This window comes from Paraburkholderia sp. Tr-20389, assembly GCF_017104565.1.
Taxonomy (GTDB): domain Bacteria; phylum Pseudomonadota; class Gammaproteobacteria; order Burkholderiales; family Burkholderiaceae; genus Paraburkholderia.
Window position 1 is genome coordinate 1 of sequence record NZ_JAAGPD010000038.1, and the last position, 56205, is coordinate 56205.

Annotated in this window: 53 protein-coding genes; 20 read left to right on the forward strand and 33 right to left on the reverse strand. The window is 63.7% G+C overall.

Translation table 11 applies throughout. From position 1 onward, the window contains the following. Positions 1–154: 154 nt before the first annotated feature. Positions 155–1291, reverse strand: a complete 1137-nt coding sequence (locus G3N95_RS28640; RefSeq protein WP_346778421.1) for an anhydro-N-acetylmuramic acid kinase — start codon at positions 1289–1291, stop codon at positions 155–157. Positions 1292–1512: 221 nt separating this feature from the next. On the opposite strand from G3N95_RS28640, the gene tyrS reads away from it, so the two are divergent. From tyrS to G3N95_RS28655, 3 genes are read left to right on the forward strand one after another with little or no spacing between them, the layout of a single operon-like run. Beyond that, positions 1513–2760, forward strand: a complete 1248-nt coding sequence (gene tyrS / locus G3N95_RS28645) for a tyrosine--tRNA ligase (RefSeq protein ID WP_205973469.1) — start codon at positions 1513–1515, stop codon at positions 2758–2760. A gap of 43 nt (positions 2761–2803) precedes the next feature. Then, positions 2804–3262: a D-aminoacyl-tRNA deacylase gene (gene dtd, locus G3N95_RS28650; RefSeq protein ID WP_205973470.1), complete on the forward strand. Its 459-nt coding sequence runs from the start codon at positions 2804–2806 to the stop codon at positions 3260–3262. A 24-nt stretch (positions 3263–3286) separates the two neighbouring features. Next, on the forward strand, positions 3287–3958 hold the full coding sequence (locus G3N95_RS28655) for a histidine phosphatase family protein (protein ID WP_205973471.1): 672 nt from the start codon (positions 3287–3289) through the stop codon (positions 3956–3958). 52 nt (positions 3959–4010) lie between these two features. Here G3N95_RS28655 and ruvB read toward each other — a convergent pair whose 3' ends face one another. Together ruvB and ruvA are read right to left on the reverse strand one after the other, a co-directional pair. Then, a complete protein-coding gene (ruvB, locus tag G3N95_RS28660; protein WP_205973472.1) occupies positions 4011–5075 on the reverse strand; it encodes a Holliday junction branch migration DNA helicase RuvB in 1065 nt (354 codons plus the stop codon). A 109-nt stretch (positions 5076–5184) separates the two neighbouring features. Beyond that, positions 5185–5766: a Holliday junction branch migration protein RuvA gene (ruvA, locus tag G3N95_RS28665; RefSeq protein WP_028371854.1), complete on the reverse strand. Its 582-nt coding sequence runs from the start codon at positions 5764–5766 to the stop codon at positions 5185–5187. A 164-nt stretch (positions 5767–5930) separates the two neighbouring features. Between ruvA and G3N95_RS28670 the strand changes: the two genes are divergently transcribed. Beyond that, positions 5931–6563 (forward strand): LysE family translocator, encoded by a 633-nt coding sequence (locus tag G3N95_RS28670; RefSeq protein WP_205973473.1) that lies wholly within the window; start codon positions 5931–5933, stop codon positions 6561–6563. 13 nt (positions 6564–6576) lie between these two features. On the opposite strand, the gene ruvC is transcribed toward G3N95_RS28670, so the two are convergent. The 6 genes from ruvC to pepP form a co-directional block, all read right to left on the reverse strand. After that, on the reverse strand, positions 6577–7119 hold the full coding sequence (gene ruvC, locus G3N95_RS28675) for a crossover junction endodeoxyribonuclease RuvC (protein WP_205973474.1): 543 nt from the start codon (positions 7117–7119) through the stop codon (positions 6577–6579). Between the two features lie 118 nt (positions 7120–7237). Then, positions 7238–8803: a bifunctional phosphoribosylaminoimidazolecarboxamide formyltransferase/IMP cyclohydrolase gene (gene purH, locus G3N95_RS28680; protein ID WP_205973475.1), complete on the reverse strand. Its 1566-nt coding sequence runs from the start codon at positions 8801–8803 to the stop codon at positions 7238–7240. Between the two features lie 44 nt (positions 8804–8847). Then, a complete protein-coding gene (locus tag G3N95_RS28685) occupies positions 8848–9081 on the reverse strand; it encodes a Fis family transcriptional regulator (protein WP_007587477.1) in 234 nt (77 codons plus the stop codon). Further along, positions 9078–10142, reverse strand: coding sequence for a tRNA dihydrouridine synthase DusB (gene dusB, locus G3N95_RS28690; RefSeq protein WP_205973476.1), 1065 nt, complete (start codon positions 10140–10142; stop codon positions 9078–9080). The genes G3N95_RS28685 and dusB overlap by 4 nt, the downstream gene beginning before the upstream one ends. A 205-nt stretch (positions 10143–10347) precedes the next feature. Beyond that, the gene (locus G3N95_RS28695) at positions 10348–11568 is read right to left on the reverse strand and encodes a UbiH/UbiF/VisC/COQ6 family ubiquinone biosynthesis hydroxylase (protein ID WP_205973477.1); all 1221 of its coding nucleotides are present in this window, start codon (positions 11566–11568) and stop codon (positions 10348–10350) included. A gap of 23 nt (positions 11569–11591) precedes the next feature. Next, positions 11592–12983 (reverse strand): Xaa-Pro aminopeptidase, encoded by a 1392-nt coding sequence (pepP, locus tag G3N95_RS28700; protein WP_205973478.1) that lies wholly within the window; start codon positions 12981–12983, stop codon positions 11592–11594. 364 nt (positions 12984–13347) lie between these two features. Here pepP and G3N95_RS28705 point away from each other — a divergent pair, with 364 nt between their 5' ends. After that, positions 13348–13956, forward strand: a complete 609-nt coding sequence (locus G3N95_RS28705; protein ID WP_205973479.1) for a glutathione S-transferase N-terminal domain-containing protein — start codon at positions 13348–13350, stop codon at positions 13954–13956. Between the two features lie 195 nt (positions 13957–14151). Further along, positions 14152–14907 (forward strand): M48 family metallopeptidase, encoded by a 756-nt coding sequence (locus G3N95_RS28710; protein ID WP_205973480.1) that lies wholly within the window; start codon positions 14152–14154, stop codon positions 14905–14907. A gap of 81 nt (positions 14908–14988) precedes the next feature. On the opposite strand, the gene G3N95_RS28715 is transcribed toward G3N95_RS28710, so the two are convergent. The 3 genes from G3N95_RS28715 to G3N95_RS28725 form a co-directional block, all read right to left on the reverse strand. Beyond that, positions 14989–16602 carry an FMN-binding glutamate synthase family protein gene (locus tag G3N95_RS28715; protein ID WP_205973481.1) on the reverse strand — a complete coding sequence of 538 codons (1614 nt, stop codon included), beginning with the start codon at positions 16600–16602 and terminating at the stop codon, positions 14989–14991. 522 nt (positions 16603–17124) lie between these two features. Next, on the reverse strand, positions 17125–18279 hold the full coding sequence (gene mnmA, locus G3N95_RS28720; protein WP_205973482.1) for a tRNA 2-thiouridine(34) synthase MnmA: 1155 nt from the start codon (positions 18277–18279) through the stop codon (positions 17125–17127). A gap of 43 nt (positions 18280–18322) precedes the next feature. Further along, a complete protein-coding gene (locus G3N95_RS28725) occupies positions 18323–18820 on the reverse strand; it encodes an NUDIX hydrolase (RefSeq protein WP_205973483.1) in 498 nt (165 codons plus the stop codon). Positions 18821–19108: 288 nt separating this feature from the next. Here G3N95_RS28725 and G3N95_RS28730 point away from each other — a divergent pair, with 288 nt between their 5' ends. From G3N95_RS28730 to G3N95_RS28740, 3 genes are read left to right on the forward strand one after another with little or no spacing between them, the layout of a single operon-like run. Continuing rightward, complete coding sequence (locus G3N95_RS28730) at positions 19109–20251, forward strand: Re/Si-specific NAD(P)(+) transhydrogenase subunit alpha (protein WP_205973484.1); 1143 nt, start codon at positions 19109–19111, stop codon at positions 20249–20251. Positions 20252–20268: 17 nt separating this feature from the next. Next, complete coding sequence (locus G3N95_RS28735) at positions 20269–20592, forward strand: NAD(P) transhydrogenase subunit alpha (RefSeq protein ID WP_012401918.1); 324 nt, start codon at positions 20269–20271, stop codon at positions 20590–20592. Then, the gene (locus G3N95_RS28740; protein WP_205973485.1) at positions 20593–22044 is read left to right on the forward strand and encodes an NAD(P)(+) transhydrogenase (Re/Si-specific) subunit beta; all 1452 of its coding nucleotides are present in this window, start codon (positions 20593–20595) and stop codon (positions 22042–22044) included. It abuts the gene before it with no gap. A gap of 95 nt (positions 22045–22139) precedes the next feature. Here the strand turns inward: G3N95_RS28740 and G3N95_RS28745 are convergent, their stop codons facing one another. The 8 genes from G3N95_RS28745 to G3N95_RS28780 all read right to left on the reverse strand — a co-directional run bounded on the left by G3N95_RS28745 (position 22140) and on the right by G3N95_RS28780 (position 30347). Continuing rightward, entirely contained in the window at positions 22140–23762 is a 1623-nt protein-coding gene (locus tag G3N95_RS28745) for an NAD(P)/FAD-dependent oxidoreductase (protein ID WP_205973486.1), read from the reverse strand. Between the two features lie 91 nt (positions 23763–23853). Continuing rightward, positions 23854–24540 carry a YafY family protein gene (locus tag G3N95_RS28750; RefSeq protein WP_205973487.1) on the reverse strand — a complete coding sequence of 229 codons (687 nt, stop codon included), beginning with the start codon at positions 24538–24540 and terminating at the stop codon, positions 23854–23856. Between the two features lie 83 nt (positions 24541–24623). Then, positions 24624–25007 (reverse strand): VOC family protein, encoded by a 384-nt coding sequence (locus tag G3N95_RS28755; protein WP_205973488.1) that lies wholly within the window; start codon positions 25005–25007, stop codon positions 24624–24626. Positions 25008–25165: 158 nt separating this feature from the next. After that, the gene (locus tag G3N95_RS28760) at positions 25166–26446 is read right to left on the reverse strand and encodes a class I SAM-dependent RNA methyltransferase (RefSeq protein ID WP_205973489.1); all 1281 of its coding nucleotides are present in this window, start codon (positions 26444–26446) and stop codon (positions 25166–25168) included. A 141-nt stretch (positions 26447–26587) separates the two neighbouring features. After that, positions 26588–27298 carry a PqiC family protein gene (locus G3N95_RS28765; RefSeq protein ID WP_205973490.1) on the reverse strand — a complete coding sequence of 237 codons (711 nt, stop codon included), beginning with the start codon at positions 27296–27298 and terminating at the stop codon, positions 26588–26590. Continuing rightward, entirely contained in the window at positions 27295–28929 is a 1635-nt protein-coding gene (locus G3N95_RS28770; RefSeq protein WP_205973491.1) for an MlaD family protein, read from the reverse strand. The genes G3N95_RS28765 and G3N95_RS28770 overlap by 4 nt, the downstream gene beginning before the upstream one ends. Beyond that, complete coding sequence (locus G3N95_RS28775; RefSeq protein ID WP_241019011.1) at positions 28922–29602, reverse strand: paraquat-inducible protein A; 681 nt, start codon at positions 29600–29602, stop codon at positions 28922–28924. Before G3N95_RS28775 ends, G3N95_RS28770 begins: the two co-directional genes overlap by 8 nt. A 7-nt stretch (positions 29603–29609) precedes the next feature. Continuing rightward, entirely contained in the window at positions 29610–30347 is a 738-nt protein-coding gene (locus G3N95_RS28780) for a paraquat-inducible protein A (protein WP_205973492.1), read from the reverse strand. Between the two features lie 415 nt (positions 30348–30762). Here G3N95_RS28780 and G3N95_RS28785 point away from each other — a divergent pair, with 415 nt between their 5' ends. The 4 genes from G3N95_RS28785 (at position 30763) to G3N95_RS28800 (ending at position 34046) form a co-directional block, all read left to right on the forward strand. Further along, entirely contained in the window at positions 30763–31335 is a 573-nt protein-coding gene (locus G3N95_RS28785) for a cytochrome b (RefSeq protein ID WP_205973493.1), read from the forward strand. An 8-nt stretch (positions 31336–31343) separates the two neighbouring features. After that, positions 31344–31907, forward strand: a complete 564-nt coding sequence (locus G3N95_RS28790) for a YceI family protein (protein ID WP_205973494.1) — start codon at positions 31344–31346, stop codon at positions 31905–31907. A 52-nt stretch (positions 31908–31959) separates the two neighbouring features. Continuing rightward, a complete protein-coding gene (locus G3N95_RS28795) occupies positions 31960–32529 on the forward strand; it encodes a YceI family protein (RefSeq protein WP_205973559.1) in 570 nt (189 codons plus the stop codon). Between the two features lie 239 nt (positions 32530–32768). Further along, positions 32769–34046 carry an MFS transporter gene (locus G3N95_RS28800; RefSeq protein WP_205973495.1) on the forward strand — a complete coding sequence of 426 codons (1278 nt, stop codon included), beginning with the start codon at positions 32769–32771 and terminating at the stop codon, positions 34044–34046. Positions 34047–34142: 96 nt separating this feature from the next. Here the strand turns inward: G3N95_RS28800 and secF are convergent, their stop codons facing one another. The 5 genes from secF to queA form a co-directional block, all read right to left on the reverse strand. Further along, complete coding sequence (gene secF / locus G3N95_RS28805; RefSeq protein ID WP_205973496.1) at positions 34143–35093, reverse strand: protein translocase subunit SecF; 951 nt, start codon at positions 35091–35093, stop codon at positions 34143–34145. A 17-nt stretch (positions 35094–35110) separates the two neighbouring features. Further along, entirely contained in the window at positions 35111–37156 is a 2046-nt protein-coding gene (gene secD / locus G3N95_RS28810; RefSeq protein WP_205973497.1) for a protein translocase subunit SecD, read from the reverse strand. A 121-nt stretch (positions 37157–37277) separates the two neighbouring features. Then, on the reverse strand, positions 37278–37607 hold the full coding sequence (yajC, locus tag G3N95_RS28815) for a preprotein translocase subunit YajC (protein ID WP_205973498.1): 330 nt from the start codon (positions 37605–37607) through the stop codon (positions 37278–37280). A 191-nt stretch (positions 37608–37798) separates the two neighbouring features. Then, positions 37799–39007 (reverse strand): tRNA guanosine(34) transglycosylase Tgt, encoded by a 1209-nt coding sequence (gene tgt / locus G3N95_RS28820; protein WP_205973499.1) that lies wholly within the window; start codon positions 39005–39007, stop codon positions 37799–37801. Positions 39008–39090: 83 nt separating this feature from the next. Beyond that, positions 39091–40152 carry a tRNA preQ1(34) S-adenosylmethionine ribosyltransferase-isomerase QueA gene (gene queA / locus G3N95_RS28825; protein WP_205973500.1) on the reverse strand — a complete coding sequence of 354 codons (1062 nt, stop codon included), beginning with the start codon at positions 40150–40152 and terminating at the stop codon, positions 39091–39093. 218 nt (positions 40153–40370) lie between these two features. Here queA and recG point away from each other — a divergent pair, with 218 nt between their 5' ends. The 6 genes from recG (at position 40371) to ubiA (ending at position 47492) form a co-directional block, all read left to right on the forward strand. Next, on the forward strand, positions 40371–42593 hold the full coding sequence (recG, locus tag G3N95_RS28830) for an ATP-dependent DNA helicase RecG (RefSeq protein WP_205973501.1): 2223 nt from the start codon (positions 40371–40373) through the stop codon (positions 42591–42593). A gap of 123 nt (positions 42594–42716) precedes the next feature. Beyond that, positions 42717–43676 carry a LysR substrate-binding domain-containing protein gene (locus G3N95_RS28835; protein WP_012401898.1) on the forward strand — a complete coding sequence of 320 codons (960 nt, stop codon included), beginning with the start codon at positions 42717–42719 and terminating at the stop codon, positions 43674–43676. 386 nt (positions 43677–44062) lie between these two features. Next, the gene (locus tag G3N95_RS28840) at positions 44063–45517 is read left to right on the forward strand and encodes a catalase (protein ID WP_205973502.1); all 1455 of its coding nucleotides are present in this window, start codon (positions 44063–44065) and stop codon (positions 45515–45517) included. A 96-nt stretch (positions 45518–45613) separates the two neighbouring features. Continuing rightward, positions 45614–45805 (forward strand): hypothetical protein, encoded by a 192-nt coding sequence (locus G3N95_RS28845; protein ID WP_205973503.1) that lies wholly within the window; start codon positions 45614–45616, stop codon positions 45803–45805. A gap of 175 nt (positions 45806–45980) precedes the next feature. Next, positions 45981–46469 carry a Dps family protein gene (locus tag G3N95_RS28850; RefSeq protein ID WP_054919045.1) on the forward strand — a complete coding sequence of 163 codons (489 nt, stop codon included), beginning with the start codon at positions 45981–45983 and terminating at the stop codon, positions 46467–46469. 159 nt (positions 46470–46628) lie between these two features. Next, positions 46629–47492: a 4-hydroxybenzoate octaprenyltransferase gene (gene ubiA / locus G3N95_RS28855; protein ID WP_205973504.1), complete on the forward strand. Its 864-nt coding sequence runs from the start codon at positions 46629–46631 to the stop codon at positions 47490–47492. A gap of 72 nt (positions 47493–47564) precedes the next feature. Here ubiA and proC read toward each other — a convergent pair whose 3' ends face one another. The 6 genes from proC to G3N95_RS28885 all read right to left on the reverse strand — a co-directional run bounded on the left by proC (position 47565) and on the right by G3N95_RS28885 (position 54679). Beyond that, entirely contained in the window at positions 47565–48380 is an 816-nt protein-coding gene (gene proC, locus G3N95_RS28860; RefSeq protein ID WP_205973505.1) for a pyrroline-5-carboxylate reductase, read from the reverse strand. 14 nt (positions 48381–48394) lie between these two features. Further along, a complete protein-coding gene (locus tag G3N95_RS28865) occupies positions 48395–49093 on the reverse strand; it encodes a YggS family pyridoxal phosphate-dependent enzyme (RefSeq protein WP_205973506.1) in 699 nt (232 codons plus the stop codon). A gap of 115 nt (positions 49094–49208) precedes the next feature. Next, positions 49209–50435: a glycolate oxidase subunit GlcF gene (glcF, locus tag G3N95_RS28870; protein WP_205973507.1), complete on the reverse strand. Its 1227-nt coding sequence runs from the start codon at positions 50433–50435 to the stop codon at positions 49209–49211. A 7-nt stretch (positions 50436–50442) separates the two neighbouring features. Beyond that, positions 50443–51531 carry a glycolate oxidase subunit GlcE gene (gene glcE, locus G3N95_RS28875; RefSeq protein ID WP_205973508.1) on the reverse strand — a complete coding sequence of 363 codons (1089 nt, stop codon included), beginning with the start codon at positions 51529–51531 and terminating at the stop codon, positions 50443–50445. A gap of 162 nt (positions 51532–51693) precedes the next feature. Continuing rightward, entirely contained in the window at positions 51694–53199 is a 1506-nt protein-coding gene (locus G3N95_RS28880) for an FAD-linked oxidase C-terminal domain-containing protein (RefSeq protein ID WP_201649011.1), read from the reverse strand. A gap of 64 nt (positions 53200–53263) precedes the next feature. Next, positions 53264–54679: an FAD-linked oxidase C-terminal domain-containing protein gene (locus G3N95_RS28885; protein ID WP_205973560.1), complete on the reverse strand. Its 1416-nt coding sequence runs from the start codon at positions 54677–54679 to the stop codon at positions 53264–53266. Positions 54680–54887: 208 nt separating this feature from the next. Here G3N95_RS28885 and G3N95_RS28890 point away from each other — a divergent pair, with 208 nt between their 5' ends. Then, positions 54888–55454 (forward strand): cob(I)yrinic acid a,c-diamide adenosyltransferase, encoded by a 567-nt coding sequence (locus G3N95_RS28890; RefSeq protein WP_205973509.1) that lies wholly within the window; start codon positions 54888–54890, stop codon positions 55452–55454. Positions 55455–55487: 33 nt separating this feature from the next. Here G3N95_RS28890 and G3N95_RS28895 read toward each other — a convergent pair whose 3' ends face one another. Both G3N95_RS28895 and G3N95_RS28900 read right to left on the reverse strand, forming a co-directional pair. Beyond that, positions 55488–55823: an XRE family transcriptional regulator gene (locus G3N95_RS28895; protein WP_205973510.1), complete on the reverse strand. Its 336-nt coding sequence runs from the start codon at positions 55821–55823 to the stop codon at positions 55488–55490. Continuing rightward, on the reverse strand, positions 55820–56158 hold the full coding sequence (locus G3N95_RS28900; RefSeq protein ID WP_205973511.1) for a type II toxin-antitoxin system RelE/ParE family toxin: 339 nt from the start codon (positions 56156–56158) through the stop codon (positions 55820–55822). Before G3N95_RS28900 ends, G3N95_RS28895 begins: the two co-directional genes overlap by 4 nt. Positions 56159–56205: the final 47 nt, after the last annotated feature.

Sequence of the window (56205 nt, forward strand, 5' to 3'; positions counted from 1 at the left end):
GAGCGGCTCAAGCAACTTATCAACGAAAAACGGCCCGGGCGCTCTTGCGCTCGGGCCGTCAAGTCCAGACCGTTTCGTTATACCGTTCGAGTCCTCAAAAGAGACCTTAACTGAACGGCATTAGGGCTTCGGCCCCGTTTTCTATTTTCGAGGGTCAACGCGGATAGATCGCGCCGAGCACGCGTGCGTCGGCGGCGCCCGTTACCGACGGCAGATTCCCGGGTTCGCGTGCGACGCAGCGCATGGCAAGCCACGCGAATGCCAGCGGCTCGACCTGATGCGGCGGCACGCCGAGCGCCTCGGTCGTCAGGACGGGAACGCCACTGCAGCCGCTGTCGGCAAGCGCACTCTGCAGTGCGTTCATGATCTCCGGATTGCGCGCGCCGCCGCCGCATACATAGACGGCCTTGCAGTCGGGTGCATGGCGTTCGATCTCGCGTGCGACGGTCACGGCCGTCAGCGCGACCAAGGTCGCCTGGACGTCTGCGGGACTGACGTCGGCGAAACCTTGCAGCTTTGCGTCGAGCCACTCCGGATTGAACAGGTCGCGCCCCGTGCTTTTGGGCGGCTGCGCCTCGAAAAACGGCTCGTCGAGGAACGCGTTCAGGAGCGGGCGATGCACCTGGCCCGTCGCGGCAAACTGACCGTTCTCGTCGAACGGTTTGCGCAGATGCCGGTGCGCCCATTCGTCCAGCAGCGCGTTCGCAGGGCCGCAATCGAAGCCCCGCACGGCGCCGTTCGCCGACAGAACCGTGATGTTGCTGATTCCGCCGAGGTTACAGACCACGCGCGTCTCGTTCTTCGCGCCGAACACCGTCGCATGGAACGCGGGTACGAGCGGCGCGCCCTGGCCGCCCGCCGCGACATCGCGGCTGCGGAAATCGGCGATCACATCGATATGGGTCATTTCCGCGAGCAGCGCGGGGTTGTTGATCTGCCGCGTATAACCCTTTTCAGGCCGATGCCGCACCGTTTGACCGTGCACGCCGATGGCGCGGACGTCGGCGGCGGACAGATTGCCCGCGCGCAACAGCTCGTGGCAGCACACCGTGTAACGAGCGGCCAATGCATTGGCGGCCAGCGCCTCGCGCTCGATTTCGTTGTCGCCGGGCTGCTGAAGGCTGAACAGCGCGTCGCGCAGGCCTTCGGAAAAGCCCACGAACGCCTGAGATCGCACGACGGGCGCCTTGCCCGCTGCAAACTCGACCGCGACACCGTCCACGCCGTCCATGCTCGTTCCCGACATCAGCCCGAAGTACACGCCGTCTGCCTTGTTGCCTGTGTTGTCCACGTTTGCTCCTGTAGCGCTGTCGCACGCCTCGTGCATGCCGTTGACGGGGATTGTCGCTCAACGTCGAGTTGCATCACAACCTGGCCGGTCGGCCAGGGTGCGCGGCCACAGGAAATGCGGACAATACGTGTCGACCCAGTTCCAGACGTTTGCAGAGAGTTGAGGGCGCAATGCGCCGCAACTATGGGACAATCTCTCTTTTTGCGATCTCCCGTTCCAGCATGAGCACCGAGTCCACCGCCAAGCCCAATTCCACCTTCCCGATCACCGACGAAGTCCGCCACGCGCTCGAAGTCACGAAGCGCGGCGTCGACGAACTGCTGATCGAAGAGGAGTTCGCGCAAAAGCTCGCGAAGAGCGCGGCCACGGGCACGCCGCTGCGCATCAAGCTCGGTCTCGATCCGACGGCGCCCGACATCCACATCGGCCACACCGTCGTGCTGAACAAGATGCGCCAGTTGCAGGATCTCGGCCACACGGTGATCTTCCTGATCGGCGATTTCACCTCGCTGATCGGTGATCCGTCCGGCCGCAACGCGACACGCCCGCCGCTCACGCGCGAGCAGATCGAATCGAACGCGAAGACATACTTCGAGCAGGCCGCGCTCGTGCTCGATCGCGCGAAGACGGAAATCCGCTACAACAGCGAATGGTCGATGCCGCTCGGCGCCGACGGCATGATCAAGCTCGCGTCGCGCTACACGGTCGCGCGCATTCTGGAACGCGAAGACTTCACGAAGCGTTTCCAGAGCGGCGTGCCCATCTCGATCCACGAATTCCTGTACCCGCTGATGCAGGGCTACGATTCCGTGGCGCTGAATGCCGACCTCGAACTCGGCGGCACGGACCAGAAGTTCAACCTGCTGGTCGGCCGTGAACTGCAGAAGCAGTACGGCCAGGAACAGCAGTGCATTCTGACGATGCCGCTGCTCGAAGGTCTGGACGGCGTCGAAAAGATGTCGAAGTCGAAGGGCAACTACGTCGGTATCAGCGAAAAGCCGAATGACATGTTCGGCAAGCTGATGAGCATCTCCGACGTGCTGATGTGGCGTTACTTCGAACTGCTGTCGTTCCGTCCGATGACGGAAATCGAGGGCTTCAAGCGCGAAATCGAAGGCGGACGCAATCCGCGCGACTTCAAGGTGTTGCTCGCGCAGGAAATCGTCGCGCGCTTCCATTCGCAGGGTGATGCCGAGCGGGCACTCGAAGACTTCAACCACCGCGCGAAGGGCGGTGTGCCTGACGACATTCCGTCGGTGACGCTCGCAGGTGCGCCGCTCGCTATCGGCCAACTGCTGAAGCAGGCGGGCCTCGTGCCGTCGACGAGCGAAGCGCTGCGCAACATCGAACAGGGCGGCGTGAAGATCGACGGCGCAACCGTGTCGGACAAGGGCCTGAAGGTTGAGGCGGGCGAGTTCGTCGTGCAGGTCGGCAAGCGTCGTTTTGCGCGTGTCACGCTGACGGCATGATGGTCTGTCAGCCTGTGCTAGCGCCACGAGGGGCGCGCGTCGCATGATCGCGCTGATTCAACGCGTGCGGCGCGCCGAAGTGCGCGTCGGCGATCGCGTGACGGGTGCAATCGACGCGGGCCTGCTTGCGCTGGTCTGCGCCGAGCGCGGTGACACCGATGCAGTCGCCGACAAGCTGCTCGCGAAGGTGCTCGGCTACCGCGTATTCAGCGACGCCGCGGGCAAGATGAATCTGCCCGTACAGAACATCGACGGCACGGGGCGCGCGGGCGGTTTGCTGCTCGTGTCGCAGTTCACGCTGGCCGCCGACACGAACAGCGGCCTGCGCCCTAGCTTCACGCCGGCTGCGCCGCCCGACGAGGGCAAGCGGCTGTTCGACTACTTCGTGGCGGCCGCGCGCGCGAAGCATGCCATCGTCGAAACGGGCGAGTTCGGCGCGGACATGCAGGTGTCGCTCGTCAATGACGGCCCGGTGACGTTCTGGCTGCAGACACGCGCGTAACTTCCGTTTTCCTGTTCCGAATTCATGGCGACACAAGTTCTCTTCATCCGACACGGCGAAACCGACTGGAACCGCATCAAGCGGATTCAAGGGCACATCGATATCCCGCTCGCCGCGAGCGGCGTCGAACAGGCCCAGCGGCTCGCCGAGCGGTTTGGGCGCGAGGCGCATGACGGCGCGCGGCTCGACGCGATCTATTCGAGCGATCTGATGCGTGCGCAGCAAACGGCGCAGCCTTTCGCGGATGTGCTCGGGCTGTCGCTGCAACTCAGGGAAGGCCTGCGCGAACGCAATTACGGCGCGTTCCAGGGCCATGACAGCGACGAAATCTCGCTGCGCTTTCCCGACGAATACGCGCAGTGGCAAACGCGCGATCCCGGCTTCTCACCACCTGAGGGAGAGTCGCAGCGCGTGTTCTATCACCGCGTGTTGCATGCGCTCGAGCCGATCGTTGCCGCGCATCCGGACGGACGGATTGCTGTCGTCGCGCATGGTGGCGTACTGGATTGCGTGTATCGCTTCGCCAACGGTCGATCGCTGGATGCGCCGCGCAACTATCAGTTGCTGAACACCAGCGTCAATATCGTTGATTTCGATAACGGCCGCGCGACGGTCGTGTCGTGGGCCGACGTCATGCATCTTGGTGGCCACGCCGAAGACGACAGCTTCAAGAAGACACCCGAAGCCGAGCGTTGAGTTCGATCGACGCGGCGACATCGAACGCCGCGTGTCCTATCTTAAGAGCCACTCAGTTCGGCTCAGAATCCCACAGATTACGAACAGGACTTGCCGAGTCAGGTGCGGCAAGCCCGAAGTGCCGATACGTCAACAGCGTGGCGACCCGTCCACGCGGCGTGCGTTGCAGAAAGCCCTGCTGGATCAGATACGGCTCGAGCACATCTTCGATCGTGTCGCGCTCCTCACCGATTGCCGCCGCCAGATTGTCGACGCCGACAGGACCGCCATCGAACTTGTGCAGGATCGCTTCGAGCAGCTTGCGGTCCATCAGATCGAAACCGACGGGATCGACGTCGAGCATTTTCAGCGCGGCATCGGCGACCTTCGCGGTGATATTGCCGTCCGCCTTCACTTCGGCGTAATCGCGGACGCGGCGTAGCAGCCGGTTCGCGATACGCGGTGTGCCGCGCGAGCGCTTCGCGATTTCCAGTGCGCCTTCCGGATGGATCTGCGCGCCCAGCAGCGAAGCCGACCGGCTCACGATCCGGGCCAGCTCTTCCGCGTTATAAAACTCCAGCCGCGCGACGATGCCGAAACGGTCGCGCAACGGGTTGGTGAGCATGCCCGCGCGCGTCGTGGCGCCGACCAGCGTGAACGGTTGCAGATCGAGCTTCACGCTTCGTGCCGCAGGACCTTCGCCGATCATGATGTCGATCTGATAATCCTCGAGCGCCGGATACAGGATTTCCTCGACGACGGGCGACAGCCGGTGAATCTCGTCGATGAAGAGAACGTCGTTGGCTTCGAGATTGGTCAGAAGCGCTGCGAGATCGCCCGCGCGCTCAAGCACCGGACCGGAGGTTTGCCGCAGATTCACGCCCATTTCGCGCGCGATGATGTGCGCGAGCGTGGTCTTGCCGAGGCCCGGAGGACCGAACAGCAACACGTGATCCAGCGATTCCGAGCGGCGCCTGGCCGCCTCGATGAAAATTTCCAGCTGGCCGCGCACCTTTTCCTGGCCGACGTATTCGTCGAGCTGACGCGGGCGCAACGCGCGCTCGAACGCTTCCTCGTTCGGCGACACAGGCGTGGCGGCGATGATGCGTTCGGCGGCGAGTTTGTCGTGTTCGATCATGCGGGCATTGTACCGCGCGCGGCCCGCCGGAAGATCTGGCCGAACGGCCAGGGTGTCTTGCAGGAAACGGCATGCGAAGCTTCATGCATGCCGTTTGCCGAGCGCCAATTCAGGCCTTCGACAGCGCCTTCAACGCGAGTTTGATGCCCTCGGAAACGCCCGTGCCGGCCGGCACGTTCTTGATGGCTGCCAGCGCTTCTTTTTCGGAGTAACCCAATGCCAGCAATGCATTCAGGATGTCGGAAGCATGATCGGACTGCGACGCGGCGCCCGCCATCGCGCCGAGGTCGGCGCCGAGCTTGCCCTTCAGTTCGAGCAGGAGCCGCTCCGCCGTCTTCTTGCCGATGCCCGGCACCCGCGTGAGGCGTGCGGCGTCCTGCATCGTCACTGTCTGCGACAGTTCCTGCACGCTCATCCCCGACAGCACGGCCAGCGCCATGCGCGCGCCGATACCCGTGATCTTTAACAACTCGCGAAACGTCGAACGCTCTTGCGGCGTGAGAAAGCCATACAGCAGATGTGCGTCTTCGCGCACGATCATCTGCGTGAGCAGCACGACCTTCTCCCCCGTTCCGGGCAGGTTGTAGAACGTGCTCATCGGCACGTCGACTTCATAACCGACACCATTGCAGTCGATCAGCAGGTGAGGCGGATTCTTTTCCAGCAGGACGCCGGCGATGCGACCGATCATGGCGGGTTCTATCGAAAGGGAAAGCGCGAGTGTAGCGCAGGGCAGAGGGCTTTCGTACGTCGCTTCTGACGAAGTGGGAGAGCGGCTGATTGACCCGGCTTCCCACGCTCCCTACACTGAGATCCCTTTTGGACGTTCCATAACCAGCCCAAAAGGAGTCTTCGATGCTCAGTCTCACCACGCTCGCGCTGTTTTCAGGCGCGTGTCTCGCGCTCACTGCCACGCCCGGTCCCGATATGTTGCTGATTGCCTCTCGCAGCGTGAGCCAAGGGAGGACTGCGGGTTTCGCGTCGCTTGCCGGGATTCTGGCTGGAACGTACTGCCATGCACTCGCCGCAGCGTTCGGCCTGTCACAGCTCTTTGTTGCCGCACCGATGGCCTACGACATCGTACGCTTCACCGGGGCGGCCTATCTGCTCTATCTCGCATGGAAGACGTTCCGCTCGCAGGGCACAGTGCTGGCGCCGGATGCGTCGATGCGGCGCTTTCCCATTGGCCGAATTTTCAGGCAGGGCTTGTTCACGAACCTGCTCAATCCGAAGGTTGCGCTGTTCGTGCTCGCCCTGTTTCCGCAGTTCGTGAAACCGGAGGCGGGATCGGTTGCTGTGCAGATCATGCTGCTTGCGACCGTGCTTAACGTGATTGGCTTCGTCGTGAACGGCAGCGTGATTCTGCTTGCCAGCAAATTGAGCCGAAAGCTGACCGGCGGCAAAAACCCGTCGCGCTGGCCACAGTATTTGCTTGGTTCGGTGTTTGCGGGCCTGGCGTGTCGACTGGCATTAGCAGGACAACGCTGACGCCGAACGCGTCCTAACCCACCAACCGTCCGCGACGCACCCGCAAGCCCTTCTTCGCAAGCGCCGGCGCAATGCCGCCCAGCGTGCTCAAGGTGCCGCCGCCATGTGCATGGCAGATCGCCATGCCGAGCGCGTCGGCGGCATCTGTCGACGGAATGCCCGACAGGCACAGCAGCCGCACGACCATCTGCTGCATCTGCTCCTTGGTCGCGCGTCCGTAGCCGACCACGGCCTGCTTCAGTTGCAGCGCGGTGTATTCGGCAACGGGCACGCCGCCCGACACCAGTCCGCAAATTGCCGCGCCGCGTGCCTGGCCGAGCAATAGCGTCGACTGCGGATTGACGTTGACGAACACCTTCTCGATCGCGGACTGGTCGGGCGCATGCTGGCGAATCAGCGTCGAAATGCCCTCGAAGATCGTGCCGAGGCGCGTCGGCAGATCGGCGTCGGCGGTCTTGATGACGCCGCTCGTTACGTAAGTCAGTTGATGGCCGGACTGATCGATCACGCCGAAGCCAGTCACGCGCAAGCCAGGGTCGATGCCGAGAATTCTCATAAGTGCCGTGCGTATTCAGTGCCTGCGATACTACAACGGCACAACGTGAAACGTGAAATGCAAAACGGCCCGGCAGTTGCAAACTGCCGGGCCGTTTCGAAAGAAGCAGAACAGCCGATCAGTGGCGGAAGTGGCGTACGCCCGTCACGACCATTGCGATGTTGTGCTCGTCGGCGGCGGCGATCACTTCGTCGTCGCGCATCGAGCCGCCCGGCTGGATCACGCACGTTGCGCCCGCGTTCACGACCACGTCGAGGCCGTCGCGGAACGGGAAGAACGCATCCGATGCCACCGCCGTGCCCGACAGCGTCAGGCCAGCGTTCTGCGCCTTGATGCTTGCGATGCGCGCCGAGTCCACACGGCTCATCTGGCCGGCGCCCACGCCCATCGTCATGCCGTTCGCGCAGAACACGATCGCGTTCGACTTCACAAACTTCGCCACGCGCCATGCGAACAGCAGGTCGTCCATTTCCTTCGGCGTGGGGTGACGCTTCGTGACGACGCGCAGTTCGTGCGGCTGCACGTTCTTGGCATCGAGCGATTGCACCAGCAGACCGCCGCCCACGCGCTTCAGATCGAACGCATTGTGGCCTTCACCCAGCGCGATTTCGAGCAGACGCACGTTCTGCTTGGCCGCGAACAGCTGCTTTGCCGCTTCGCTGAACGACGGCGCGATCAGCACTTCGACGAACTGCTTCGCGACAGCCTGCGCAGCCGTTTCGTCGACTTCACGGTTGAACGCGATGATGCCGCCGAACGCCGAGGTCGGGTCGGTCTGGAACGCCTTCGAATACGCTTCGTGCGGGTTCGCGCCGACTGCCACGCCGCACGGGTTCGCGTGCTTGATGATCACGCAGGCGGGCGCGTCGAACGTCTTCACGCATTCCCACGCGGCATCCGAGTCGGCGATGTTGTTGTACGACAGTTCCTTGCCCTGCAGCTGACGATAGTTCGCGAGCGCGCCGGCGGGCACCGCGATGTCGCGATAGAACGCGGCGCTCTGGTGCGGGTTCTCGCCGTAGCGCAGGTCCTGCACCTTTTCGAACGCCATGTTCAGCGTGACCGGATACGTGTTGCGGTCGCGGTGCTGCAGTTGTTCCGTGAGGCTGGTCAGGTAGTTCGTGATCGCGCCGTCGTACTGCGCGGTGTGCGCGAACACCTTGGTCGCGAGGCGGAAGTTCGTCTTGTAACCGACCGCGTTGCCATTGGCGCGCATTTCATCGAGCACGGTCGCGTAGTCGGCCGGATCGACCACGACGGTCACGTCGCGATGATTCTTCGCCGCCGAACGCAGCATGGTCGGGCCGCCGATATCGATGTTCTCGATCGCGTCTTCCAGCGTGCATTCTTCCTTCGACACGGTCTGCACGAACGGATACAGGTTCACGACGAGCAGGTCGATGGTCGGAATGTCATGCTTTTCGAGCGCGGCCATGTGTTCGGGCAGATCGCGGCGGGCGAGGATGCCGCCGTGCACCTTCGGGTGCAGCGTCTTCACGCGCCCATCCAGCATTTCCGGAAAGCCCGTGTAGTCGGCCACTTCGGTAACGGGAAGGCCGGCGTCCGCGAGCAGTTTCGCGGTGCCGCCCGTCGACAGGATCTTGACGCCGAGGTCCGACAGCGATTTCGCGAAATCGACGATGCCGGACTTGTCGGAAACGGAGATGAGCGCTTGCTTGATCATGATGGGAACAAATAGCCGATGAAAGGCGTGGCAGGGCGCCGAAACTACAGCAGGCCGTGCTGTTGCAGTTTCTTGCGCAGCGTATTGCGGTTGATGCCGAGATACTCGGCTGCCAGCGACTGGTTGCCGCCGGCCTGCTCGAGCACCACCTCGAGCAGCGGTTTTTCGACGCACGAAATCACCATGTCGTAAACGTCGTGCGGATTGGAGCCGTCGAGATCCTGGAAGTACATCCCCAGGCTATCGCGGACACATTGTTCGATATTGTGCTTGCTCATGCTGCTAGTCGGTCGGTTTGATCCTGCTCACCGTTGTTGTTGACTTCGTTGTCGACGTACACGAGGCGGTCCGAGATCGCCTTCTGCGCGTCGAAGAACTCATTGACGGCGAGCAGTTGTTCGCGCGTCGTGTCCAGCGTATTCATGCGGTGCCGGAACACGTTGGCGCCGGAAAGGCCGCGAGTGTACCAGCCGATGTGCTTGCGCGCAGTGCGAACACCCGTAAATTCGCCGTAGAACGCGTAGTGATCCTCCAGGTGCTCGTTCATCACCTGCTGGATCTCGTCGATACGGGGCGCTTCCATCAGTTCGCCCGTCTGCAGGAAATACTCGATCTCGCGGAAGAGCCAGGGGCGCCCCTGCGCCGCGCGGCCGATCATGATCGCGTCCGCGCCCGTTGCGGCGAGCACCGCGCGCGCCTTCTGCGGCGACGTGATGTCACCGTTCGCGACCACGGGAATGTTCACCGCGGCCTTCACGGCAGCGATCGTTTCGTACTCCGCTTCGCCGTGATACAGGTCGGCGCGCGTGCGGCCGTGCACGGTCAGCATCGAAATGCCGGCGCTTTCGGCGAGCCGCGCAACATTCAGCGCATTCTTGTTCTCGCGATTCCAGCCTGTGCGGATTTTCAGCGTGACGGGCACGGCGTCCGGTCCGACGCCAACCGCGTTCACCACCGCTTCGACGATGCGCTGCACGAGCGGCTCGTTCTGCAGCAGCGCGGAACCTGCCGCGACATTGCAGACCTTTTTGGCCGGGCAGCCCATGTTGATGTCGATGATCTGCGCGCCGTTCTCGACGTTGTAACGCGCGGCTTCCGCCATCATCTGCGGATCGGCGCCGGCGATCTGCACCGCGATCGGTTCGACCTCGCCCGTGTGATTGGCGCGGCGCATCGTCTTTTCGCTTTTCCACAGCTGCGCGTTCGACGCGACCATCTCCGATACCGCGTAGCCCGCGCCCATGCGCTTGCAGAGCTGACGGAACGGCCGGTCGGTCACGCCTGCCATCGGGGCGACGAACAGGTTGTTGCGTAGTGTGTGGGAGCCGAGAGTGGGCATGGCGGACATCGGCGGCGAGCGTCGGGTGCGCTGAAAATGTGGAATTCGCGCACCGCACGTACCGCAAAATACGAGGGAAAACATCTATTTTAGCGTTAACGGGCTAGCCCCAGACGGAACCGCGTCTGAGGTAACTCATTAAATCTTCTATGAAAGTGTCCGCGCTCATAGAACGGCGGCCACTTTATCGTGATGTCGCCAGGCGCTAGCGACGTTGCCCGAACATCATCTGCCGCGCCAGCGCGGTCTTCAACGGTGGCGCGAATTCGAGCGCAGTGAGGGCCAGGCCGCGCAGCGTCGCGAGCGGCGGGAAGTCGATTGTGAACAGGCGGGCGAGCGTATCGGTGGCGCCGATCGTCATGCGCCGGTCGAGCGCGCGGCGTTGCGCGAAGGCGTTCAGCGCCGTGCGGGTCGCGCCATAGTGCGAGAGCGCGTCGGCGAGTGCGTGGGCATCGCGCAGGCCGAGGTTCAGACCCTGGCCCGCGACGGGATGCAACGTCTGTGCCGCATTGCCGATCGCGACGACGTTGCCTTTGACGAGCGTATCGACGGTATTCAGCCCGAGCGGGAACGCGGCACGTCCCTTGATCTGCACGAAGCGGCCCATCCGGTCGCCGAACTCGGCGCCCAGTTCGCGCAGGAAATCTTCGTCCGACAACTGCGCGCGGCGCGCCGCTTCTTGCGGCGCGCAGCACCAGACCAGCGCGTAGTCCGCGCCGCGCACGCCGCCTGTCGGCAGGAGGGCAATCGGACCTTGCGACGTGAAACGCTCCCATGCCACATGCGGTTGGGGCGAGGACAGCGTCACTGTACCGACGAGCGCCGTTTGCCCGTAGTCACGCGTTTCGCCCGAGCCCGCCTGCTGCTCGCCGAACAGGCCGCCTTCGGCGTTCACCAGAACGCGCGTGCGCAGCGTGCGCGTGACGTGCGCGCTTTCGATCGGCAGCAGCACGCCGTCGTCTTCGAGTTGCTGCGGGGCTTGCGCTCGGGTCGACTTGAACCAGTGCACGGGCGTCGCGCGCACGGACTCGGCGAGCGCATGCACGATCGAGCCGTAGCGCAGCACATACCCGAGCGCGGGCAGACCATGCTCCGCGTGATCGATCACGGTGCGCCCGAAATGGCCGCGCTGCGACACGTGGATGCGCTGGATTGCGGTCGCGTCGGACGGCCAGCTTAGCGGCTCGAGGATCATCCGGCTGCCTTGCGACACGGCGATCGCGCGCGGATCGGCAATCGAATCTTCGGGCTCGCGCGCGTCGATCAGCGCGACACTCAGCTTCTGCGTCGCGCTGCGCCGCGTGAGCCAGCCGGCGAGGGCGAGACCGACGGGCCCCGCGCCGACGATCGTCACGTCGTAGTCGTAGGGCTGCGTATTCGACGGGACTAGCGGCGCGTCGGCAACCGGCTGTGGGACTTCGTTCATCTTCTTTTCTGTTCCTTGCGCGCTCAGGCCGCGCCCGTCGTCTGCGCGTCCTGCATCAACGCTTCAATTTCGTCCGCGTCGACGGGCACGTCACGCGTGATCAGTTCGCAGCCCGTAGCCGTGACGATCGCGTCGTCCTCGATGCGGATGCCGATGTTCCAGTACTGTTCGGGCACGTCGTCCGCCGCTCGGATGTAGAGGCCCGGTTCGATCGTCAGCGTCATGCCCGGTTTCAGCGTGCGCCAGGGCAGCGCGCCGTGTTCGTCGGCGGGCACGCCGCGCTCGCGATAGTCGCCTGCATCGTGTACGTCCATGCCGAGCCAATGACCCGTGCGATGCATGTAGAAACGCGCGTACGCGCGTTCTTCGATCGCTTCGTCGACGCTCGCGAACAGGTCGCGATTCAGGATGCCCGTGTCGAGCAGCCCTTGCGCGAGTACGCGCACGGCAGCCTGATGCGGCGCGTCGAAGCTCGCGCCGGCTTTTGTCGCGTCGATCGCGGCTTGCTGCGCGGCCAGCACGATGTCGTAGATTTCGCGCTGCGCAGGCGTGAAGCGGCCGTTAGCGGGGAAGGTGCGCGTGATGTCGGACGCGTAGCCGTCGAGTTCGCACGCCGCATCGATCAGGATCAGGTCGCCGTCCTGCGCGGCTGCGTTGCCGGCCGGGTAGTGCAGCACGCACGCGTTCGCACCCGCAGCCACGATCGAGCCATAAGCGGGCGCCTGCGCGCCATGCTTGCGGAACGTGTAGAGCAGTTCGGCCTCGAGTTCGTATTCGCGCACGCCGGGGCGGCACGCGGCCATCGCGCGACGGTGCGCCTGCGCGGAGATCGCGGCGGCGCGGCGCATGATCGCCAGTTCGTGCTCGTCTTTCACGAGCCGCATCTCGTCGAGCAACGGCACGAGGTCATGCACGGCCGAAGGCGCGAGCACGCCGCTTCTGCCCTGCATGCGCACGGCGTCGAGCCATTGACGCACCTTGCCGTCGAACTGTTCCGAAGCGCCGAGCGCATAGTGCAGCGCCGGCTTGTCGGCGATGATGCGCGGCAGTTGCGTGTCGATGTCGTCGAACGCAAAGGCGGCGTCGAAACCGAAGGCTTCGCGCGCACCGTCGGGACCGAAACGGAAGCCTTCCCACGTTTCGCGCTCCGCGTTCTTCGCGCGGCAGAACAGGACCGCGGCAGGCTCGTTCTGTTTCGCGCTCGCGTCCAGCACGAGCATCGCCTCGGGTTCGGTGAAGCCCGTCAGATAGTAGAAGTAGCTGTCGTGCCGGTACGGATAATCGGCGTCCCGGTTGCGCAGCGCTTCGGGCGCGGTCGGAACGATTGCGACGCCGCCGCCCGCAGCGCGCAGCGCATCGAGCACGCGCGCGCGGCGCTGACGGTAGAGGTCGATAGCCGGAGTCAGATCGGTCATGAGTTCGGTCGGCGGTTCATCGTGCGAGGTGGACGGCGGCGCGGCAGGCAAGGTCGTTCGCCGCGAGGCAATGATGCGATTTAATGCTGCGATTGTATCGCCCAACGGAAAATCGTTTCGGGCTCGCCGCCTGGCCGCCCGTGCCGCGCCAGTCGTCCCGGGCCATGCGCTTGCGGGCGATTCGCCATCGCCATGCCTGGCCATCAGGCCAGGTAGACCATCGCGCCGACGACCGGCATTGTTGCAATCTGTCGACAGCCGTACGCGCTTCGAATGCGAAGCAAGGCCCGCATTGCACGGAAAAGCCTCCAACACCCGCCAACGCACGTATACTTTCGGCCAATTTCAATCGAGGCAGGATGTAATGAAACTCATCGGTTCGCTGTCGAGCCCGTTTGTCCGCAAGGCGCGGATCGTGCTCGCCGAAAAGAAAATCGACTATAAGTTCGAACTGGAAAACGTCTGGGCCGACGATACGGCCATCCACGACTTCAATCCGATCGGCAAGGTGCCGTGTCTGGTGATGGAAGACGGCGCCGCCGTGTTCGATTCGCGCGTGATCTGCGAATATGTCGACACGCTGTCGCCCGTGTGCAAGCTCGTGCCGCAATCGGGCCGCGAGCGCGTCGAGGTGCGTTGCTGGGAAGCGCTCGCGGACGGCATCATGGATGCCGCCGTGCTGATCCGTCTGGAAGGCGTGCTACGCGAGGAAGCGCATCGCAGCGCATCGTGGGTCGCGCGTCAGCAGCACAAGATCGACGATGGCCTGACCGCGATGGCGCAAGGTCTCGCCGCGAAGACCTGGTGCGCGGGCAACCACTACACGCTCGCCGACGTCGCCGTCGGTTGCGCGCTGAGCTACCTGGACTTCCGCATGCCGCAACTGAACTGGCGCGAACTGCATCCGAATCTCGACAAGTACTACCAGAAGCTGTCGCAGCGCCCGTCGTTCATCGACACCGCATTGACCTGAGCGGCGCCCACGATTCATCGCGCATCGAAACGCCGCGCGAGTGTCGCCGTGGCCCGACGGGAGTGTCAAGAAAGCTTACGTTTTCCCCGAGAATTCCTTTCTATGTGCTAAAAAAGCGCCTGCCCGTCAGGCGCTTTTCTTTTGAGCGTCTGTGCGGAACCGACCACCGATACCATCCGTCAAGGGACGTTCGCCATGAAAACGATCCGCGTTGCTCTCGTTGCCGCCGCGTGCGGCGTGCTTGCCGCCTGTTCGGGGATGAGCCTCGACCCCAATTCGCTCGTGCAGTCGGGCACGCAGGCCGTGCAGGCCGCATCGCTCACCGACACCGACGTGCGCACGCTGTCCGACAAGTCCTGCGCGCAGCTCGACTCGGAGAACCAGATCGCGCCCGCCGGCAGCGCGTACACGAAGCGCCTGAACAAGATCGCGGCTCAGCTCGGCGACAACATCAACGGCGTGCCCGTCAACTACAAGGTCTACATCACCAAGGATGTCAACGCGTGGGCGATGGCGAACGGCTGCGTGCGCGTCTACAGCGGTCTGATGGACATGATGACGGACGACGAAGTGCGCGGCGTCGTCGGTCACGAGATGGGTCACGTCGCGCTAGGTCACACGAAGAAGGCGATGCAGGTTGCCTACGCGACGTCGGCGGTGCGCTCGGTGGCGTCGTCGGCGGGCGGCATCACGGGTGCGATTTCGGCGTCGCAGCTTGGCGACTTCTCCGAGAAGCTGATCAACGCGCAGTTCTCGCAGACGCAGGAATCGGCAGCCGACGACTATTCGTTCGATATCCAGAAGAAGAAAGGCCAGGACCCGTCGGGACTCGTCACCGCGTTCCAGAAACTCGCGAAGCTCGACGGCGGCAAGTCGAGCATGCTGAGTTCGCATCCGGCGTCGGCGGCGCGTGCGCAGCATATCCAGCAGCGGATCGCGTCGAACAAATAACGTAGCATCGTCCAAAACAAAACGCGCGCTGGATTTCAGGTCCAGTGCGCGTTTTTCATTGCACTTCGGAATCAACCACGGTTATGCAGCAACCGATTCTTCGAGTATCGGCGCAAACGAATCGCTGCGAGCCACCGGCCACCACTTTTCATAGAGCGTATAGCGGTAGCGGCCGTTGAGCAGGTCGTCGGGTTCCAGGTACTTCAGCAGATCCGACATCAGCCGCACTTCATACGACGACACGCGCCGCACGATGTGATGCGCGCGCAGATCGGCGGGATGGCGCAGGCCTGCCGCCTGGACGATTTCCTGCAGCGCGTGCAGCGTGTTGTGATGGAAGTTGAACACGCGGTCCGACTTGTCGGTGACGATCAGCGCGCGCTGGCGTACAGGGTCTTGCGTCGCGACGCCCGTCGGGCAGCGGCCCGTGTGACACGTCTGCGCCTGAATGCAGCCGACGGCGAACATGAAGCCGCGTGCCGCGTTCACCCAGTCCGCGCCGATGGCGAGCGTCTTCGCGATATCGAACGCGGTGATCATCTTGCCGCTCGCGCCGATGCGGATCCTGTCGCGCAGTCCGATGCCGACCAGCGTGTTGTGCACGAGCAGCAGTCCTTCCTGCAGCGGCACGCCGATGTGATCGGTGAATTCGAGCGGCGCGGCGCCCGTGCCGCCTTCCGCGCCGTCGACGACGATGAAGTCGGGCAGGATGCCCGTTTCCAGCATCGCTTTGGCGATGCCGAAGAATTCCCACGGATGGCCGATGCACAGCTTGAAGCCCGTCGGCTTCCCGCCCGACAGGTTGCGCAGTCGATCGACGAATTCGAGCAGCCCGCGCGGCGTCGAGAACTCCGAGTGCGTCGCGGGCGAGATGCAGTCGCGGCCCATCGGCACGCCGCGCGTTTCGGCGATTTCCGGTGTGATCTTCGCCGCGGGCAGCACGCCGCCGTGGCCCGGCTTCGCGCCTTGCGACAGTTTCACTTCGATCATCTTCACCTGCGGCTCGCTCGCCTGCTTCGCGAACTTGTCGGGGTTGAACGTGCCGTCGTCGTTGCGGCAGCCGAAGTAGCCCGACGCGATTTCCCAGATGATGTCGCCGCCATGCTCGCGGTGATACTTCGACATCGAGCCTTCGCCGGTGTCGTGCGCGAAGTTGCCCTTTTTCGCACCGAGGTTCAGCGCGCGGATCGCGTTCGCGGACAGCGAGCCGAAGCTCATTGCCGAGACGTTGAAGATCGACATCGAATACGGCTTCGCGCGGTTCGCGCCGACGACGATGCGGAAATCGTGGCCGTCGAGTTTCGTCGGCGAGAGCGAGTGGCTGATGAATTCGTGGCCCGTCGCTTTCACGTCGATTTCCGTGCCGTACGGACGGCTGTCGACTTCGTTCTTGGCGCGTTGATAGACGATGCTGCGCTGTGCGCGGGAGAACGGCCTTTCTTCCGTGTCGTCTTCGACGAAATACTGGCGGATCTCAGGCCGGATGAACTCGAACAGGAAGCGCAGATGGCCCCAGAGCGGATAGTTGCGCAGGATCGCGTGGCGCTCCTGCGTCAGATCGTAGGCGCCGAGCGCGACCAGCAGCACGGGCACGATGATCCACAGCCATGCGATGTGACCGGTTGCCGCGAGCGCGGCGCAGGCCGCGAGCAGCAGGATGGCACTCCACATCGCCAGATAACGTCGAGAAAACATGACAACTCCATTGCGGTGATTTCCACGCAGCGGGAGCATCCGGCGCGGCTGGCGTCGGGTCTTCTCGCGAAAACGGCGGGCGTCCGTGGGGATGGATCGCGCTGCGAGTTGGTACGGCGGGTTGTCTTCGCGCGGCCGCGCATCGATTTGTTGTTACGTCGTAAAGCCTGGTCGGCGGGACAACCGTGCCCGGAAGATACAACGAAGCGCAAATCGGTGCAGCGATGTCGACCGGAGTTGGCGCTTCAGCGCCTACTCCGGTCCCACGCAGAGCGGTCGACCGGAGTTGGCGCTTTAGCGCCTGCTCCGGTCCCATGCAGAGCGGTCGACGGGAGTTGGCGCTTCAGCCCCTGCTCGCGTCCCACGCAGAGCGGTCGACGCGAGTTGGCGCTTCAGCCCCTGCTCGTGTCCCACGCAAAGCGGTCGACGCGAGTTGGCGCTTCAGCCCCTACTCGCGTCCCACGCAGAGCGGTCGACGAGCGTGGGCGCTTCAGCGCCTGCTCGCGTCAATCCCCACGCTCTTCAGCGCGCCGTCAGCAGTGCCGCTTTCTGAGGTTGCCGCGCCACCGGCTGTGCAGTCGCCGCGTGCTCGATGATGCCGCCGCCGAGGCAAACATCGCCATCGTAGAGCACGGCCGATTGCCCCGGCGTGACAGCCCATTGGGCGTCGGCGAAATGAAGGGAGAAGAGGGCGTTCGGGTCCGCGCCTGCGCCCGCCGCGTCGAACGTGCACGCGGCATCCGCCTGGCGATAGCGCGTCTTGGCCGCGCACGCGTGGCCCACTTCGGGCGCGTGTCCGGCGACCCAGCTCGTGTTGCCCGCCGTGAGCGTATGGCTCAGCAGCCACGGGTGATCGTGGCCCTGCGCGACATACAGCGTGTTCGACTCGATGTCCTTGCCCGCGACGAACCACGGCTCGCCGCTGCCGTCCTTGCTGCCGCCAAGGCCGATGCCCTTGCGCTGCCCGAACGTATAGAACGCGAGACCGATGTGCTCGCCGACCGTCTTGCCGTCGGTGGTTTTCATCGGGCCGGGTTTGGTCGGCAGATAGCGGTTCAGAAAGTCGCGGAACGGCCGCTCGCCGATGAAGCAGATCCCCGTCGAGTCTTTCTTCTTTGCGTTCGGCAGCCCGATCTGTTCGGCGATCTCGCGCACCTTCGTCTTCGGAATTTCGCCGAGCGGGAAAAGCGTCTTCGACAGCTGCGCCTGATTCAGCCGGTGCAGGAAGTACGACTGATCTTTGGTGTGATCGAGCGCCTTGAGCAGCTCGAAACGGCCGTCGACTTCGCGCACGCGCGCGTAGTGGCCCGTCGCGATGGTTTCCGCGCCGAGCGACATCGCGTGGTCGAGGAACGCCTTGAACTTGATCTCGGCGTTGCACAGCACGTCCGGGTTCGGCGTGCGGCCCGCCGAGTATTCGCGCAGGAATTCGGCGAACACGCGGTCCTTGTATTCGGCGGCGAAGTTCACCGCTTCGACGTCGATACCGATCAGGTCGGCGACGGAGACGACGTCGATCCAGTCCTGACGCGTCGAACAGTATTCGCTGTCGTCGTCGTCTTCCCAGTTCTTCATGAACAGGCCGACGACGTCGTAACCCTGTTCCTTCAGCAGCCATGCCGTAACGGACGAATCGACGCCGCCCGACATGCCTACCACTACTCGTTGTTTGCTCATTTGAATCTGCCTGACTGCTTTCTTTCGTGCGTTGACACGCGTTCTATCGGGAGGGCCCGACCGAATGCGTTTGCACGAAGTCGAGCGGGAAACGCCGGCCTGCGAGGTAGTCGTCGACACATTGCATCACGAGCGGCGTGCGATGCCGGTCGGGACAGGCGCGCAGTTCGTCGGCGCTCATCCATACGGTGCGGACGATGTCGGGATCGAGCGCGCGGCCTTCGGCGGGTTCGCTGTCCGTCTTGCCGCAATACGTGAAGCGCAGATACGTCACGCCGTCCTGCGGGCCGTCGACTGTCTCGGGCCGGCTGAAATGCGTCATGTACACGCCGACCAGCGCCGTGGGCGCGAAGGTCTGCGCTGTTTCTTCGAGCGCTTCGCGGATGACAGCTTGCGTCAGCGTTTCGCCCGCCTCCAGATGCCCGGCGGGCTGGTTCAGACGCAGCCCGGCGGCCGTGTGTTCTTCGACCAGCAGGAAGCGTCCGTCGCGTTCGACGACGGCCGCCACCGTGACATGCGGAGCCCAAGTTTCCGGTTTCATGGGACGGCATTTTACCGTTTATGGGCAGGGCTTGCCGGTGCCGGCGAAGAACGGGGCGGCCCCCTTAGCACATATCGATGAAAAAGGCACGGGAAGACACAAGGATCGTGTTCCTGAATACCGGGATCGTTACCAATTTCGATCCGCCCCTAGACTTCGGTTAAAGTGGACCTCGTGGCTGAAGCCCCAGCCGTGCGTAGCCGTTGCACTTGCCTTTTTGCATTGCCGGCGTTGCCCTTCGTCGGCGATTCCAGATTTTCATAACAGGATGGTCGAGGAGGATTTACGATGCACATCGGAGTGCCAGCCGAGACGCGGCCGTACGAAACACGCGTCGCCGCGACGCCCGAGACGGTCAAGAAGTACGTGTCGCAGGGCCACAGGGTTAGCGTACAGCGCGGCGCAGGGACGGCCGCGAGTTATCTGGACGACGCGTACGCAGCTGCGGGCGCAGAGCTCGTCGATGCGCCGGCCGCATTCGGCGCAGAGCTCGTTCTCAAGGTTCAAAGCCCGACCGATTCAGAACTCCCGCTTCTCAAACGCGGGTCGGTACTGGTCGGCATGCTCGAGCCGTTTAATGCTGAAAACGCATCGAAGCTAGCAACTGCAGGCATCACTGCGTTCGCGCTCGAAGCCGCGCCGCGCACGACGCGCGCGCAAAGCCTCGACGTACTGTCGTCTCAAGCCAACATTGCGGGTTACAAAGCGGTGCTGCTCGCCGCCGATCTTTACCCGCGCTTCATGCCGATGCTGATGACGGCTGCGGGCACGGTGAAAGCCGCGCGCGTGCTGATTCTCGGCGCGGGCGTGGCGGGCTTGCAGGCGATTGCGACTGCAAAGCGCCTCGGCGCCGTGATCGAAGCCTCCGACGTGCGGCCTGCTGTAAAAGAGCAGATCGAATCGCTCGGTGCGAAATTCCTCGATGTGCCTTACGAAACCGATGAGGAGCGCGAAGCAGCGCAAGGCGTCGGCGGCTACGCGCGGCCGATGCCGCCTTCGTGGCTCACGCGCCAGTCGGCGCTCGTCCACGAGCGCGCGAAGCAGGCGGACGTGATCATCTCGACCGCGCTGATTCCGGGCCGTCCCGCGCCGACGCTGCTGTCCGTCGAAACCGTGCAGGCGATGAAGCCGGGCTCCGTGGTGATCGACCTCGCTGCCGGACGCGGGCCGGAGTACGAAGGCCAGCGCGGCGGCAACTGTCCGCTGACGGAAGCGGACAAGGTCGTCTCCAAGCATGGCGTGACGATCGCGGGCTATACGAATCTCGCGTCGATGGTCGCGTCGGATGCTTCGGCGCTGTACGCGCGCAATCTGCTGGACTTCATGAAGCTGATCGTCACGAAGGAAGGCACGCTCAATATCGATCTCGCGGACGACATCGTCGCGGCCACGCTGCTGGCGCGCGACGGCGAAGTCACGCGCAAGGCATAAGACATAGGAGACGGGTGATGGAAGTCATCAACCATACCGTGATCAATCTGATCATATTCGTGCTGGCGATCTACGTCGGCTACCACGTCGTCTGGAATGTGACGCCCGCGTTGCACACGCCGCTGATGGCCGTGACGAACGCGATTTCGGCGATCGTGATCGTCGGCGCGATGCTCGCGGCAGGCCTTACCGTCGGCGGCACCGGCAAGTTCTTCGGCACGGTTGCTGTCGCGCTTGCCGCCGTGAACGTATTCGGCGGCTTCCTCGTGACGAGGCGAATGCTGGAGATGTTCAAGAAGAAGGAACCGAAGAAGATTGCTGGTCCGAAGGAGGGTGCGTAAATGAGCCTGAACGTCGTTACGCTCCTCTATCTGATCGCCTCCGTCTGCTTTATTCAGGCACTCAAGGGGCTGTCCAATCCGAAGACCGCGCGAACGGGTAACTTGTTCGGCATGGTCGGCATGGCGATCGCGATTCTGACGACCGTCGCGCTGATCGCGAAGCAGGCGGCCGCGCTCGGCTCGAATCTGTCGCTGGGTCTGTCGCTCGTGTTCGTTGCGCTGATTGTCGGCGGCGGGATTGGCGCATTCGTTGCCGCGCGCGTCGAGATGACGAAGATGCCGGAACTGGTCGCGGCGATGCACTCGCTGATCGGTATGGCGGCTGTGTGTATCGCTTATGCGGTGGTCTCGGAGCCGGCTGCATTCGGACTGGGTGCTGAAGAGGGCATCCCTGGCTTCCTGCCGTACGGCAACCGGATCGAACTGTTCATCGGCACGTTCGTCGGTGCGATTACCTTCAGTGGTTCGGTGATCGCGTTCGGCAAGCTGTCGGGCAAGTACAAGTTCCGGCTGTTCCAGGGCGCGCCTGTGGTCTACGCGGGTCAGCATCTGATCAACCTGCTGCTCGCGATCGCGATGATCGGCTTCGGCGTGATCTTCTTCCTCACGCAATCGTGGCTGCCGTTCATCATCATGACGCTGATCGCGTTTGCGCTGGGCGTGCTGATCATCATCCCGATCGGCGGGGCGGACATGCCGGTGGTCGTGTCGATGTTGAACTCGTACTCGGGCTGGGCGGCGGCGGGCATCGGCTTCTCGCTGAACAACGCGATGCTGATCATTGCCGGTTCGCTGGTCGGCTCGTCCGGTGCGATCCTGTCGTACATCATGTGCAAGGCGATGAACCGTTCGTTCTTCAACGTGATTCTCGGTGGCTTTGGTGGTGAGGCTACGGCGGCGACGGCAGGCGGCTCGGGTGAACAGAAGCCGGTGAAGTCGGGTTCGGCGGAAGATGCGTCGTTCATGCTCGGCAATGCCGAGACGGTCGTGATCGTGCCGGGTTATGGTCTGGCCGTTGCCCGCGCCCAGCATGCGCTGAAGGAACTCACCGACAAGCTGGTCGAGAAGGGCATCGACGTGAAGTATGCGATTCACCCTGTCGCGGGACGGATGCCGGGTCACATGAACGTGCTGCTGGCGGAAGCCGAAGTGCCGTATGAGATCGTCCATGAGATGGAGGACATCAACGGCGAGTTCGGTCAGGTCGACGTCGTGCTGGTGCTGGGCGCGAACGACGTGGTGAATCCGGCGGCGAAGACCGATCCGAAGTCGCCGATCGCGGGGATGCCGATTATCGAGGCGTACAAGGCCCGCACGGTGATCGTCAACAAGCGCTCGATGGCGGCGGGGTATGCCGGGCTCGACAACGATCTCTTCTACATGGACAAGACCATGATGGTGTTTGGCGATGCCAAGAAGGTGATCGAGGAAATGGTCAAGTCCGTCGATTGAGGTGTTGGGCTTTGCTTTCCGCGACGCTGGTCAGGTTCTTCACCGGCGTCGCGGGCATGGGTTTGTCGGGCGTCGTCAGCCCGATTTCCGTACATTCAGGGCGTTTGCGCCGACGTCAGGTTGAGCGCCAACGCTTGCGCGACTTCGATGCCGTCGATGGCCGCCGAATAGATACCGCCCGCATACCCGGCACCCTCTCCTGCCGGATACAGACCTTCTACGTTCATGCTCTGGTAATCGTCCCGGCGTCGGATCCGGAGCGGTGACGACGTGCGCGTCTCCACGCCTGTGAGCACGGCATCGTGCATCGCGAAGCCGGCGATCTTCTTGTCCAGTTGGGGCAGCGCTTCACGGATGGCTTCGATCACGTAGTCGGGCAGCGCAGTGCTGAGATCGGTCGGGTGCACACCCGGCTTGTATGACGGCACCACGGAGCCAAGCGACGTCGACGGCCGGCCGGCGATAAAGTCACCGACCAGTTGGCCGGGCGCGTGGTAGTTGCCGCCACCGAGTTCGAACGCACGCTCCTCCCATTTTCGCTGGAACGCAATGCCAGCCAGCGGACCGCCCGGATAGTCGTCCGGCGTGATGCCGACGACGATGCCCGCATTCGCGTTGCGCTCGGCCCGCGAATACTGGCTCATGCCATTGGTGACGACGCGGCCGGGTTCAGAGGTCGCCGCGACCACCGTGCCGCCGGGGCACATGCAAAAGCTATAGACCGCCCGTCCATTGTTGGCGTGATGGACCACCTTGTAGTCGGCCGCGCCGAGTTGCTTGTGGCCCGCAAACTTGCCGAAACGGCTGCGATCGATCAGCCCCTGCGGATGTTCAATGCGAAAACCCAGTGAAAACGGCTTGGCTTCCATATATACACCGCGATCGTGCAGCATCTGGAAAGTGTCGCGGGCGCTATGGCCCACTGCCAGCACGACGTGGTCGCACCGAAGCGTTTCACCGGTCGAGAGCTTGAGCGAGCGCACCTTGCCCTGATCGATTTCGATGTCTTCGACTCGCGTTTCGAAGCGCACTTCGCCACCCAGCTCGTGAATGGTGGCGCGCATTTTTTCCACCATGCTGACGAGGCGGAACGTGCCGATGTGCGGCCGGCTCAGATACAGGATGTCTTCCGGTGCGCCCGCCTTGACGAATTCTTCGAGCACCTTGCGGCCATAGTGGTTCGGATCCTTGATCTGGCTGTACAGCTTGCCGTCGGAAAACGTTCCGGCGCCGCCTTCGCCGAACTGCACGTTGGATTCAGGGTTGAGCACGGACTTGCGCCACAGGCCAAAGGTGTCCTTGGTGCGCTCACGCACGGCCTTGCCACGCTCGAGAATGATGGGGCGGAACCCCATCTGCGCGAGGATCAGTCCCGCAAACAGTCCGCACGGTCCCATCCCGATCACCACCGGACGCGGCCGGGTGGTGTGCTCAGGTGCCTTTGCGACGAAGCGGTATGTCATGTCCGGTGTCACCCCGCAATGCGGCGTGCCGGCGAGTCGCGTGCGTGCGGTCGCTTCGTCCTTGACTTCGACGTCGACGATATACGTCAACTTGATATCGGAACGCTTGCGTGCATCGTGCGCACGGCGGAATACGGTGTAACGGACGATCCCCTCTGCCGCCACGCCGAGATCCGCGAGGCGTGCGCGAACCGCGGCGTCGAGATCGCTGTCGGCATGGTCGAGAGGGAGTTTGACTTCGCTTAAACGTAACATGGGTGCCAAAGTACAGTCGCCACGGGAATCGTGGTCAATCCCGTATTTTATAGGTACAGCGGCTTTTCGAAGCGAAAGGCGCCGCACGCCCTCAGCGCGGTTTGACGCCAATACTCCGCATGAAATCCGCAAGCCTTCTCCCCTCGACATCGGGAAAAGCCTCGAGCACCGCTAGCTCATCCATATTCGCAAGCGCAAAGTGGCGAAAATCCTCCCGCAGCTCGCACCACGCGCCGAGCGTAAACCGCGCCCCCCAATAAGCTAGCGCTAGCGGCCAAACCCGCCGCTGCGTCGCGGCGCCATGCTTGTCCTGATACGCAAAGCTCACGATATGCCGCGTATCGATCGCGCGATGCAGCGTATCCACAATCGCCGACACGTTTCCATCGACATGAAACGACGGCGCAAAGAATGCCAGCCGGTCGATGGTCGCGCGCTTGTCAGCGGGCATCGCCGAAGCAATCTTCGCCAGCGCGCCGCGCGCGCCCGCCGCCATGCTCTCGCCGCCCCACGATTCGACCATCCGCGCACCGGCCGCCAGTGCCATCAGTTCTTCGGCGGTAAAGGTCAAAGGCGGCAGGCTCGCGCTGCGGCTCAAGCGGTAGCCGATGCCCGCTTCGCCCTCGATCGGCACGCCCGACAGTTGCAGATCCTGCACATCGCGATACACGGTACGCAACGATACGTGCAGCCAGTCCGCCAGTTGCTGCGCGGTCGTCAGGCGCCGGCCGCGCAGCAGTTCGGCAATCTGGAACAGGCGATCGGCGCGTCGCGTCATCGTGGGAGTCTCGCGGAAGTACACGGGGAATCTCCCGCGATGATAGCGCCGCACGACGTGCCCCTGTCACACCGGCGATGCCTTCAGCCGTTGGTCTTCGAATGCAGGCCGATGCGGTTGCCTTCCGTGTCGGTGAAAAAGCCGATCCAGCCGATGTCGTTCGGCAACTGCACGGCGGGCCCTTCGACCTTGCCGCCCGCGCGCTTCACGCGTTCGAGCGTCGCATCGACGGTGGGTCGAGCGTTCAGATAGATCACCGTACCCGTCGCCGAAGGCTCCAGCGTCGAACTCTTCACGATGCTGCCGCCCGTCGACGGCTCGTCGTAGTTGAAAATCGCCATCGGCACGCCGAAGTCCTCGCGGCGTAGCTGCGTGTCGAGCGCGGCTTCATAGAAACGGACGGCGCGATCGAAATCGATGGACGGAATTTCGAACCAGGCGATTGCGCGGTTGAGTTGTGCGGACATGACGTTCTCCTGTTGGTGGTTGTCGCCGGATGGCGTAGGAGAAGTGTGCGGGCGGGCTACTGACAACGTTCTGTCAGTAGCGTTGGCTCAGCCGCAAACGCGCGGGCAATAAAAAAGCGGGCATCGCGCCCGCTTCTTCATCCGAACAGGAAATCGGCTTACGCCTTCGGCTCATCCGCCGCCGGTCGTTGCCGCACGCTGCCCGCGATCAGATCGAAGCGGAACAGGCGGCATTCGAGCGCGCCGTTATACAGCGGGGTCTTGGCCGACTCGCGCAGGCGCAGTTGCCCCGGCAGCTTGCGATCCGACGTCAGCACGAACGCGTGCCAGCCGGTAAAGCGCTTCTTCAGCGCATCGCCGAAGGACTGGAAGAACTCGGTCATGTCCGGCGTATCCGTTTCCGCACGCCGGAAGCCGCCTTCTTCGCGCCCCGTGTTGCGGATCTCGCCGCGCGGACCGCGCCCGCGCACTTCGATCCGCTCGCCATACGGCGGATTCGCGACGAGGATGCCCGCTTCGCTCACGGGCGGCATCATGTTGCGCGCATCGATCTGCTTCAGCGGCAGCGCCGGGAAGCCGGCACGCTCGAAGTTTGCGCGCGCCTTCTCGAGCATGTTGTCGGAGATGTCGCTGCCGAAGATCAGCAGATCGCCGCGGCCCGCGCGCGCCGCGCGCTTCGCGTCCTGCGCGGCGACCTTCAGCGTCTGCCACGCGGACACGTCGTATTGCTTGAACTTCTCGAAGGCGAAGCGCCGGTCGACGCCCGGTGCAATGCTCAGCGCGACCTGCGCCGCTTCCGCGAGGAACGTGCCGCTGCCGCACATCGGGTCGTACAGCGGCGTGCCCGGCGTCCAGCCCGTCAGCCGCAGAATGCCCGCCGCGAGATTCTCGCGCAGCGGCGCCGCACCCTTGTCCAGACGCCAGCCGCGCTTGAACAGCGGCTCGCCGGATGTGTCGAGATACAGCGTGCAGTCGGTGGCCGTCAGGAATGCGAACACGCGCACGTCGGGCGCGCCCGTGTCGATGCTCGGACGCGCGCCCGTCTTGTCGCGCAGACGGTCGCAGATCGCGTCCTTCACGCGCAGCGTCGCGAATTCGAGGCTGCGCAGCGGCGACTTGATTGCCGTGACGTCGACGCGCAGCGTCTCGTTCGCCGAGAACCACTGCTCCCAGCGCTGTTCGAGCGCGAGCCCGAAGATGTCCTGCTCGTTGCGATACGGACGATGCGCGATCTTCAGCAGCACACGGCTCGCGATCCGCGAATGCAGGTTGGCGGCCATGCCGGCTGCCCAATCGCCCTTGAAGTGCACGCCGCCGGGCACTTGCGCGCCGGCGGTGAACGGCTTGCCTTTCAGATGACGCGCGGCGATCTCGGCGAGTTCGGCGGCGAGCGCGGCTTCAAGGCCGCGCGGGCAGGGGATGAAAAATTCGAAGGACATGGAGATTGCCGCAAAGGCGTTGATTAAGGCGACATTGTACGCGGTCGCCTTGCCGTGCCCTGCGGCAGGTCGTTCACACGCGGGTCGACGTGTCTGCCTGACGCGTGCCGGACGCCTGGCCTAAGCGCGGCCCCGTGCGGATCAGCCCTTCGTCGCCGACGCGGATACGGGCGCTGCCGCCGGCCCCGTCGTCGCTGCCGGGCACGTCACGGTCGCGCCGCGAGTCGGCGCGGCCGCCAGATTGCGCACGGCGGCGCCGATCTCCGTGGAAATCTGCTGCACCGCGCGCCGATGTCCGTCGGCAATCGCGTCGTAACCGCCCGAGACAGTCTCGCCAACCACGCTGCGGCATGTCAGCACGGCCTGCGTGCGCACCGCGCGCACGCTCCACACGGCGTCGATCAGCGTGCGCGAACCGGGCCACGACTCGAAGCGCTGCACGTTCACGCTGACGCGATAGACGGGCACGCGGTCGGGATACGGCGAGCCGTACACGTCGATCGTGCCCAGTTGCTGCGTGAGCGAACTGGACAGTGCGCGGCGGATTTCGTCGCCGGGCAGCGACGCCCAGCGCTCCTGTTCGAGCACCTGGACCTGAGTCGGCCCCGTCTGCACGACGAGCTGGTTTTTCGCCACTTGCGGCGGCACGTCGACGGGCGGCACTTCGATCAGGAACGCCGGGTTGCTCGCGGTGCGCACGGAATCGGGCGATGCATCGCCTGCCGACAGCGTGTAGAAGTGGCTCGGCGGCGACGAGCACGCGGCCAGTGCGGCAAGCAGTACGCCTGATAGCGCAACGGAAAGCGCGCGCACGCTAGCGTGCATCGTTCGGGGGACGCGTGCGAACGTCATGGCTTGTCTCCTGATTTACCGCGCAGCAGCGATTCGGGGTGGCGTTCGAGATAGTCCGACAGCGCGTTCAGCGATTGCAGCGTGCGCGTCAGTTCCTGCAGCGCCTGATGCACGTCGGATTGCAGCGGCGAGTCCTGCTGCAGCGTCGCTTCCGCCGAACCGAAGGTCTGCTTCGCCGCCGCCAGCGTGTCGCGCGCCTGCGGCAACACTTCCTTGTCGAGCTGCGAGAAGAGATGGTCGGCGTTCTTCAACGCGGTGTTGAGGTTGTTGCCGATCTGGTCGAACGGCACCTGATCGAGTTTCTTCGCGATATCGGCGATCTGCAGTTGCAGTTCGTCGAGCGAGTTCGGAATGGTCGGCAGTTCGATCGGGTCGCGCGAGATGTCCACGGTTGCCTGCGGCGCTTTCGGGAACAGGTCGATCGCGACGTACAGCTGACCCGTCAGCAGATTGCCTGTGCGCAACTGGCCGCGCAGGCCGTGCTTGACGAGCGCGAGCAGCATCCGGTGGCTTTCGTCGGTGCCCGAATCCGGCACGGGTTGACCGCGCGAACGGCGGCGCAGGCGATCGGGGTAGAGATCCATCGTGACGGGCATGTTGAAGTTCTTCGTCTGCGGATCGAACTCGACGCCGATGTTGGTCACCTGCCCCAGCACGATGCCGCGGAAGTCGACGGGCGCGCCGACGGACAGGCCGCGCAGCGACTGGTTGAAGTTCATCACGACGCGCACCGGCTCGCCGTCGGGCTCGCGCATCGCGTCGGCTTCGTCAGAACCGAGCCGGAACGTCATGTTGTTCGGCGCCTGCACGCCGACGGCCTGTCCCGGTGGCGACTGGAACGCGAGTCCGCCGACGATCACCGTCGCGAGCGACTGCGTGTTCAGCTTGAAGCCGCTCGAATCGAGCCGCACGTCGACACCGCTCGCGTGCCACCAGCGCGAATTCGTGCCGACGTACTGGTCGAACGGCGCGCTGACGAACACCTGCAGCGTGACGCCCGTGCCGTCCTTGTCGAGCGAGAAGCCCGTGACCTGGCCGACCTGCACACGCCGGTAGAACACCGGCGAGCCGATGTCGATCGAGCCGAGCGATTCGCCGCGCAGCGTGAACTGGCGGCCCTTCTGGTCGACGGTGACGGCGGGCGGCGATTCGAGGCCGACGAACTGCGTCTGTGTTTCCGTCGAACGGCCGCCGTCCACGCCGATGTACGCCCCCGACAACAGCGTGCCGAGCCCCGATACGCCGCTTGCGCCGATACGCGGACGCACGACCCAGAAGCGACTGTCCTTCACCGCGAAGTCTTCGGCTTCTTTAGTCAGCTGCACTTCGACGTTCACGCGCGAGTGATTCTTCGCGAGCTTGATCGTCTTGACGAAGCCGATGTCGACGTCCTTGTATTTGACCTTCGTCTTGCCCGGTTCGAGCCCTTCGGCGCTGATGAAGCTGATGTTGATGGTCGGCCCTTTCTCGAGCACCGACTTCACAACGAGGCTGACGCCGATCAGCGCCGCGATCAGCGGAATCACCCAGACGAGCGAAGGCAGCCAGCCCCGTTTCGTGACGATCTCGGGCTCGGGCGGCTCGTTGTTCGGCGCGCTGGAGGGCGGCGTCGGCGCTTTGGGGCTATTCATGTTTCGGGTCCTGAGGTTTGGCGGCTCTCGGCTTGTGTGCGGCGGCGCCGTCCTGGTCTTTGTCCACGTCGTCCCAGATCAGGCGTGGATCGAATTGCATCGAGGCGATCATCGTGAGAATCACGACGGAGCCGAACGCGAGCGCGCCCGGTCCCGCCGTGATGACGGCCAGCGATTTGAAGCGCACCAGCGCCACCGTCAGCGTGATGACGAAGATGTCGAGCATCGACCAGCGTCCGATGCGTTCGACGATCCGGTACAGCTTCGTGCGTTCGAGCGGCCGCCATCTCGAGTGGCGCTGTGCCGTGCAGGTCAGCAGCGCGAGCACCGAGAGCTTGAGCATCGGCACGAGAATACTGGCGATGAACACGATCATCGCGAGCGGCCAGTCGCCCGAGGTCCAGAAGTAGACGACGCCGCTCATGATCGTGTCGTCCTCCGCGCCGAGCAGCGACGACGTATGCATCACGGGCAGCAGGTTCGCGGGAATGTAGAGCACGGCCGCCGCGATCAGCAGCGCCCACGTGCGCATCAGGCTGTCCGGATTGCGCCGGTGCATGATCGCGCCGCAGCGCGTGCAGCGTTGCGGCTCCTTCGAGCGCACGCGTGGCTGCACGCGCGAACACGCGTGACAGGCGATCAGACCGGCGCGCGAGGCCGTCGTGTATTTCATCGGCCTGTCATCCCCGGTGCGGTGCGGCGGGACCGTCGATGCCCGGCGCGCCCGTACTGGGCTCGCCGTTATCGCTGTCGTGTGAATCTTGAGCGCGCGCTTCTTCTTCGCGCGCGTGCCGTTCGCGGCGCGCCTGCAGCACGTTCAGCCCTTCGGCGACGTCCCACAGCGTGCGCGGATCGAACGTGACGACCACGACGAACATCAGGGTCAGCGCGCCGAACGCGAACATCGCGGCTTCGGGAATCACGCGCGCGAGACTCACCATTTTCACCATCGTCACGAGTACGCCGAGCATGAACACTTCGATCATGCCCCACGGTCGCACGAATTGAATGGCGCGCAGCATGGGGTTGAAGAAGGGCGGCACGATGCCCGCGCGGATCGGCAGAAGCAGATAGAGCAGCGCGAGCAGTTCGGTGAGCGGAAAGAGGAAAGTCGAGCAGAACACCATCATCGCGACGACCTGCATGTTCTCGTCCCACAGCGCGACGATGGCGCCGAGCAGACTGGTCTGCGACGTGATGCCGTTGGTTTCCAGTTCGACGATCGGAAAGCCCTGCGCGATCAGAAACGTGATCAGTGCGGAGACCGTCATGGCCGTGATGCCGTCCAGCCGACCCGATGCGCTCCAGTACAGCATGGCGCCGCAGCGCTGGCAGCGCGCGATGCGTCCGCGTCCAAGGCGCGGTTTCTGGAACAGCGCGTCGCATTCGTGGCAGGCAATCAGATGGTCATGGTCCATGCAGGCGATCGGGATACGGGAAGCGATGTTGTCGTCGTGTTTGTCGTCGGCGTATTACAGCGTGTTACGCAAGGGCGTTCATGCACGTTGAAAGCGCGTGCGCGTCGCGGCCTGGCGCAATAGTATCAAAGCTCGCTACCGCGACGTCGTACAGGTAGGTGCACGTAAGCCCGTCGGCGGAGACGGCGCGATCCGCACATTTCTGTGGGCCTTGTCTGACAGAGGTGGCACGCACGGGTTCGGTCGGCGGTAGCAATTTCCGAACCGCGTCCGAACCGCGCGCAAAGGCGTCAGCCGGTTGCCGCTGCTTGCGGTACGATTAGCGCCGCGCAAGCCGTTGGCGCCGATACCGGATGCGAGGGGAATAATGACATCGCCCGGGTCGTTTAACGTTTATGTCGACGTCGGTCCTGTCATGGCACATACCTCTTCGTTTCATTCGTTCTCCTCGCGCGGCTCGTCCTATACCTCGACGGCCATCGCGCTGCATTGGCTCATCGCGCTTCTGATCGTCTGCGGTTTCGCGCTCGGCTGGGTGATGACGGACATCCCCGGCTTCACGCCGACCAAGCTCAAATACTTCTCGTGGCACAAGTGGATCGGCGTGACCGTGTTCGCGCTCGTCATCATCCGCATCTTGTGGCGGGCGACGCACACCGTGCCGCCGATGCCCTCGCATATGCCCGCGTGGCAGCGCGGCGTCGCACATTTGACGCACTTCCTGCTTTACGTGCTGATGGTCGCGATTCCCGTGTCGGGCTATCTGTACAGTTCGGCCGCCAACGTGCCCGTCGTCTATCTCGGGCTTGTGCCGCTGCCGCGTCTGATCGCACCCGATCCGCATCTGAAGGAACTGTTGAAGGGCGTCCACATCACGCTCAACTACACGCTGCTCGTGCTGGTCGGGCTGCATGTCGTTGCGGCGCTCAAGCATCAGATTGTCGATCGCGACGGCTTGCTGTCGCGCATGATCCCTTTCCTCAAATAAGGACAAACATGAAGGTATCGTTCTACCGCTATATGCTCGCTGCGTTCGCGGCGGCGTCGCTGGCTGCGTCGGGCGCCGCGTTCGCGCAGGTCGACATGGGCAAGAGCACGGTCACGGCGATCTCGAAGCAGATGAACGTGCCCGTCGAAGGCAAGTTCAACAAGTTCACCGCGCAGATCGCGTTCGACGCGTCGAAGCCGGCAGCGGGCACCGCGCAGGTCACGGTCGACACGTCGAGCTACGATCTCGGCGACGAAAGCTACAACGAACAGGTGCGCGGCAAGGAATGGTTCGATTCGAAGACCTACCCGACGGCGACCTTCGTTTCCACTGCGATTGCGCCCGCAGGCAACAACCAGTTCAAGGTGACGGGCAAGCTGACCATGAAGGGCAAGTCGCAGACGGTGGTCGTGCCCGTCACGGTGACGAGGCAGGGCGCTGCGCAGGTCTATGACGGCGCGGTAACCGTCAAGCGCTCGCAGTTCGATATCGGCACGGGCGAGTGGAAAGATACGTCGGTGGTCGCGGACGACGTGACGATCAAGTTCCATATCGTCGCCGCAAGCAAGTGATCCGTGGATTCGTAGCAGTCAGGCAGACAGAAAGGAGAATGAATTGAAACCGATGCTTTTGATTGTGGCTGGCGCGCTGGCGTCGTCGATGGCGGCGGGCGCATTCGCCGCCGATACCTATCAGCTCGATCCGACTCACACGTATCCGAGCTTCGAGGCGGATCACATGGGCGGCGTGTCGACGTGGCGCGGCAAGTTCACGAAAAGCTCCGGCACGGTGACGCTCGACCGCGCGGCGAAGACGGGCAGCGTCGAGGTCACGGTCGATACGTCGTCGGTCCAGATCGGCAATACGAAGCTCGAAGAGCATCTGCGCTCGCCTGATTTCTTCGACGTCGCGAAGTATCCGACGGCGACCTACAAGGGCACGGCGATCAAGTTCGACGGCGACACGCCCGTTGCCGTCGACGGACAGCTCACGATGAAGGGCGTCACGAAACCGGTGAATCTGAAAATCGAGTCGTTCAAATGCATCCAGCATCCCGTGCTGAAGCGCGAGGTGTGCGGCGTGGAGGCGACGGGCGAATTCAACCGTGCGGACTTCGGCATGGACTTCGGCACGAAATACGGCTTCAGCATGAAGACCGTGCTGCATATTCAGGCTGAAGGGATCAAGCAGTAAGCATCGGGCGGCCAGCATCGCGTGCCGAGCAAACCGCTCCGTTCGCCCTGCGACGGAGCGGTTTTTTATTGGCGTCAGAACCTGGCGCTTTCACTGCTCGTGCAGACTTATTTTTTGGTTCATAGTGGACGCCGACGCCGGATCGGTTGTGCGCGCATCGAATCCGGCGAAAAGACAGGACCGGGCGATTCTTCGCGATCGTCACGATAACGACTACCGCGCGCACCTGGAGATCCACAATGAGTTCAACGATAGCCGCGAACACGGCGCAGCGCCGTTCCGATACGTGGCGCACGGTGGTGGCCGCGTCGATCGGCAATGCGCTGGAATGGTTCGACCTGGTCGTCTATGGCTTTTTCGCCGTCGTCATCTCGAAGCTGTTCTTTCCGGCGGGCAACGAGACCGTCTCTCTTCTGCTGACGCTCGGCACGTTCGGCGTGTCGTTCTTCATGCGGCCGCTGGGCGCGATCGTGCTCGGTGCGTATGCCGACCGGGCAGGGCGCAAGGCCGCGCTGACGCTCTCCATTCTGCTGATGATGATGGGCACGCTGATTATCGCCGTGTTGCCGACGTATCAGTCGATCGGCCTTGCGGCGCCGCTGATTCTCGTCGTCGCGCGTCTGATGCAAGGGTTCTCGGCAGGGGGCGAATTCGGCAGCGCGACGGCTTTTCTCGCCGAGCACGTGCCGGGGCGGCGCGGCTATTTCGCCAGCTGGCAGATCGCGAGCCAGGGCCTGACCACCTTGCTTGCCGCGTTGTTCGGCGCCGTGTTGACGAGCCAGTTGTCGCCCGAGCAACTGAACGCGTGGGGCTGGCGCGTGCCGTTTTTCTTCGGCCTGCTGATCGGGCCCGTCGCGTGGTACATCCGCACGAAACTCGACGAAACGCCGGAATTCCTCGCCGCCGAAACCACGCAAACGCCGCTTCGCGATACCTTCGCGAGTCAGAAGACGCGGCTCTTCATCGGCATGGGGATCGTCGTGCTCGGCACGGTGGCGACGTATCTGGTGCTGTTCATGCCGACGTATGCGATCAAGCAGTTGAAGCTCGCGCCGTCCGTGGCGTTCACCGCGATTTCGCTGGTCGGCGTGATCCAGCTGGTGTGTTCGCCGATCGTCGGACATCTGTCCGATCGTCACGGACGCGTGCGCATCATGCTCGTGCCCGCCGTGCTGCTGTTCCTGCTGATCTGTCCGGCCTTCTCGTATCTCGTCGCGCATCCGACGTTCGGCACGCTGCTGGCGATGCAGATCGTGCTCGGCGTTCTGATGACGAGTTACTTCGGCGCGCTGCCCGGTCTGTTGTCGGAAATCTTCCCCGTGCAGACGCGCACGACGGGCATGTCGCTCGCCTATAACATCGCGGTGACGATCTTCGGCGGCTTCGGGCCATTCATCATCGCGTGGCTGATCGACGCGACGGGTTCGAAAATCGCGCCGAGCTTCTATCTGATGCTCGCGGCCGTGGTGAGCGTGATCGCGCTGATTGCGGCGCGACGCAAGCTCGGTTTCAGGTGATGCCTTCCACGTTTGTGACGAGGTAAACAACAAAGGCCGGTTCGATTGAACCGGCCTTTGCTTTGCGTTGCTTCAGATCCTGTCAGACGCTGACGATCAAACCTGCGCGCCTGCGTTGGGATCGTTCGGATCGTGGCTTTCCTTCTTTTCCTTCAGCAGATCCTCGCGCTTCACGCCGAACCACATCGCCAGCGCTGCCGCGACGAACACCGACGAGTAGATACCGAACAGGATACCGACCGTCAGCGCGAGCGCGAAGTAGTGCAGCGTCGGGCCGCCGAACAGGAACATCGACAGCACCATCATCTGCGTACAGCCGTGCGTGATGATGGTACGCGACATCGTGCTCGTGATCGCGTGGTTGATCACTTCCATCACGCTCATCTTGCGTTCGCGACGGAAGGTTTCGCGAATCCGGTCGAAGATAACCACGGATTCGTTCACCGAGTAGCCGAGCACGGCAAGCACCGCCGCCAGCACCGACAGCGAGAACTCCCACTGGAAGAACGCGAAGAAGCCGAGAATGATCACGACGTCGTGCAGGTTGGCGATCACGCCCGCGACCGCGTACTTCCATTCGAAGCGGAAGGACAGATAGATCACGATGCCCGCGACCACGCACGCGAGCGCGAGCAGGCCGTCGGTGGCGAGTTCCTTGCCGACTTGCGGTCCGACGAACTCGACGCGCTGCAGCTTCGCATTCGCGTCCTGGCCTTTCAGCGAGGCCATCACCTGATCGCTCTGCTGCGCCGACGTCAGGCCCTGCTTGAGCGGCAGACGGATCAGCACGTCGCGCGAGGTGCCGAAGTTCTGCACCTGAGCGTCGCCGTAGCCGATCTTGGTCAGCGTGTCGCGCACGGGTTCAAGCGGTACTGCGCCCGGATACTGCACTTCGATCACGGTGCCGCCCGTGAATTCGACGGACAGATGCAGCCCGCGATGCAGCAGGAAAAACACGGCGGCGATGAACGTCAGCAGCGAGATCGCGTTGAAGACCAACGCGCGCTGCATGAACGGAATGTCTTTACGGATGCGGAAAAATTCCATGTTCTCTTTCTCCGGACTCAGCGGGTCGAACCCGGCTTGTTCGTGCCACCCGGCGTGTTGCGGTTGCGCAGCGTCGGTTTGCCCGCGCGAGCTTGCGCTCCCGCCTGCGCCTTGGTCTTCGGCTTCGCTGCCTTGGTCGCGGCGATCTGCGCAGCCGTGTCGGTCTGTTCGTCGGCGTTGTCGAGGTAAGCCGTCGCGCCTTCAACCGCTGCGGGCTTCCACACCTGGCCGATCGCAAGCGATTGCAGCTTCTTCTTGCCGCCGTACCACACGTTCACAAGACCACGCGAGAAGAACACGGCCGAGAACATCGACGTCATGATGCCGATACAGTGCACGACGGCAAAGCCGCGCACCGGGCCGGAGCCGAACGCGAGCAGCGCGAGGCCGGCGATCAGGGTGGTCACGTTCGAGTCGAGAATCGTCGCCCATGCATGCGCGTAGCCGTTCTGGATGGCCAGTTGCGGCGGCGCGCCGTTGCGCAGTTCTTCACGCACACGCTCGTTGATCAGCACGTTCGCGTCGATGGCCATACCGAGCGCCAGCGCGATAGCGGCAATACCCGGCAAGGTGAGCGTGGCCTGCAGCATCGACAGGACCGCGATCAGCAGCAGCAGGTTCACCGACAGCGCGATCATCGAGATCAGGCCGAACAGCATGTAGTACGCGATCATGAAGGCCGCGATCGCGATAAAGCCGTACACGACGGAATCGAAGCCCTTCTTGATGTTGTCCGCGCCGAGGCTCGGGCCGATCGTACGTTCTTCGATGATGTCCATCGGTGCCGCGAGCGAACCGGCGCGCAACAGCAGCGCGAGGTCGGTTGCCGCTTGCGGGGTCGGCTGGCCCGTGATCTGGAAGCGGTCGCCCAGTTCCGACTGGATCGTCGCGACCGTCAGCACTTCGCCCTTGCCCTTTTCGAACAGCACCATCGCCATCGGCTTGCCGATGTTGTCGCGCGACACGCTGCGCACCGCGCGGCCGCCTGCCGAATCGAGACGGATGTTGACGGACGGACGCTGATGCTCGTCGAAGCCCGCCGACGCGTCGATGATGCGGTCGCCCGTGAAGATCACGGCCTTGCGCAGCAGCACGGGTACGGCATTGCCTTGCGTGAACAGTTCGTCGCCTGCCGGAACAGGGTCGGACGGATTCGGATGCAGGCCGTTCGGATCGGCGAGGCGCGCTTCGAGCGTCGCCGTACGGCCGATGATGTCCTTCGCCTTCGCCGTGTCCTGCACGCCCGGCAGTTCGACGACGATGCGGTCGGAGCCTTGCTGCTGGATGACGGGTTCGGCCACGCCGAGCTCGTTGACCCGGTTATGCAGCGTCGTGATGTTCTGCTTGAGCGCTGCGTCTTCGACCGTCTTCTGTACGGCAGGCGTGAACGTGCCCACCGCCTGGAAGCCGCCGCTCGGATTCGGCTGCGTCGCCCACTGGAGTTCGGTGACGCCCGTGGTCAGCTGCTTGCGCGCCGTTTCCGCGACGTCCTGATCGGCGAAATTGATGACGACCGACTGGCCGACGCGGTTCACGCCGCCATCGCGGATGCCCTTGTCGCGCAGCAGCGTGCGCGCATCCGATGCGTCGGAATCCAGTTTCTTGTTGAGCGCGCCTGCCATGTCGACTTGCAGCAGGAAGTGCACGCCGCCGCGCAGGTCGAGACCGAGGTACATGGGCAGCGCGTGCAGCGCGGTCAGCCAGTGCGGCGACGCGCTTTGCAGGTTCAGCGCCACGATGAACTGCGGATCGGTCGGGTCGCTGTTGAGCGACTTTTGCAGCAGATCCTTCACGCGCAGTTGCGTGTCGGTGTCTTTCAGACGCACGCGGATGTTCGCGTTCTGCGTCGAGTTGTCGAACGTGACGTCGTCGGGCTTGATCTGGCTGGATGCGAGCGCCGCTTCGACCTGCGACAGCGTGGTCGAATCGAGCTTCACCGTTGCCTTGCCGCTCGACACCTGCACCGCCGGCGCTTCGCCGAAGAAATTGGGCAGCGTGTACACGAGGCCGATGACCAGCGCCACCAGCATCACGGCATACTTCCAGAGGGGGTAACGATTCATGGAGTGGTCCAACGGGAGGTTGGCTTGAAAGCGATGCGTCCGGCGATGAGCGCGGCGAGCGGAAGCGTCGGATGGAGATTCCGCTCGGCGCGAGGCCGCGCCGGACGCAAGAGAGCAGGCCTTACAGCGACTTCAGGGTGCCCTTCGGCAGAATGGTCGTGACGGAGGCCTTCTGCACGGTGATTTCGGTGCCTTCTGCGATTTCGACCCCAACGTAGGCTTCGCCGACCTTCGTCACCTTGCCGACGATGCCGCCGTTCGTCACCACTTCATCGCCCTTGGCCATGGCGGAAAGCATGTTGCGGTGTTCCTTCTGGCGCTTCATTTGCGGGCGAATCATGATGAAGTACAGCACCGCGAACATCAGAATCAGCGGCAGGAAGCTCATCAGGCTCGATTCGGCGCCACCTGCTGCACTGCCTTGCGCGAAGGCATTGGAAATGAACGACACGTTGGTCTCTCCGTTATAACAATCGAAAAAAATCAGCCGGTTATTCTACCACTGGCCATTTACGGGACGGCACCCGGAACGGGTTTTCCTGACGGGCGGTCAAGGGCTTTGGGCACCGATCCGAAAGTTAATTGTAATGTCTGGCGCGCTATGTGGGAGGCTCGCTTGTCACGAGCCTTCCGGCGCCGCGTTTAACTTTGCTCTGTCCCGCGCGCCCGGTTGTCGTGGAACAGCTTCCGGAACGCGTCGAACATCTGCGCGTCGATGGCGTCGCGCATTTCCTGCATCAGTTCGAGGTAGTAGTGCAGGTTGTGGATCGTGTTCAGCTGCGCGCCGAGAATCTCGCCGACGCGATGCAGGTGATGCAGATAGCCGCGCGTGAAATTGCGGCAGGTGTAGCAGCCGCATTGCTCGTCGAGCGGGCGCTGCGAATTCTTGTGCGTCGCGTTGCGGATCTTGATGTCGCCGAAACGCGTGAAGAGCCAGCCGTTGCGTGCGTTGCGGGTCGGCATCACGCAGTCGAACATGTCGACGCCCGCCGCCACGCCCGCCACGAGGTCTTCCGGCGTGCCGACGCCCATCAGGTAATGCGGCTTGTCGGCGGGCAGCTTCGGGCCGATGTGGTTGAGCACGCGCATCATGTCTTCCTTCGGCTCGCCAACGGACAGCCCGCCGATCGCGAGGCCGTGGAAGCCGATCTCCGACAGCCCTGCCAGCGACTCGTCGCGCAGGTCTTCGAACATGCCGCCCTGGACAATGCCGAACAGCGCGTTCGGATTGTCGAGCCGGTTGAATTCGTCGATCGAGCGCTTCGCCCAGCGCATCGACATGCGCATCGAATCGGCGGCCTCCTTGTGCGACGTGGGCACGCCGTTGGTCGCGTAGGGCGTGCATTCGTCGAACTGCATCACGATGTCCGAATTCAGCACCTTCTGGATCTGCATCGACACTTCCGGCGACAGGAACAGCTTGTCGCCGTTGATCGGCGACGCGAACGTCACGCCGTCTTCGGTGATCTTGCGCAGGTCGCCGAGCGAGAAGACCTGGAAGCCGCCCGAGTCGGTGAGGATCGGCCGCTTCCAGCCCATGAAGCCGTGCAGGCCGCCGTGCGCCGCGATCGTTTCCAGACCGGGGCGCAGCCAGAGGTGGAATGTGTTGCCGAGGATGATCTGCGCGCGGATTTCTTCGAGTTCGCGCGGCTGGATCGCCTTGACGGTGCCGTACGTGCCGACGGGCTGGAAGATCGGCGTTTCGACCACGCCGTGATTGAGCGTGAGGCGCCCACGGCGCGCCTGGCCGTCGGTTTTGAGCAGCTCGAACTTCAGGCCGTTATCGGGGCGAACGTGGTCGCCGAGGTAAGCGCCGTCGGCGCGTGCAGCAGTGTGATGACCGTCGGTCATGGGTTGACTCCGTGTGCAGACCGGAAAACAGTCCGGCGCATGATGAAGAAGGCTGCCGGAGCGGGTCCGGCAGCGAGTGAGGATTATGCGTTCAGTGCGTCTTCGCTGCGCGTGAGCAGCATCGCGTCGCCGTAGCTGAAGAAGCGGTAACGCTCGTCGATCGCGTGACGATACGCCGCGCGGATCGTTTCGATGCCCGCGAACGCCGACACCAGCATCAGCAGCGTCGACTTGGGCAGATGGAAATTCGTCACGAGCCGGTCGACCACGCGGAACTGGTAGCCCGGCGTGATGAAGATATCGGTCTCGGCGCTGGTCGCGGCGAGCGGTTTGCCCGCAGCGTCGGCATCGCGCGCGGCGGCTTCGAGCGCGCGCATCGACGTGGTGCCGACCGCGATCACGCGATTGCCGCGCGCCTTCGTCGCCGCAATCTTGTCCACCAGCGACTGCGGCAACTGGTACCACTCGCTGTGCATCTTGTGCTCGGCGATGTTCTCGACGCGCACCGGCTGGAACGTGCCCGCGCCGACGTGCAGCGTGAGCGTCGCGCGCTCGACGCCCTTCGCGTCCAGCCTCGCGAAGATCGAATCGTCGAAATGCAGGCCCGCCGTCGGCGCGGCGACGGCGCCCGGATTCTGCGCGTACACCGTCTGGTAGCGCGTTTCGTCGAACGCGTCGGGGTCGTGCTCGATATACGGCGGCAGCGGCAGGCGGCCGAACTGCTCGATCAGCGTCAGGCAGTCGTCCGGGAAATGCAGCGTGTAGAACGGCTCGACGCGCTCGCCGACGGTGACGTCGAAGGCATCGGCGAGACGCAGCACGGTGCCCGGCCCCGGACTCTTGCTCGCGCGAATCTGCGCGAGCGCCGTGCGTTCGCCCGTGAGCCGCTCGACCAGCACCTCGATCTTGCCGCCGCTGGCCTTCTGGCCGAGGAAGCGGGCCTTCAGCACTTTGGTATCGTTGAAGACGAGCAGGTCGCCGGACTCGATGCACTCGGGCAGCTCGGCAAAACGGCGGTCGGTGAATGTTGCGGGCGCGGTTTGCCCGTTCACCTCGAGCAGGCGGCTCGCGCTGCGCTCGGGCAGGGCGATTTGCGCGATCAGCTCGGGCGGCAGGTCGAAATCGAAATCGGAAAGCGTGAACATGCGGACTGACTTGATGCGGTATGGAACAGTGCGAAGCGGAACCGCCGCCCGGACAGCGCGAAGCCGATACGACGACTGAAGCATCAGCGTCTACGACAGCGCCTCACGAGCGGCTATGATTGCGGGACATTGCCGCGGCGGCCCGGCGTGCGCACACAACTCATGCGCGCACTGGCCGCAAAACTTCTGAAGCCGATATTGTACTTGCGAAGCGACTCATGCCTTTGTCCGATACCCGTTCACCCCTCGACACCGACGACGACAGCGCCCCGACGAAGCGCCGCGCCGCGCGGAGCAAGGCGGACACGGACGCGGCTGCGCCCGGGTTGAAAGACGCGCCACAAGGCGCAAAAAAGCCCGCCGCAAAGAAGCCCACGCTCGCCAAAACGGCCGACAAGCTCGCCAAGCTAGGCCTCACGCGCGATATCGATCTCGTGCTGCATCTGCCCATGCGCTACGAGGACGAAACCTCGCTGACGCCGATCGGCGAACTGCTGCCCGGCGGTATCGCGCAGACGGAAGGCGTCGTGTACGACAACGAAATCGCGTACCGGCCGCGCCGCCAGCTGCTTGTGAAAATGCGCGACGAAGCAGGCGACGAACTGATCCTGCGCTTCCTCAATTTCTACGGCTCGCAGGTCAAGCAGATGTCGGTGGGTGTGCGGCTGCGCGTGCGCGGCGACGTGCGCGGCGGCTTCTTCGGGATGGAGATGGTGCATCCGGCCGTTCGTGCCGTCGATGAAGACACGCCGCTGCCGCAAGCGCTCACGCCTGTTTATCCGAGGACGGCGGGCGTGTCGCAGGCCTATCTGCGCAAGGCGATCGACAACGCGCTCGCGCGCACGTCGCTGCCGGAACTGCTGCCGGAGCCTATCGAGCGGCAATATCTGCGGCCGCTCGAAGTCCCGGCGCTGATGGACGCGGTGCGGACGTTGCATCATCCGAATTCGCATTCGGACGAGACGGCGCTGATCGACGGCACGCATCCCGCGTGGACGCGCATCAAGTTCGAGGAACTGCTCGCGCAGCAACTGTCGCTCAAGCGCGCGCACGAGGAACGCCGCACCCGCGCCGCGCCCGCGATGCCGCGCCGCGCCGATGCGGACGAGACATCGCTGGTCGCGCGTCTGCTGGCAACGCTGCCGTTCTCGCTGACGGGCGCACAGCAACGCGTGTGCGGTGAAATCGCGCAGGATCTGACGCAGCCGCATCCGATGCAGCGCCTGTTGCAGGGCGACGTCGGCAGCGGCAAGACGGTTGTCGCGGCACTCGCGGCCGCGCAGGCGATCGACGCCGGTTATCAGGCGGCGATGATGGCGCCGACCGAAATTCTCGCCGAACAGCACGCGCGCAAGCTGCGCGGGTGGCTGGAGCCGCTCGGCGTGACGGTCGCGTGGCTCGCGGGCAGTCTCAAGACCAAGGAAAAGCGCAGCGCGATCGAAGCGGCCGCGCTCGGCACCGCGCAACTCGTGATCGGCACGCACGCGATCATCCAGGACGCGGTCGAGTTCGCGCGGCTCGGCCTCGTGATCGTCGACGAGCAGCATCGCTTCGGCGTCGCGCAGCGGCTTGCGCTGCGCGCCAAGGCTCAAAATGCCGCCGATGGCGCGCGCGATTTCCAGCCGCATCAGCTGATGATGTCGGCCACGCCGATTCCGCGCACGCTCGCGATGACGTATTACGCTGACCTCGAGGTCTCGACAATCGACGAACTGCCGCCCGGCCGTACGCCGATCCTGACCAAGCTCGTGTCCGACGGGCGCCGCGACGAAGTGATCGGCCGCGTGCGCGAGGCGGCGCTGACGGGGCGGCAGGTGTACTGGGTGTGTCCGCTGATCGAGGAAAGCGAGACGCTGCAGTTGCAGACGGCCGTCGAAACCTACGAAACGCTCGTTGCCGCGCTGCCGGAGCTGAAGGTCGGGCTCGTGCACGGACGCCTCACGCCCGTCGAAAAAGCGACCGTGATGGACGCGTTCAGCCGCAACGAAGTGCAGCTGCTGGTCGCGACGACGGTGATCGAAGTGGGCGTCGACGTGCCGAACGCGTCGCTGATGGTGATCGAGCACGCGGAGCGCTTCGGGTTGGCTCAGTTGCATCAGTTGCGCGGACGGGTGGGGCGCGGCAGCGCGGCCTCCGTGTGCGTGCTGCTGTACACCGGACCATTGTCGATGACGGCGCGCGCGCGCCTGCAAACGATGCGCGAAACCACCGACGGCTTCGAAATCGCGCGTCGCGACCTCGAAATCCGCGGTCCCGGCGAGTTTCTCGGCGCGCGGCAGTCGGGCGCCGCGATGCTGCGGTTCGCCGATCTCGAAAACGACGGCTGGCTGATCGAGCCGGCGCGTGAAGCGGCGGCGACGCTGCTCGCGCAGTATCCGAATGTCGTCACGCAACATCTTTTGCGCTGGCTGAATACGCGCGAGCAATATCTGAAAGCCTGATGAAATCTCGTGCAAGGGAGTGCTTCGCGCTGCAGCATGCCTGGTTCGGCTTGAAGGTTGGCCAATTGGCCCCATAGGTGTATAACAGAAACCTATCGAATCTATCGCCCTGATTGGTCCCCAATGACCCTCACTGAACTAAAGTACATTGTCGCGGTAGCGCGCGAGCGCCATTTCGGCCGCGCGGCAGAAGCGTGTTTCGTGAGCCAGCCGACGTTGTCGGTCGCGATCAAGAAGCTCGAGGACGAGCTGAACGTACAGATTTTCGAGCGCGGCACGAGCGAAGTCAGCGTCACGCCGATTGGCGAGCAGATCGTCACCCAGGCGCAGCGCGTGCTCGAACAGACGCTCGCCATCAAGGAGATCGCCAAGCAGGGCAAGGATCCGCTGGTCGGGCCGCTGCGCCTCGGCGTGATTTACACGATCGGGCCGTACCTGCTGCCCACGCTCGTCAAGCAGATGATCAAGCGCGTTCCGCAGATGCCGCTGATGCTGCAGGAAAACTACACGCTCAAGCTGATCGAACTGCTGAAGCAGGGCGAAATCGACGTCGCGATCATGGCGCTGCCGTTTCCGGAAACCGGCTTGATGCTGCGTCCGCTGTACGACGAGCCGTTCGTCGTCGCGCTGCCGTCGGGCCATGCGTGGGAGTCGCGCAACAAGATCGATCCGGGCGACCTGAAGCAGGAAACCATGCTGCTGCTCGGCAGCGGCCATTGCTTCCGCGATCACGTGCTCGGCGTGTGTCCGGAACTGATGCGCTTCTCGCAGAACGCCGACGGCATCCAGAAGACCTTCGAGGGATCGTCGCTGGAAACGATCCGGCATATGGTCGCGAGCGGCGTCGGCATTACGGTGCTGCCGCGCATGTCGGTGCACGAAGTGAAGCCGCACGCGGGCGGCGTCGATTCCGGCCTGCTCAGCTACGTGCCGTTCGACGATCCCGTGCCGGATCGCCGCGTCGTGCTGGCCTGGCGCAAGAGCTTCACGCGGATGCCCGCCATCGACGCGATCTGCGATGCGATCGCCGCCTGCGATCTGCCGGGCGTGAAGAAGCTCGATCTGCCCGCCGCCGTCAACTGAACGCTGTTCCTAAAGGCGCATCGACAGCCTGCTCGCTGTTGATGCGCCGCCCGCCGCCTTCTGCATGAGGCGGCGCCTATCGAATATATAAAATTAATCAAATCGCGCAATTCGATAGTTTTTAATAAGATTTCCTCCATGGGTCCCCGCGATCCACCACTACACACCGGAGGAAATCATGCAGCCGTCCACGTCTTCGCTGTTCCCGTCAGTTTCCTCGTCATCGCAGCAACCGGCTGCCGCTAGCAGCGCGTCCAGCTTCAGAACGGTTGCGTTTTCACTGCTCGTCGACCGCGCGCTGTCCGCCTGAACGCGCCCACGCTGTTCACCGAATCGAATCCATCCCACGCTACGACCGCAACTCAAGCATCACCCGGAGAAGAACTATGTCTGAACGCAATCTCACCACCGCCTCGGGCGCACCTGTCGCCGACAACCAGAATTCGCTGACGGCGGGCCCACGCGGCCCCGTCGCGCTGCAGGACGTGTGGCTGATCGAAAAGCTCGCTCACTTCGACCGCGAAGTGATTCCTGAGCGCCGCGTTCACGCGAAGGGTTCGGGCGCGTTCGGCATGCTCAAGGTGACGCACGACATCTCGCGCTACACGAAGGCGAAGGTGTTCTCGCAAGTGGGCAAGGAAACGCCGCTCTTCATGCGCTTTTCGACGGTGGCGGGCGAGCGCGGTGCCGCCGACGCCGAGCGCGACGTGCGCGGCTTCTCGATCAAGTTCTATACGGAAGAGGGCAACTGGGACGTGGTGGGCAACAACACGCCCGTGTTCTTCATCCGCGATCCGCTGAAGTTTCCCGACTTCATTCACACGCAAAAGCGCGATCCGTACACGAACATGCGCAGCGCGACGAACGCGTGGGATTTCTTCTCGCGACACCCCGAGTCGCTGCATCAGGTGACGATCGTGATGAGCGATCGCGGCATTCCGAAGAATTACCGCCAGATGCATGGTTTCGGCTCGCACACGTTCTCGTTCATCAACGCGAATGACGAGCGCTTCTGGGTCAAGTTTCATTTCAAGTCGATGCAGGGCATCGAAAACTACACCGACGAAGAAGCCGCGCAAGTGGTCGCGCGCGACCGTGAAAGCGCGCAGCGCGATCTGGTCGAATCGATCGACGGCGGCGAATTTCCGAAATGGCGCTTCCAGATCCAGGTGATGCCCGAACAGGATGCAGCGGCGTACCGCTACAACCCGTTCGATATCACGAAGGTCTGGCCGTACAAGGACTATCCGCTGATCGACGTCGGTGTGATCGAGTTGAACCGCAACGCGCAGAACTATTTCGCGGATGTCGAGCAGGCCGCATTTACGCCGGCGAACGTGGTGCCGGGCATTGGCTTCTCGCCGGACCGTCTGTTGCAAGGACGGCTGTTCTCGTACGGTGACACGCAGCGCTATCGTCTCGGCGTGAATCACCATCTGATTCCCGTGAACGCGTCGCGCGCGCCGAACGTGCGCTCGTTCCATCGCGATGGCGGCATGCGCGTCGACGGCAATCTCGGCGGCAATGTGAACTACGAGCCGAACCGTTTCGGCGACTTCGCGCAGGACCGTAATGCGATCGAGCCGCCGCTCGCGGCAGGCAATGTCGATCACTACAACCATCGCGAGGACGAGGACTACTACAGTCAGCCTGCGGCGCTGTTCAGGATTTTCGACAGCGCGCAGCGCGAGCGGCTGTTTGGCAACATCGCGCGAGCGATCGACGGCGTGCCCGCCGATATCGTCGCGCGACAGATTGAGCACTTCCGCAAGATCGATCCGGCGTATGCGGACGGCGTGATCGCGGCAATCGAGGCGCTCGCGAAAGCGAAGGCGAAGTAACGTTTGGGATTGCAGACGGCGGCTGCGCCGTCTGCGTGAGCAGTCAGGCTGGACAGGACGGGAGCGACGCGCTCTCGTCGGCAAAGGAGAAAGATCATGGTTCAGATGGTGATGAACGCAGTCGGCTATCACGCCGGCAATGAAGCAGGCAATGAGACAGGCAACGCGGGCAGCGTCGCGCAACAGGTGCGGACTCCCATGCTTTTCCAGAAGCTCGTTGGGTTCGCGATTCTCGGCAGTGGCTATGTGGCGATCGTCGCAACGCTGGTGCACGCCGTCGGCGGATGACGAACCGCACGTATGGGGCCATGCGTGATTTGCGGGTCACGGGTAGCGAGGCGCAGGGTCGCGCGAACGCAAATGTGTTCCAGGCTACACTGGCGGGCGTTCGAGCGTTGAACGATTGCACACGCGCAGTTCCGGGCAAGCAGACCGGTTCGAATCACTCTTAAAAGGAGTCATCATGGCCAAGAAAGAAGCCGTACCGCACGTCAACATTGGTATCAGCGACAAGGATCGCAAGAAGATCGCAGAAGGTCTCTCGCGTCTTCTCGCGGACACGTACACGCTTTATCTGAAGACCCATAACTTCCACTGGAACGTCACGGGTCCGATGTTCAACACGCTGCATCTGATGTTCGAGACGCAGTACACGGAACTCGCGATGGCCGTCGACCTGATCGCCGAGCGCATCCGTGCGCTGGGCGTCGCTGCGCCCGGCAGCTACAAGGAATTCGCGAAGCTGTCGTCGATCGCCGAAGCGGACGGCGTGCCCGCCGCCGAAGACATGATCCGCCAGCTGGTGGAAGGCCAGGAAGCCGTGGTGCGCACCGCGCGCGCGATCTTCCCGGTGACGGACGCGGCCCACGACGAGCCGACGGCCGACCTGCTGACGCAACGCATGCAGACGCACGAAAAGAACGCGTGGATGCTGCGTTCGATGCTGGCGTAATCGGTGCAACGGCGTAGGCAAAATGCCTGCGCTGCGTCGCCGATGAAAAAAGCCCGACAGTGAAGCCTGTCGGGCTTTTTGTTTTTTTGCCTGCGCGTCAGAAGGGGACGGTCACGCGCGCTGTTCTAAAATAGCGGGATCGAATCTACGCGCACCGCCATGTTCGCCCGACTCCCGCTCTATCTGCGCCTTGTCCGCATGGACAAGCCGATCGGCAGCCTGCTGCTGCTATGGCCGACGCTCAACGCGTTGTGGATTGCCTCGGACGGTCATCCGTCGTTGTCGTTGCTGCTGATCTTCGCGATCGGCACGATTCTGATGCGCTCCGCCGGCTGCGCGATCAACGACTATGCCGACCGCGACTTCGACCGCTATGTGAAGCGCACCGAAAACCGGCCGATCACGTCGGGCAAGATCAAGGCATGGGAAGCTGTGGCGCTGGCAGCGGGGCTGTCGCTGATCGCGTTCCTGCTGATTCTGCCGCTCAATACGTTGACGAAAGAGTTGTCGGTAGCGGCGCTGTTCGTTGCGGGCACGTATCCGTTCACGAAGCGCTTCTTCGCGATTCCGCAGGCGTATCTGGGCATCGCGTTCGGCTTCGGCATTCCGATGGCGTTCGCCGCCGTGCAGAATCAGGTGCCGCTGCTCGCGTGGGTGATGCTGATTGCCAATGTGTTCTGGTCGGTCGCGTACGACACCGAATACGCGATGGTCGATCGCGATGACGACATCAAGATCGGTATCCGTACGTCCGCATTGACGTTCGGCCGCTTCGACGTGCTCGCGATCATGCTCTGCTATGCGATGACGCTCGGTATCTACGTCGGCATCGGTTTTGCGCTGGGCTTCGGCGTGCTGTACTGGATCGGGCTGGCTGCAGCGGCGGGCTGCGCCGTCTATCACTACACGCTGATCAAGGACCGCGAGCGCATGCCGTGCTTCGCGGCGTTCCGGCACAACAACTGGCTGGGCGGCGCGCTGTTCGCGGGTATCGCCGCGCATTACGCCGCGCAGGCGTTCTGAATCTTCATTGGTCGGCGCGACGAAGCACGGCTGTCGCATGCTTCGTCCGCCGATCTACTTCAGCAAGCGACATCACTGCTTGCCGAATTCCTCTCCCATTTCACGTGCACGTGCATCCGCGGCCAACGCGCCGCGCACGATCGCGTCCTTCACACCTTGCGCATCGAACGATGCCAGGGCAGCTGCCGTCGTGCCGCCCTTCGACGTCACGCGCTCGCGCAGCACGCTCGCCGGTTCACCGGACTGCGCGGCGAGCTGCGCCGCGCCCGTGAACGTGGCGACTGCCAGCGCACGGCCTTGCTCGTCGTCCATGCCGAGTTGCCGCGCCGCTTCCTGCATGGCCTCGATGAAGTAGAACACGTAGGCCGGGCCGCTGCCCGAGATCGCGGTGACGGCATCGATCTTCGCTTCGTCGTCGAACCATACCGTTTGCCCGACTGCGCCGAGCACCTGCGAGGCCAGATCGCGACCCGCTGTGTCGACGCCTTCGGTCGCAACGAGGCCCGTCACGCCCATGCCGATCAGCGCCGGCGTGTTCGGCATCGTGCGCACGAGCCGCGCATGGCCACCGAGCCAGCGCGACAGGTCTGCGCTGCGAATGCCAGCGACGATGCTGATGACGAGCTGCGAAGCCGTCAGATGCGGCGCGAGCGCCGCAGCGACGTCTTTCACGATCTGCGGCTTTACCGCGAGCACGACGGCATCGAACGATTTCAGCGACGCACCCGCCGAAGCGCTTGTGCCGATGCCGAACTGCTGCTCATTGCGCTTGCGCGCGTCTTCGTTGGGATCGATCGCGAGGATATCGGCCGGCGCGACGCCGCGCTTGATCATTCCGCCGATGAGCGCGGCGGCCATATTGCCGCCGCCGATGAAGGCAATTTTCATGATGTTCGGAAGGTTCAGTGAGAGTAATCGCGGGCGCCGAAGATTGCCGTGCCGACGCGTACGATAGTCGCGCCTTCAAGTACGGCTGCTTCGAGATCGCCCGACATGCCCATCGACAGCGTGTCGAGTTCGAGGCCTTGCGCACGCAGCTTTTCGAACAGCTCGCGCAACGCGCGATGCGGCACGCGCTGCTGTTCGACGTCGCCCGCCGGTTCGGGAATCGCCATCAGGCCGCGCAGACGCAACCTGGGAAGCGCAGCGACCTGGCGCGCCACGTCGACGGCTTCGTCCGGCGTGACGCCGCTCTTCGAGGCTTCGCCGCTGATGTTGACCTGCAGGCATACATTGAGCGCGGGCAGCGCATCCGGCCGCTGCTCCGACAAACGCTGGGCGATCTTCAGCCGGTCGACGGAATGCACCCAGTCGAAATGCTCGGCGACTGGGCGCGTCTTGTTCGATTGCAGCGGCCCGATGAAATGCCAGACGAGCGAGGCGCGCAGATCGGACAGCGCCTCGATTTTCGTCAGCGCTTCCTGCACGTAGTTTTCGCCGAATGCACGCTGCCCCGCGGCATGCGCGGCGCGAACGTCTTCGGCGGGGAATGTCTTCGAGACGGCAAGAAGCGCAATGGAGCCAGCGTCGCGGCCCGCGACCTGCGCGGCGAGGGCGATGCGCTGATGCACTGCGTCGAGATTGTGAGCGAGGTCGGGCATGAAGCGAGTACCGAGGCGAGGGGCGACGATTCGAATTATACGGACGCCGCCCTCGCGCCACGACCTGGCCGATCGGCCAGGTTGTGCACGAGCGTGCCGCAAGCGATGCTTCCGGTCAGGACGCGAGCATGTGCTCGACGAGTTCGACCCAATGCACGACAGGCATGGAGGTGCCGCTTTGCAGATGCGCGATACAACCCACATTCGCGGACACGACGATCTGTGGCTCCTGTGCCTTCAGCTTTTCCAGCTTCTGGTTGCGCAATGCGTACGAGAGCGCGGGCTGCGTGAGCGAATAGGTGCCGGCGGAGCCGCAGCACAGATGGCTGTCGGCGGGGAGCCTGACTTCGATGCCAAGTGCGGTCAGAAGATGCTCGACCTTGCCGCGTATCTGCTGGCCATGCTGCAACGTGCAAGGCGGGTGATACGCAACCGTATGAATCGCGCGGCGACGTGTGAGCGGCGTCAGCGCTTCTTCGAAGTCCGGCAGGATTTCGCTGATGTCGCGCGTCAGTTCGACGATCCGCTTCGCCTTCTCCGCGTAAGCCGGGTCGTTGCGCATCAGGTGCGCATACTCCTTCACTGTTGCGCCGCAGCCGGACGCATTCATTACGATCGCTTCCGCACCTTGCTCGACATGCGGCCACCACGCGTCGATGTTCTGGCGCACGTCGTCGAGGGCCTCGTCGTTGTAGCCGAGATGCAGGCGGATCGCGCCGCAACAACCCGCTTCCGGCGCGATCACCGTCTGAATGCCGAGCGCGTCCAGCACGCGTGCCGTCGCAATGTTGACGTTCGGCATCATGGAAGGCTGTACACACCCTGCGAGCATCAGCATCTTGCGCGAATGCGTGGCCGTCGGCCATTCGAGCTGGCGCTGACGTTGCGGAACCTTGTCGCGCAGCTTCTTCGGCAACAGCGGGCGGAAATGCTGGCCGAGCCGCATCGCGGGCGTGAACAGCGTGGCGTTCGGCACGAAGCTCGCGAGCACGCGGCGCATCAGACGCTGGCCGAGCGGGCGCGGCACTTTCTCTTCGGTGAGCTTGCGGCCTATCTCAACGAGCTTGCCGTACTGCACGCCGGACGGGCAGGTGGATTCGCAATTGCGGCAGGTCAGGCAACGATCCAGATGCAACTGCGTGCTGCGCGTGACGGGCGTGCCTTCCACCATCTGCTTGATCAGATAGATGCGTCCGCGCGGCCCGTCGAGTTCGTCGCCGAGCAGTTGATAGGTCGGGCAAGTGGCCGTGCAGAAGCCGCAATGCACGCATTTGCGCAGGATGGCGTCGGCTTCGTCACCGTCCGGTGTGTTGCGAATGAAGTCGGCGAGATTGGTTTGCATCGCGCGCTCAGAAGTCGGGGTACAGCCGGCCGCGGTTGAAGATGCGGGCCGGGTCGAAAGCTGCCTTCAGGCCACGATGGATCTTCATCAGCGGGGCAGGCAGAGGCGTGAACACGCCTGCGCCACGGTCATAGCCGTGGCCGGTTCGGAAGATGGTCGCGTGGCCGCCCGCCTGTTTCGCGCTGATGCGTACGGTTTGCGCGTCGGCGTCGGTGATCCACCAGCGTTGTGCGCCGCCCCATTCCATCAGCTGCGCACCGGGCAATTGCAGGGGCTCGGTGATGGTCGGCAGCGCGAGCCGCCAGAGCGCGGACTTCGGCGCAATGGCCGCGAAGAACGGGTCGGTCTGTTCGCGCAGACCTGCCCAGAAGCGTTCGGCTTCCACCGCGTCGACCACTTCGCCGCCCAGCGACGTTCGCGCCGATTTGACGGCTGCCTCGGCGCCGCCCAGCCGCACGGCGAGCGTGCCGTGGCGCCAGGCGCTGCCCGTGATGGGCAGCGGGCGGCCGCCCCATTCGTTGAGCTTGCGCACGGCATCGGTGCCGTTCATATCGAACTTGAGCGTCGCTTCCGCCTTCGGACGTGGCAGCACCTTGACGGACAGTTCGAGGATCAGGCCAAGCGTGCCCAGCGAGCCGGCCATCAGCCGGGACACGTCGTAGCCAGCGACGTTCTTCACGACCTGGCCGCCGAACGTCAATACCTGCCCCTGGCCGTTCATGACGACGGCGCCGAGCACGAAGTCGCGCGGCGAGCCCGCCGAATGTCGGCGCGGTCCGGCGATGCCTGCTGCAATGCAGCCGCCGAACGTCGCTTGAGGGCCGAAATGAGGCGGCTCGAAGGCGAGCATCTGATCGTGTTCGGCGAGCGCCGCTTCGATTTCGAGGAGCGGCGTACCGGCGCGCGCCGTAATGACCAGCTCCGCGGGATCGTACGCGATGATGCCGCGGTGCGCGCGCGTGTCGAGGACCTCACCTTGCAATGACTGGCCGTACCAGTCCTTCGTGCCGCCGCCACGGATGCGGATCGGCTGCTCCGCGGCCGTGGCCGCACGAACCCGTTCCGACCACGCGGCGACGATGTCGTCCTCTTTCATGGTGCGTTGCTTCGTTGTAGTGCGTTCGATTGTACCGAGGCAAGCCGCGCTCGCAACCCGGTTCAGACCCGTATCGAAGGTATTGCTGCTTTTATGCGTTATGACGACGCAACGACGACGCAAGCGCCATGCAGCCGGGTGCCGCATGGCGCTATGCCATATTCAGAAGCGCGGCAGTTCCGGGTGAGGCAGCAGGCCGCCTCGCACATGCATCTTTCCGTACTCGGCACAGCGGGCGCGCGTCGGAATGCCTTTGTCGGGGTTGAGCAGACAGGCGGGATCGAACGCGCGCTTGACCGCGTGGAACGCGTCGCGCTCTTCCGGCGAAAACTGCACGCACATCGAATTGATTTTCTCGATGCCTACGCCATGTTCGCCCGTCACCGTGCCGCCCAGCTCGACGCACGTTTCGAGAATGTCGCAGCCGAAGGCCTCGGCGCGATGCCACTCGTCGAGGTCGTTGCCGTTGAAGAGGATCAGCGGATGCATATTGCCGTCACCCGCATGGAACACGTTGATGCAGCGCAGGTTGTACTTCTTTTCCATTTCTTCGATACGCGCGAGTAGCGGGCCGATGCTGCGGCGCGGCACCGTTCCGTCCATGCAGTAGTAGTCGGGTGAGATGCGGCCGGCGGCCGGAAACGCGTTCTTGCGGCCCGACCAGAAACGCAGGCGCTCGGCTTCCGTGCGTGAGATCTGGATGCGCGTCGCGCCGTGCTCGCGCAACACGGCCGTCATGCGGACGATTTCCTCGCTGACTTCTTCGGGCGTACCGTCCGATTCGCACAGCAGAATGGCGGCCGCGTCGAGGTCGTAGCCGGCGTTCACGAATTCCTCGACGGCACGCGTGGCCGGCTTGTCCATCATCTCGAGTCCGGCCGGGATGATGCCCGCGGCAATGATGCCCGCGACGGCATCGCCGCCTTTCACGACGTCGTCGAAGCTCGCCATGATGACCTGCGAGGCCTGCGGCTTCGGAATCAGCTTGACCGTGACTTCTGTGACGATCGCGAACATTCCTTCGCTGCCGATCACGACGGCAAGCAGATCGAGACCCGGCGCGTCCGGACTCAGCGACCCGAACTCGACGATTTCGCCTTCCATGGTGATTGCGCGCACGCGCATCACGTTGTGGACGGTCAGACCGTACTTGAGGCAGTGCACGCCGCCCGAATTTTCGGCGACGTTGCCACCTATCGTGCAGGCGATCTGCGATGAAGGATCGGGCGCGTAGTAAAGGCCATAAGGCGCGGCTGCTTCTGAGATAGACAGATTGCGCACGCCCGGCTGGACGGTTGCCGTGCGCGCATACGGATCGACTTCGATGATCTTGCGAAAGCGCGCGAGCGACACGACCACGCCATGACGGATCGGCATCGCGCCGCCCGACAGGCTCGTGCCGGCGCCGCGCGGCACGATGGGAACATTCAGCCGGTGGCAGATCTGCACGATGCGCTGCACCTGCGATTCCGTTTCGGGCAGCGCGACGGCCAGCGGCAGGCGACGATAGGCGGCAAGACCGTCGCATTCGTACGCGACGGTATCTTCTTCGCGATACAACAGGCAATGCGTTGGCAGTACGGCCATCAACGCCTGCACGACTTCGCGCTGACGCTGCGCGAGCATCTCGGGCGACAGCTCAGGGGACAGCTCGCCGGGTGCGTTCATGGAATGTCTCCTCCTTGGACGGCCACGCGCGTCGTTGCGCAGCGCGGCCGGACATACGGTTACGCTATGCCGCCCACGTAAAGATCTTGCCTGGATTCATCAGGTTGCGCGGATCGAGCGAATGCTTGATGGAACGCATCACGTCGACTGCGACTGGGCCATGCTCTTCAAGCAGGAAGCCCATCTTGTGCAAACCCACGCCATGCTCGCCCGTGCAGGTGCCGTCCATGCGCAGTGCCCGTTGCACGATGCGATGATTCAGGCGCTCCGCTTCCTCCAGTTCGTCCGGCTTGTTCGGGTCGATCAGCATCGCGACGTGGAAGTTGCCGTCGCCGACGTGTCCGACGATCGGGCAGGGCAGCGGCGAGGTCTTCAGGTCTTCTTCCGTTTCGACCACGCACTCTGCAAGCCGCGAGATGGGCACGCAAACGTCGGTGGTGACGGCGCGGCTGCCGGGCTTCAGCTGCAGCATCGCGAAGTAGGCGTTATGACGGGCATTCCACAGACGGCTGCGGTCTTCCGGACGCGTCGCCCATTCGAAGCCTTCGCCCTTGTTCTGCGCGGCGATCTCCTGCACGAGCTCGGCCTGTTCCTTCACGCCGGCTTCCGTGCCGTGGAATTCGAAGAACAGGGTGGGCGCTTCGCGCAAGGTCAGGTTCGAGTGACGGTTGATCGAACGGACGGCGAGCGAATCGACGAACTCGACGCGCGCGATCGGCACGCCGATCTGGATGGTTTCGATCACCGCGCGCACGGCGTCGCCCATCGACGGAAAGGTGCACACGGCTGCCGACACCGCTTCCGGCTGCGGATACAGGCGCACCGTGATTTCGGTGATGACGCCCAGTGTGCCTTCCGAGCCGACGAACAGGCGCGTGAGGTCATAGCCAGCAGACGATTTGCGTGCGCGTGTGCCTGTGTGGATCACGCGGCCATCGGCCAGCACGACGGTCAGGCCGAGCACGTTTTCGCGCATCGTGCCGTAGCGCACGGCATTCGTGCCCGACGCGCGTGTCGCCGACATACCACCGATGCTCGCGTCCGCGCCAGGGTCGATCGGGAAGAACAGGCCCGTGTCGCGCAGCGCGTCGTTAAGCTGCTTGCGCGAGATGCCGGGCTCGACGGTGACCGTCAGATCTTCCGCGTTGATGGACAGCACGCGGTTCATTTCGGAAAGATCGATCGACACGCCGCCTTGTACGGCGAGCAGGTGGCCTTCGAGCGAGGAACCGTTGCCGTATGGAATGATGGGCACGTCGTATTGCCCGCACAGCTTGACGATGGCCTGCACGTCCTCGGTGCTGCGTGCATAGACGACGGCGTCGGGCAGTTGCGGATCGAATGGTGATTCGTCGCGGCCATGATGGGCGCGGACGGCTTCGGATGTGGATACGCGTTCGCCGAATGCCGACTTGAGCGCAGTGAGAAGTTCAGCAGGAAAAGGGCGGCGCACGGGGGTGGGCGGCACGGGATGGTTCACCTGCGTCTCCTGATGGCGAATGTTCTGATGGTTGATGCCCATTTTACGCCCATCGACGGCCGGCGCGGCGCCATGCTTGCAGGCCGGCAGCCGCAAGCGCGAGGCCTGGCATCCTTATAATGGATCGAAGCATGAACGCCATGCCGCGTTATATCCGGATGGATGCATCGCGGACCACTGTGCGGACCACTACGAGGACACGGACATCATGGGCAACCGGTTGAGCAAGATATCGACGCGCACGGGCGACGACGGCACCACGGGTCTCGGCGACGGCAGCCGGGTGCGCAAGGACGACGCACGGATTGCTGCGATCGGCGACGTCGACGAATTGAACTCGAACATCGGCGTGTTGCTGTGCGAAACCTTGTCCGACGAGGTGCGCGCGGCGCTGACGGCAATCCAGCACGATCTGTTCGATCTTGGCGGCGAGCTATGCATTCCGGGCCATTCGATGATCGCCGATTCACATCTCGCGCAACTTGATACCTGGCTTGCCGAATACAACGCAACGCTGCCGCCGCTCAGGGAGTTCATTCTGCCTGCGGGCACGCGCGCAGCGTCGCTTGCACATGTGTGCCGGACGGTTTGCAGGCGCGCGGAACGATCGATTGTCGCGTTGGGCGCTGTCGATGCGATCAACGAGGCGCCGCGCCGCTACGTGAACCGCCTGTCGGATCTGCTGTTCGTGCTGGCACGCGTGCTGAACCGCATGGACGGCGGTGGCGACGTGCTGTGGCGCCACGACCGTGGCGCGCAAAAAGAGGATGCGTAACGCAACGGAACAGCGTGCACTCCGTGAGGCCGCTCACCCGACGGCGAGCGTGACGGGTTTGCCGATGCGGCTCATCATTTCGACGAGCGTGTCGATGGTGAACTTGGCGGTTTTCTTGTTGACGACGTCCGACACGCGCGGCCGCGACACCATGAGGATGTCGGCAGCTTCAGACTGCTTCAGACCATGCTGCTCGATCCATGTGGACAGTTCGGTCATCAATTGTTCCTTGAGAAGCCGGGTGTCGTTGATCTGCTTCTGAGACGCTGCATGCAGACGCTCTGCTTCCTCTGCCGGGAAGCCCAGCTCGAGAAACAGATTCGCGCCCGGTTTTGTCACATGACGGACCTTGGTGTCGATGGTGTTCATACGTTCCTCACATTGGCCACGGCGCGGTAGCGCGCCTCGGCGATTTCCCTGTCACGCCGGCTGGTTGCCTGCGATTTCTTGTCGAAGCAGTGCAGCACATAAACGGCTTCAACGAATTTCGCGACGTACATCACGCGAAAAGCGCCTTCAGGCTCATTGACGCGAATTTCACGCGTACCCGCGCCGACGATGTCGAACGCTTTCCAGTTGTCCGGATCGAGACCAGCCTGCACCTTGGCAAGCTGAAAGCCAGCACGACGGCGCGGTTCTTCCGGAAACGCAAGCAGATCGTCGTAACTGGAGCCGACCCAGCGAATCTCTTTTTCAAGCTCCATGAGCCCCCTTCATGTATAAAATTTTATACCTCATTTCTCCGATGTTC

Excerpts from the sequence above, each read along its gene's own strand:
- tyrS (WP_205973469.1), top strand. The coding sequence starts at position 1,513 with ATGAGCACCGAGTCCACCGCCAAGCCCAATTCCACCTTCCCGATCACC.
- dtd (WP_205973470.1), top strand. The coding sequence starts at position 2,804 with ATGATCGCGCTGATTCAACGCGTGCGGCGCGCCGAAGTGCGCGTCGGC.
- G3N95_RS28655 (WP_205973471.1), top strand. The coding sequence starts at position 3,287 with ATGGCGACACAAGTTCTCTTCATCCGACACGGCGAAACCGACTGGAAC.
- ruvB (WP_205973472.1), bottom strand. The coding sequence starts at position 5,075 with ATGATCGAACACGACAAACTCGCCGCCGAACGCATCATCGCCGCCACG.
- ruvA (WP_028371854.1), bottom strand. The coding sequence starts at position 5,766 with ATGATCGGTCGCATCGCCGGCGTCCTGCTGGAAAAGAATCCGCCTCAC.
- G3N95_RS28670 (WP_205973473.1), top strand. The coding sequence starts at position 5,931 with ATGCTCAGTCTCACCACGCTCGCGCTGTTTTCAGGCGCGTGTCTCGCG.
- ruvC (WP_205973474.1), bottom strand. The coding sequence starts at position 7,119 with ATGAGAATTCTCGGCATCGACCCTGGCTTGCGCGTGACTGGCTTCGGC.
- purH (WP_205973475.1), bottom strand. The coding sequence starts at position 8,803 with ATGATCAAGCAAGCGCTCATCTCCGTTTCCGACAAGTCCGGCATCGTC.
- G3N95_RS28685 (WP_007587477.1), bottom strand. The coding sequence starts at position 9,081 with ATGAGCAAGCACAATATCGAACAATGTGTCCGCGATAGCCTGGGGATG.
- dusB (WP_205973476.1), bottom strand. The coding sequence starts at position 10,142 with ATGCCCACTCTCGGCTCCCACACACTACGCAACAACCTGTTCGTCGCC.
- G3N95_RS28695 (WP_205973477.1), bottom strand. The coding sequence starts at position 11,568 with ATGAACGAAGTCCCACAGCCGGTTGCCGACGCGCCGCTAGTCCCGTCG.
- pepP (WP_205973478.1), bottom strand. The coding sequence starts at position 12,983 with ATGACCGATCTGACTCCGGCTATCGACCTCTACCGTCAGCGCCGCGCG.
- G3N95_RS28705 (WP_205973479.1), top strand. The coding sequence starts at position 13,348 with ATGAAACTCATCGGTTCGCTGTCGAGCCCGTTTGTCCGCAAGGCGCGG.
- G3N95_RS28710 (WP_205973480.1), top strand. The coding sequence starts at position 14,152 with ATGAAAACGATCCGCGTTGCTCTCGTTGCCGCCGCGTGCGGCGTGCTT.
- G3N95_RS28715 (WP_205973481.1), bottom strand. The coding sequence starts at position 16,602 with ATGTTTTCTCGACGTTATCTGGCGATGTGGAGTGCCATCCTGCTGCTC.
- mnmA (WP_205973482.1), bottom strand. The coding sequence starts at position 18,279 with ATGAGCAAACAACGAGTAGTGGTAGGCATGTCGGGCGGCGTCGATTCG.
- G3N95_RS28725 (WP_205973483.1), bottom strand. The coding sequence starts at position 18,820 with ATGAAACCGGAAACTTGGGCTCCGCATGTCACGGTGGCGGCCGTCGTC.
- G3N95_RS28730 (WP_205973484.1), top strand. The coding sequence starts at position 19,109 with ATGCACATCGGAGTGCCAGCCGAGACGCGGCCGTACGAAACACGCGTC.
- G3N95_RS28735 (WP_012401918.1), top strand. The coding sequence starts at position 20,269 with ATGGAAGTCATCAACCATACCGTGATCAATCTGATCATATTCGTGCTG.
- G3N95_RS28740 (WP_205973485.1), top strand. The coding sequence starts at position 20,593 with ATGAGCCTGAACGTCGTTACGCTCCTCTATCTGATCGCCTCCGTCTGC.
- G3N95_RS28745 (WP_205973486.1), bottom strand. The coding sequence starts at position 23,762 with ATGTTACGTTTAAGCGAAGTCAAACTCCCTCTCGACCATGCCGACAGC.
- G3N95_RS28750 (WP_205973487.1), bottom strand. The coding sequence starts at position 24,540 with ATGACGCGACGCGCCGATCGCCTGTTCCAGATTGCCGAACTGCTGCGC.
- G3N95_RS28755 (WP_205973488.1), bottom strand. The coding sequence starts at position 25,007 with ATGTCCGCACAACTCAACCGCGCAATCGCCTGGTTCGAAATTCCGTCC.
- G3N95_RS28760 (WP_205973489.1), bottom strand. The coding sequence starts at position 26,446 with ATGTCCTTCGAATTTTTCATCCCCTGCCCGCGCGGCCTTGAAGCCGCG.
- G3N95_RS28765 (WP_205973490.1), bottom strand. The coding sequence starts at position 27,298 with ATGACGTTCGCACGCGTCCCCCGAACGATGCACGCTAGCGTGCGCGCG.
- G3N95_RS28770 (WP_205973491.1), bottom strand. The coding sequence starts at position 28,929 with ATGAATAGCCCCAAAGCGCCGACGCCGCCCTCCAGCGCGCCGAACAAC.
- G3N95_RS28775 (WP_241019011.1), bottom strand. The coding sequence starts at position 29,602 with ATGAAATACACGACGGCCTCGCGCGCCGGTCTGATCGCCTGTCACGCG.
- G3N95_RS28780 (WP_205973492.1), bottom strand. The coding sequence starts at position 30,347 with ATGGACCATGACCATCTGATTGCCTGCCACGAATGCGACGCGCTGTTC.
- G3N95_RS28785 (WP_205973493.1), top strand. The coding sequence starts at position 30,763 with ATGGCACATACCTCTTCGTTTCATTCGTTCTCCTCGCGCGGCTCGTCC.
- G3N95_RS28790 (WP_205973494.1), top strand. The coding sequence starts at position 31,344 with ATGAAGGTATCGTTCTACCGCTATATGCTCGCTGCGTTCGCGGCGGCG.
- G3N95_RS28795 (WP_205973559.1), top strand. The coding sequence starts at position 31,960 with ATGCTTTTGATTGTGGCTGGCGCGCTGGCGTCGTCGATGGCGGCGGGC.
- G3N95_RS28800 (WP_205973495.1), top strand. The coding sequence starts at position 32,769 with ATGAGTTCAACGATAGCCGCGAACACGGCGCAGCGCCGTTCCGATACG.
- secF (WP_205973496.1), bottom strand. The coding sequence starts at position 35,093 with ATGGAATTTTTCCGCATCCGTAAAGACATTCCGTTCATGCAGCGCGCG.
- secD (WP_205973497.1), bottom strand. The coding sequence starts at position 37,156 with ATGAATCGTTACCCCCTCTGGAAGTATGCCGTGATGCTGGTGGCGCTG.
- tgt (WP_205973499.1), bottom strand. The coding sequence starts at position 39,007 with ATGACCGACGGTCATCACACTGCTGCACGCGCCGACGGCGCTTACCTC.
- queA (WP_205973500.1), bottom strand. The coding sequence starts at position 40,152 with ATGTTCACGCTTTCCGATTTCGATTTCGACCTGCCGCCCGAGCTGATC.
- recG (WP_205973501.1), top strand. The coding sequence starts at position 40,371 with ATGCCTTTGTCCGATACCCGTTCACCCCTCGACACCGACGACGACAGC.
- G3N95_RS28835 (WP_012401898.1), top strand. The coding sequence starts at position 42,717 with ATGACCCTCACTGAACTAAAGTACATTGTCGCGGTAGCGCGCGAGCGC.
- G3N95_RS28840 (WP_205973502.1), top strand. The coding sequence starts at position 44,063 with ATGTCTGAACGCAATCTCACCACCGCCTCGGGCGCACCTGTCGCCGAC.
- G3N95_RS28845 (WP_205973503.1), top strand. The coding sequence starts at position 45,614 with ATGGTTCAGATGGTGATGAACGCAGTCGGCTATCACGCCGGCAATGAA.
- G3N95_RS28850 (WP_054919045.1), top strand. The coding sequence starts at position 45,981 with ATGGCCAAGAAAGAAGCCGTACCGCACGTCAACATTGGTATCAGCGAC.
- ubiA (WP_205973504.1), top strand. The coding sequence starts at position 46,629 with ATGTTCGCCCGACTCCCGCTCTATCTGCGCCTTGTCCGCATGGACAAG.
- proC (WP_205973505.1), bottom strand. The coding sequence starts at position 48,380 with ATGAAAATTGCCTTCATCGGCGGCGGCAATATGGCCGCCGCGCTCATC.
- G3N95_RS28865 (WP_205973506.1), bottom strand. The coding sequence starts at position 49,093 with ATGCCCGACCTCGCTCACAATCTCGACGCAGTGCATCAGCGCATCGCC.
- glcF (WP_205973507.1), bottom strand. The coding sequence starts at position 50,435 with ATGCAAACCAATCTCGCCGACTTCATTCGCAACACACCGGACGGTGAC.
- glcE (WP_205973508.1), bottom strand. The coding sequence starts at position 51,531 with ATGAAAGAGGACGACATCGTCGCCGCGTGGTCGGAACGGGTTCGTGCG.
- G3N95_RS28880 (WP_201649011.1), bottom strand. The coding sequence starts at position 53,199 with ATGAACGCACCCGGCGAGCTGTCCCCTGAGCTGTCGCCCGAGATGCTC.
- G3N95_RS28890 (WP_205973509.1), top strand. The coding sequence starts at position 54,888 with ATGGGCAACCGGTTGAGCAAGATATCGACGCGCACGGGCGACGACGGC.
- G3N95_RS28895 (WP_205973510.1), bottom strand. The coding sequence starts at position 55,823 with ATGAACACCATCGACACCAAGGTCCGTCATGTGACAAAACCGGGCGCG.
- G3N95_RS28900 (WP_205973511.1), bottom strand. The coding sequence starts at position 56,158 with ATGGAGCTTGAAAAAGAGATTCGCTGGGTCGGCTCCAGTTACGACGAT.